General features: G+C 67.5%; 54 protein-coding genes and 4 pseudogenes (2 of these 58 cut by a window edge). 17 read left to right on the forward strand and 41 right to left on the reverse strand.

The features are described from left to right. Both B8W69_RS19675 and B8W69_RS19680 read left to right on the forward strand, forming a co-directional pair. Nucleotides 1-455, forward strand: the end of a protein-coding gene (locus B8W69_RS19675; protein WP_085291510.1) for a glycosyltransferase. Its footprint begins 754 nt before the window's first position; the window shows 455 of its 1,209 coding nt (coding positions 755-1,209); the start codon falls outside the window, past its left edge; the stop codon is at nt 453-455. Beyond that, a complete protein-coding gene (locus B8W69_RS19680) occupies nt 452-1,546 on the forward strand; it encodes a helix-turn-helix transcriptional regulator (protein ID WP_085291458.1) in 1,095 nt (364 codons plus the stop codon). Before B8W69_RS19675 ends, B8W69_RS19680 begins: the two co-directional genes overlap by 4 nt. A 10-nt stretch (nt 1,547-1,556) precedes the next feature. On the opposite strand, the gene B8W69_RS19685 is transcribed toward B8W69_RS19680, so the two are convergent. Beyond that, nucleotides 1,557-2,945 carry a flavin monoamine oxidase family protein gene (locus B8W69_RS19685; RefSeq protein ID WP_245843308.1) on the reverse strand — a complete coding sequence of 463 codons (1,389 nt, stop codon included), beginning with the start codon at nt 2,943-2,945 and terminating at the stop codon, nt 1,557-1,559. Between the two features lie 119 nt (nt 2,946-3,064). Between B8W69_RS19685 and B8W69_RS19690 the strand changes: the two genes are divergently transcribed. Further along, a complete protein-coding gene (locus B8W69_RS19690) occupies nt 3,065-4,030 on the forward strand; it encodes an alpha/beta fold hydrolase (protein WP_085291460.1) in 966 nt (321 codons plus the stop codon). Here the strand turns inward: B8W69_RS19690 and B8W69_RS19695 are convergent. Next, nucleotides 4,025-5,371: a flavin monoamine oxidase family protein gene (locus B8W69_RS19695; RefSeq protein WP_085291461.1), complete on the reverse strand. Its 1,347-nt coding sequence runs from the start codon at nt 5,369-5,371 to the stop codon at nt 4,025-4,027. The genes B8W69_RS19690 and B8W69_RS19695 overlap by 6 nt on opposite strands. 211 nt (nt 5,372-5,582) lie before the next feature. On the opposite strand from B8W69_RS19695, the gene B8W69_RS19700 reads away from it, so the two are divergent. Together B8W69_RS19700 and B8W69_RS19705 are read left to right on the forward strand one after the other, a co-directional pair. Further along, a complete protein-coding gene (locus tag B8W69_RS19700) occupies nt 5,583-6,821 on the forward strand; it encodes an MFS transporter (RefSeq protein ID WP_181447444.1) in 1,239 nt (412 codons plus the stop codon). Then, nucleotides 6,818-8,185 carry an LLM class flavin-dependent oxidoreductase gene (locus tag B8W69_RS19705; protein ID WP_085291462.1) on the forward strand — a complete coding sequence of 456 codons (1,368 nt, stop codon included), beginning with the start codon at nt 6,818-6,820 and terminating at the stop codon, nt 8,183-8,185. Before B8W69_RS19700 ends, B8W69_RS19705 begins: the two co-directional genes overlap by 4 nt. Nucleotide 8,186: 1 nt before the next feature. On the opposite strand, the gene B8W69_RS19710 is transcribed toward B8W69_RS19705, so the two are convergent. Together B8W69_RS19710 and B8W69_RS19715 are read right to left on the reverse strand one after the other, a co-directional pair. Next, the gene (locus tag B8W69_RS19710) at nt 8,187-9,302 is read right to left on the reverse strand and encodes an Rv3169 family protein (protein ID WP_085291463.1); all 1,116 of its coding nucleotides are present in this window, start codon (nt 9,300-9,302) and stop codon (nt 8,187-8,189) included. Continuing rightward, entirely contained in the window at nt 9,302-10,453 is a 1,152-nt protein-coding gene (locus B8W69_RS19715) for a phosphotransferase family protein (RefSeq protein ID WP_085291464.1), read from the reverse strand. The genes B8W69_RS19710 and B8W69_RS19715 overlap by 1 nt, the downstream gene beginning before the upstream one ends. Nucleotides 10,454-10,499: 46 nt before the next feature. On the opposite strand from B8W69_RS19715, the gene B8W69_RS19720 reads away from it, so the two are divergent. Together B8W69_RS19720 and B8W69_RS19725 are read left to right on the forward strand one after the other, a co-directional pair. Further along, nucleotides 10,500-11,102, forward strand: coding sequence for a TetR/AcrR family transcriptional regulator (locus B8W69_RS19720; protein WP_085291465.1), 603 nt, complete (start codon nt 10,500-10,502; stop codon nt 11,100-11,102). Next, nucleotides 11,099-11,998, forward strand: a complete 900-nt coding sequence (locus B8W69_RS19725) for an SDR family NAD(P)-dependent oxidoreductase (RefSeq protein WP_085291466.1) — start codon at nt 11,099-11,101, stop codon at nt 11,996-11,998. Before B8W69_RS19720 ends, B8W69_RS19725 begins: the two co-directional genes overlap by 4 nt. 21 nt (nt 11,999-12,019) lie before the next feature. Here the strand turns inward: B8W69_RS19725 and B8W69_RS19730 are convergent. Continuing rightward, nucleotides 12,020-12,992, reverse strand: a pseudogene (locus tag B8W69_RS19730) (HNH endonuclease signature motif containing protein). Nucleotides 12,993-13,152: 160 nt separating this feature from the next. On the opposite strand from B8W69_RS19730, the gene B8W69_RS19735 reads away from it, so the two are divergent. The 5 genes from B8W69_RS19735 to B8W69_RS19755 all read left to right on the forward strand — a co-directional run bounded on the left by B8W69_RS19735 (nt 13,153) and on the right by B8W69_RS19755 (nt 17,294). Beyond that, a complete protein-coding gene (locus B8W69_RS19735) occupies nt 13,153-14,097 on the forward strand; it encodes a DUF4129 domain-containing protein (protein WP_085291467.1) in 945 nt (314 codons plus the stop codon). Then, the gene (locus tag B8W69_RS19740) at nt 14,094-14,576 is read left to right on the forward strand and encodes a hypothetical protein (protein ID WP_085291468.1); all 483 of its coding nucleotides are present in this window, start codon (nt 14,094-14,096) and stop codon (nt 14,574-14,576) included. Before B8W69_RS19735 ends, B8W69_RS19740 begins: the two co-directional genes overlap by 4 nt. Nucleotides 14,577-14,595: 19 nt before the next feature. Further along, a complete protein-coding gene (locus B8W69_RS19745; protein WP_085291469.1) occupies nt 14,596-15,573 on the forward strand; it encodes an AAA family ATPase in 978 nt (325 codons plus the stop codon). Nucleotides 15,574-15,661: 88 nt separating this feature from the next. After that, on the forward strand, nt 15,662-16,837 hold the full coding sequence (locus B8W69_RS19750; RefSeq protein WP_245843310.1) for a DUF58 domain-containing protein: 1,176 nt from the start codon (nt 15,662-15,664) through the stop codon (nt 16,835-16,837). Beyond that, nucleotides 16,830-17,294 carry a hypothetical protein gene (locus B8W69_RS19755; RefSeq protein ID WP_085291513.1) on the forward strand — a complete coding sequence of 155 codons (465 nt, stop codon included), beginning with the start codon at nt 16,830-16,832 and terminating at the stop codon, nt 17,292-17,294. Before B8W69_RS19750 ends, B8W69_RS19755 begins: the two co-directional genes overlap by 8 nt. Before the next feature lie 22 nt (nt 17,295-17,316). Here the strand turns inward: B8W69_RS19755 and nuoN are convergent, their stop codons facing one another. The 14 genes from nuoN to B8W69_RS19825 form a co-directional block, all read right to left on the reverse strand. Next, nucleotides 17,317-18,906 carry an NADH-quinone oxidoreductase subunit NuoN gene (gene nuoN, locus B8W69_RS19760; protein ID WP_085291470.1) on the reverse strand — a complete coding sequence of 530 codons (1,590 nt, stop codon included), beginning with the start codon at nt 18,904-18,906 and terminating at the stop codon, nt 17,317-17,319. Beyond that, on the reverse strand, nt 18,903-20,489 hold the full coding sequence (locus tag B8W69_RS19765; protein WP_085291471.1) for an NADH-quinone oxidoreductase subunit M: 1,587 nt from the start codon (nt 20,487-20,489) through the stop codon (nt 18,903-18,905). The genes nuoN and B8W69_RS19765 overlap by 4 nt, the downstream gene beginning before the upstream one ends. A 30-nt stretch (nt 20,490-20,519) precedes the next feature. Then, nucleotides 20,520-22,406 carry an NADH-quinone oxidoreductase subunit L gene (nuoL, locus tag B8W69_RS19770; protein WP_085291472.1) on the reverse strand — a complete coding sequence of 629 codons (1,887 nt, stop codon included), beginning with the start codon at nt 22,404-22,406 and terminating at the stop codon, nt 20,520-20,522. A 10-nt stretch (nt 22,407-22,416) separates the two neighbouring features. Beyond that, nucleotides 22,417-22,716 (reverse strand): NADH-quinone oxidoreductase subunit NuoK, encoded by a 300-nt coding sequence (gene nuoK, locus B8W69_RS19775; protein WP_007772892.1) that lies wholly within the window; start codon nt 22,714-22,716, stop codon nt 22,417-22,419. Beyond that, nucleotides 22,713-23,507, reverse strand: coding sequence for an NADH-quinone oxidoreductase subunit J (locus tag B8W69_RS19780; RefSeq protein WP_181447445.1), 795 nt, complete (start codon nt 23,505-23,507; stop codon nt 22,713-22,715). The genes nuoK and B8W69_RS19780 overlap by 4 nt, the downstream gene beginning before the upstream one ends. 26 nt (nt 23,508-23,533) lie before the next feature. Continuing rightward, nucleotides 23,534-24,079, reverse strand: coding sequence for an NADH-quinone oxidoreductase subunit NuoI (nuoI, locus tag B8W69_RS19785; RefSeq protein ID WP_085291474.1), 546 nt, complete (start codon nt 24,077-24,079; stop codon nt 23,534-23,536). Further along, nucleotides 24,072-25,352, reverse strand: coding sequence for an NADH-quinone oxidoreductase subunit NuoH (gene nuoH / locus B8W69_RS19790; protein ID WP_085291475.1), 1,281 nt, complete (start codon nt 25,350-25,352; stop codon nt 24,072-24,074). Before nuoH ends, nuoI begins: the two co-directional genes overlap by 8 nt. Further along, a complete protein-coding gene (locus B8W69_RS19795; RefSeq protein WP_085291476.1) occupies nt 25,349-27,811 on the reverse strand; it encodes an NADH-quinone oxidoreductase subunit G in 2,463 nt (820 codons plus the stop codon). Before B8W69_RS19795 ends, nuoH begins: the two co-directional genes overlap by 4 nt. Nucleotides 27,812-27,898: 87 nt before the next feature. Continuing rightward, nucleotides 27,899-29,248, reverse strand: coding sequence for an NADH-quinone oxidoreductase subunit NuoF (gene nuoF, locus B8W69_RS19800; RefSeq protein WP_085291477.1), 1,350 nt, complete (start codon nt 29,246-29,248; stop codon nt 27,899-27,901). Further along, nucleotides 29,248-30,003 carry an NADH-quinone oxidoreductase subunit NuoE gene (gene nuoE, locus B8W69_RS19805; RefSeq protein ID WP_085291478.1) on the reverse strand — a complete coding sequence of 252 codons (756 nt, stop codon included), beginning with the start codon at nt 30,001-30,003 and terminating at the stop codon, nt 29,248-29,250. The genes nuoF and nuoE overlap by 1 nt, the downstream gene beginning before the upstream one ends. Continuing rightward, entirely contained in the window at nt 30,000-31,325 is a 1,326-nt protein-coding gene (nuoD, locus tag B8W69_RS19810) for an NADH dehydrogenase (quinone) subunit D (RefSeq protein WP_085291479.1), read from the reverse strand. The genes nuoE and nuoD overlap by 4 nt, the downstream gene beginning before the upstream one ends. Continuing rightward, nucleotides 31,325-32,032, reverse strand: coding sequence for an NADH-quinone oxidoreductase subunit C (locus B8W69_RS19815; protein ID WP_085291480.1), 708 nt, complete (start codon nt 32,030-32,032; stop codon nt 31,325-31,327). Before B8W69_RS19815 ends, nuoD begins: the two co-directional genes overlap by 1 nt. Continuing rightward, nucleotides 32,029-32,583 carry a NuoB/complex I 20 kDa subunit family protein gene (locus B8W69_RS19820; protein WP_065028229.1) on the reverse strand — a complete coding sequence of 185 codons (555 nt, stop codon included), beginning with the start codon at nt 32,581-32,583 and terminating at the stop codon, nt 32,029-32,031. The genes B8W69_RS19815 and B8W69_RS19820 overlap by 4 nt, the downstream gene beginning before the upstream one ends. An 8-nt stretch (nt 32,584-32,591) precedes the next feature. Further along, on the reverse strand, nt 32,592-32,969 hold the full coding sequence (locus B8W69_RS19825; protein ID WP_085291514.1) for an NADH-quinone oxidoreductase subunit A: 378 nt from the start codon (nt 32,967-32,969) through the stop codon (nt 32,592-32,594). A 171-nt stretch (nt 32,970-33,140) separates the two neighbouring features. Between B8W69_RS19825 and B8W69_RS31070 the strand changes: the two genes are divergently transcribed. Then, nucleotides 33,141-33,437, forward strand: a complete 297-nt coding sequence (locus tag B8W69_RS31070) for a hypothetical protein (protein WP_085291481.1) — start codon at nt 33,141-33,143, stop codon at nt 33,435-33,437. Here B8W69_RS31070 and B8W69_RS19835 read toward each other — a convergent pair. From B8W69_RS19835 to B8W69_RS19890, 13 genes are all read right to left on the reverse strand, one after another. Then, the gene (locus B8W69_RS19835) at nt 33,409-33,810 is read right to left on the reverse strand and encodes an Rv3143 family two-component system response regulator (protein ID WP_065053614.1); all 402 of its coding nucleotides are present in this window, start codon (nt 33,808-33,810) and stop codon (nt 33,409-33,411) included. The genes B8W69_RS31070 and B8W69_RS19835 overlap by 29 nt on opposite strands. 53 nt (nt 33,811-33,863) lie before the next feature. Next, entirely contained in the window at nt 33,864-34,400 is a 537-nt protein-coding gene (locus B8W69_RS19840) for a YceI family protein (protein ID WP_085291482.1), read from the reverse strand. A gap of 33 nt (nt 34,401-34,433) precedes the next feature. After that, nucleotides 34,434-34,835, reverse strand: coding sequence for a nuclear transport factor 2 family protein (locus B8W69_RS19845; protein ID WP_065028227.1), 402 nt, complete (start codon nt 34,833-34,835; stop codon nt 34,434-34,436). 61 nt (nt 34,836-34,896) lie between these two features. Beyond that, nucleotides 34,897-35,199, reverse strand: coding sequence for a DUF6285 domain-containing protein (locus B8W69_RS31075; protein WP_110881991.1), 303 nt, complete (start codon nt 35,197-35,199; stop codon nt 34,897-34,899). After that, a complete protein-coding gene (locus B8W69_RS19850) occupies nt 35,196-36,188 on the reverse strand; it encodes a phosphotransferase family protein (RefSeq protein WP_110881992.1) in 993 nt (330 codons plus the stop codon). Before B8W69_RS19850 ends, B8W69_RS31075 begins: the two co-directional genes overlap by 4 nt. After that, nucleotides 36,188-37,426: an acyl-CoA dehydrogenase family protein gene (locus B8W69_RS19855; protein WP_085291483.1), complete on the reverse strand. Its 1,239-nt coding sequence runs from the start codon at nt 37,424-37,426 to the stop codon at nt 36,188-36,190. The genes B8W69_RS19850 and B8W69_RS19855 overlap by 1 nt, the downstream gene beginning before the upstream one ends. Nucleotides 37,427-37,434: 8 nt before the next feature. Then, a complete protein-coding gene (locus B8W69_RS19860; RefSeq protein ID WP_085291484.1) occupies nt 37,435-38,079 on the reverse strand; it encodes a TetR/AcrR family transcriptional regulator in 645 nt (214 codons plus the stop codon). Continuing rightward, the gene (locus tag B8W69_RS19865) at nt 38,079-38,972 is read right to left on the reverse strand and encodes a hydroxymethylglutaryl-CoA lyase (RefSeq protein ID WP_085291485.1); all 894 of its coding nucleotides are present in this window, start codon (nt 38,970-38,972) and stop codon (nt 38,079-38,081) included. The genes B8W69_RS19860 and B8W69_RS19865 overlap by 1 nt, the downstream gene beginning before the upstream one ends. A 49-nt stretch (nt 38,973-39,021) precedes the next feature. Further along, the gene (locus B8W69_RS19870) at nt 39,022-40,227 is read right to left on the reverse strand and encodes a CaiB/BaiF CoA transferase family protein (protein ID WP_085291486.1); all 1,206 of its coding nucleotides are present in this window, start codon (nt 40,225-40,227) and stop codon (nt 39,022-39,024) included. After that, the gene (locus B8W69_RS19875; RefSeq protein WP_085291487.1) at nt 40,224-41,426 is read right to left on the reverse strand and encodes an alpha/beta hydrolase family protein; all 1,203 of its coding nucleotides are present in this window, start codon (nt 41,424-41,426) and stop codon (nt 40,224-40,226) included. The genes B8W69_RS19870 and B8W69_RS19875 overlap by 4 nt, the downstream gene beginning before the upstream one ends. After that, nucleotides 41,426-42,514 carry a homogentisate 1,2-dioxygenase gene (locus tag B8W69_RS19880; protein ID WP_085291488.1) on the reverse strand — a complete coding sequence of 363 codons (1,089 nt, stop codon included), beginning with the start codon at nt 42,512-42,514 and terminating at the stop codon, nt 41,426-41,428. The genes B8W69_RS19875 and B8W69_RS19880 overlap by 1 nt, the downstream gene beginning before the upstream one ends. Nucleotides 42,515-42,802: 288 nt before the next feature. Continuing rightward, the gene (locus B8W69_RS19885) at nt 42,803-43,774 is read right to left on the reverse strand and encodes an NADPH:quinone oxidoreductase family protein (RefSeq protein ID WP_085291489.1); all 972 of its coding nucleotides are present in this window, start codon (nt 43,772-43,774) and stop codon (nt 42,803-42,805) included. 22 nt (nt 43,775-43,796) lie between these two features. Further along, nucleotides 43,797-44,795, reverse strand: coding sequence for an acrylyl-CoA reductase family protein (locus B8W69_RS19890; RefSeq protein ID WP_085291490.1), 999 nt, complete (start codon nt 44,793-44,795; stop codon nt 43,797-43,799). Between the two features lie 22 nt (nt 44,796-44,817). Here B8W69_RS19890 and B8W69_RS19895 point away from each other — a divergent pair, with 22 nt between their 5' ends. Beyond that, nucleotides 44,818-45,675: an oxidoreductase gene (locus B8W69_RS19895; RefSeq protein ID WP_085291491.1), complete on the forward strand. Its 858-nt coding sequence runs from the start codon at nt 44,818-44,820 to the stop codon at nt 45,673-45,675. Here B8W69_RS19895 and B8W69_RS19900 read toward each other — a convergent pair. From B8W69_RS19900 to hisN, 3 genes are all read right to left on the reverse strand, one after another. After that, nucleotides 45,668-46,873, reverse strand: a complete 1,206-nt coding sequence (locus B8W69_RS19900) for an acyl-CoA dehydrogenase family protein (RefSeq protein ID WP_085291492.1) — start codon at nt 46,871-46,873, stop codon at nt 45,668-45,670. The two genes, B8W69_RS19895 and B8W69_RS19900, sit on opposite strands and share 8 nt — an antisense overlap. A gap of 32 nt (nt 46,874-46,905) precedes the next feature. Beyond that, on the reverse strand, nt 46,906-48,309 hold the full coding sequence (locus tag B8W69_RS19905) for an acyl-CoA dehydrogenase family protein (RefSeq protein ID WP_085291493.1): 1,404 nt from the start codon (nt 48,307-48,309) through the stop codon (nt 46,906-46,908). An 86-nt stretch (nt 48,310-48,395) separates the two neighbouring features. After that, nucleotides 48,396-49,187, reverse strand: coding sequence for a histidinol-phosphatase (hisN, locus tag B8W69_RS19910; protein ID WP_085291494.1), 792 nt, complete (start codon nt 49,185-49,187; stop codon nt 48,396-48,398). 33 nt (nt 49,188-49,220) lie between these two features. On the opposite strand from hisN, the gene B8W69_RS19915 reads away from it, so the two are divergent. Next, nucleotides 49,221-49,607 (forward strand): hypothetical protein, encoded by a 387-nt coding sequence (locus B8W69_RS19915; protein WP_085291495.1) that lies wholly within the window; start codon nt 49,221-49,223, stop codon nt 49,605-49,607. An 86-nt stretch (nt 49,608-49,693) separates the two neighbouring features. Here the strand turns inward: B8W69_RS19915 and B8W69_RS19920 are convergent, their stop codons facing one another. From B8W69_RS19920 to B8W69_RS19935, 4 genes and pseudogenes are all read right to left on the reverse strand, one after another. After that, nucleotides 49,694-50,131: a DUF732 domain-containing protein gene (locus B8W69_RS19920; protein ID WP_085291496.1), complete on the reverse strand. Its 438-nt coding sequence runs from the start codon at nt 50,129-50,131 to the stop codon at nt 49,694-49,696. A 129-nt stretch (nt 50,132-50,260) separates the two neighbouring features. After that, complete coding sequence (locus B8W69_RS19925; RefSeq protein WP_085291497.1) at nt 50,261-51,364, reverse strand: PPE family protein; 1,104 nt, start codon at nt 51,362-51,364, stop codon at nt 50,261-50,263. Between the two features lie 89 nt (nt 51,365-51,453). Next, nucleotides 51,454-52,620: a PPE family protein gene (locus tag B8W69_RS19930; protein WP_085291498.1), complete on the reverse strand. Its 1,167-nt coding sequence runs from the start codon at nt 52,618-52,620 to the stop codon at nt 51,454-51,456. A 439-nt stretch (nt 52,621-53,059) separates the two neighbouring features. Next, nucleotides 53,060-53,233, reverse strand: a pseudogene (locus B8W69_RS19935) (slipin family protein); the annotation flags it as partial. A 262-nt stretch (nt 53,234-53,495) separates the two neighbouring features. Here B8W69_RS19935 and B8W69_RS31520 point away from each other — a divergent pair. After that, nucleotides 53,496-53,894 (forward strand): annotated as a pseudogene (locus B8W69_RS31520) (universal stress protein); the annotation flags it as partial. A 325-nt stretch (nt 53,895-54,219) separates the two neighbouring features. After that, nucleotides 54,220-54,579, forward strand: a pseudogene (locus tag B8W69_RS19945) (group III truncated hemoglobin); the annotation flags it as partial. Here the strand turns inward: B8W69_RS19945 and B8W69_RS19950 are convergent. Together B8W69_RS19950 and B8W69_RS19955 are read right to left on the reverse strand one after the other, a co-directional pair. Continuing rightward, nucleotides 54,521-54,952, reverse strand: coding sequence for a pyridoxamine 5'-phosphate oxidase family protein (locus tag B8W69_RS19950; RefSeq protein WP_085291500.1), 432 nt, complete (start codon nt 54,950-54,952; stop codon nt 54,521-54,523). The pseudogene B8W69_RS19945 and the gene B8W69_RS19950 overlap by 59 nt on opposite strands. Nucleotides 54,953-55,014: 62 nt before the next feature. Then, nucleotides 55,015-55,631, reverse strand: the 3' end of a protein-coding gene (locus tag B8W69_RS19955; protein ID WP_085291501.1) for an FAD-dependent oxidoreductase. Its footprint extends 745 nt past the window's final position; the window shows 617 of its 1,362 coding nt (coding positions 746-1,362); the start codon falls outside the window, past its right edge; the stop codon is at nt 55,015-55,017.

A 55,631-nucleotide genomic window follows, 5' to 3' on the forward strand; every position in this document is an offset into this window, starting at 1 on the left:
TGGGCGTCGCCGACCGCGTCAGCTTTGCCGGTACGGTCGCCGATGACGATATGCCGAAGCTGATGCGGTCCGCCGACGTGGTGGTGTGCACTCCCCGACAACCACCACGGTCCACCACCGTATTACAGGCCATGGCCAGCGGGGTGGTCGTGGTCGCGGCCACCGTGGGTGTGTTGGCCGACGTCGTACTCGACGACATCACCGGCCTCCTGCTAGCGCCGGAGAATCCCCCCGGCCTGGCCGCCGCGTTGAGAAAACTTCTGGGCCAGAGCTTTCAGTGCCAGAGCATGGGTGCCGCGGGCCGCAGCCGTGCCGTGTCGCGCTTCGCGTGGGAGCGGATAGCGCTCGACGTGCTGAATATTTACGAGAGCACCGGTTTGCCGTATCGGGCGTCGATTAGTTACGGCGGCGCGGTGATGCCGGCCGCCGAGGGCCTCTTGCAGGGCCGGCCATGACCACCACGACAGGCGGGATCGACGGCAAGGTTCCCGAGTTGGTCATCGATTCCGCCGAGGGAACGCGCGGGGGTACGCGGTCCGACTACTGCCCGGGCCGCCCTGGGCTCTCAGCGGATGCCGAGCATGGGTTCCGCCCGGCTGCCGTGCAGTACAAGCAGTTTCGCACCGCCGATGCACATGCGGCGCGGCAATTTTTCGCGGGCACATATCGACCGGGCTGGCGAATCTCCGGGCTCGGCAGCCACGCGGCGGTGTCGCACCGGCGCAGCGACGCGGGCCTGATGACGGTCGACGAGGTGATGATCCAGGGGCGCGTGACGCTCGAGATTCCGGCGGCCGACACTATCGTGGTGATCCAGCCGCGGGCCGGCTCGTTGAGCGTCGTGGGCGGCCCCGTGGCGACCACGGACTTCCCGATTCTCGTCGCCCACGGGATGTCCTGCGTATTGCACTGCAACGGTGCACGTTTCGATGTGGTGACCGTCGAGGCGGACGTGCTGCACAAGGTCGCCGCGGACTGGCGCACGTCGCTGGCGCAGCAGACCCAATTCGTGAACTGGCGGCCGCGTTCGCGTGCCGCCGTGCGGGCGTGGCATCGAGCGCTGGACTACGCGGTTGCCACGCTGGCCTCTGCCGACACCGCTCAGCAGCCGCTGATCGCCACGGGCATGGCCACCCTATTGGCGGGTGCGCTGCTTGAGTGTTACCCGTCCAACCTGACCGAACAGGATCCGGCCAGCGACCTTGCGCTGCCCGAAACCCTCAAGGAGGCGGTGGCTTTCATTCACCGCCACACCAACGAGGACATCGGCATCAACGATGTCGCCGACGCGGTGCACCTGACGCCCCGAGCGGTCCAGTACCTGTTTCGCCGGCAGCTCGACACGACGCCGACGGAGTACATGCGCCGCGTCCGGCTCGGCCACGCCCATCGAGAGCTGGTGGCGGCGACCCCCGCCGCATCCACCGTCAGCGAAATCGCCCAGCGGTGGGGGTTCGCGCATACCGGCCGGTTCGCGGTGCTCTACCGACAGACCTACGGCCAGAGCCCACACACCACGCTGCGGCAGCAGGCCTCACCGTCCTGATTTTGCCGGATCACCCGTTCAGTTTGTGCAGCAGTTGGTTCGCGGCGTAGCGGCCGCTGGCCAGCGCACCCGTCACGGTGGACGGGTTGTCGACGCCCACAGCCTCGCCTGCCAGATAGAGCCGGTCGCCGATCGATTGCTGCAGCCGTCGGCGGTCGTCCAGGCCGGAGCCGGGCGGGTGAAACGAATACGCGCCGAGGGCGTACGGGTCGCTGGTCCAGCTCGACGTTCGCACATCCGTCAGCGCGACGTTGTCGCCGAACAGCCGGCGGGCCACAGGTAGCGCGCCGGCCAGCAGATCCTTTGGCGCGCAGGATTCCACGAATCGTCCCCGCCCGCCGCCGTGGAGGGCCACGGCGATGGGACCGGCGGTGCTCGGCAAGGTGAACCATTGCGACCACAGCCCGCCTTCCGGACCGATGTACTGATAGAAAGCGTTGTCCGCCTTCCACGTTCGTTGATCGAAGCGGAAGAAGCTCTTGGATAACGCCCCGAAGCCCAGCGCCCGCACGGCCTGGGCATGGGTATCGGGCAGCGGCGGATCGAAGGCGATCGCACCAGATTTCAGCACGCCGAGGGGTACCGTCACGATCGCGGCGGGTCCCTGGAACGATCTGTCCTTGGTCCGCACGATGACGGCGCCGTCGCGCTGCACGATCCCGGTGACGGGCGAGTTGAGCTCGATGGCAAGTCCGTCGGCGAGCGATTTCGGCAGGGCGTCATAGCCGTTCGTGATGACGTCCTGGTCGCCGCCGGCGTAGTCACCCTTGTCAAAGCTGCCGGCCGAGAGTTGGTTGGCGTCGGCCGCGTATTCGTCCTCGACCTCGGTGGTGAGGTAGAACGCCAGCTGCGTGCGATCGGCCGCGGACAGCCGTGCGCTGTCGGCGGCGGCTTGTACGGCGGCGCCCAGACTCCCCGCACCGGCCTGACCGCGCGCCCGCTCGACGAACGATCGCCAGGTTGCGCTGTGGTAATCCAGCGGCGCCACGGCGGGATCCACCGCGAGCTCGGCCCACCCGTAATAGTCGGTGCTGACCAGCTGGGCCCCTGCCCGCCGGGCCAGCTCGGTCAGCGGGTTGTCCGTCGTGCCGTGAATCCACGACGCGCCCATTTCCAGCGGCGTGCCCCAGTCACGGTCGGTACACACCCTGCCGCCGATGCGGCCGCGGGCTTCGATGATGCGTACCGGCCGTCCGGCGTCGGCCAGGCTGCGGGCGGCGGACAGACCCGCCATCCCGGCGCCGACGACAAGGGTCGACGTGGTGTCCGCCGGCCGGAGTGGATCGGACGGGCGCCCGCTCGCGCGCGTCGACGGGTTCGGCGCGCAGGCGGCCGTCAGCCCACCGCCGGCCATGCCGGTCGCGGCCGCGAAGAATGCCCGACGCGACAACCCAGACACGGGTCTAAGCGTCTCATAAGAATCGTTTGCCGGATTTCCCAAAAGCGAACCGAACTTAGGCATAAGATCGTCTCATCCTTAGCTGCGGCAATGGGGCTGCGTTCGAGGGGGGAGCGGTGATGAGTGCTCGACGATCGGCTCGCCCAATTGACCCTTTCCCCGACCAGTTGCCGCCGAGTGAGACGGTGTCAGTCCCGGCGGCCGACGGCACCCGGCTGCACGCCGAGGTGTTCGGGCCGCCCGACGGTTATCCGATCGTCTTGGCCCACGGCATCACCTGCGCGATCAGGGCGTGGGCCTATCAGATCGCCGACCTGTCCAACGACTACCGGGTGATCGCCTTCGATCACCGCGGCCACGGCCGAAGCGGCGTGCCCCGACCCAAGGACTACAGCCTCAAACACCTTGCCTCCGACCTGGATTCGGTGCTCGAAGCGACGCTGGCGCCCCACGAGCGGGCCGTGATCGCCGGTCACTCGATGGGCGGCATCACGATCGCGGCGTGGTCTGAGCGCTACGGCCACAAGGTTCCCCGCCGCGCCGACGCCGTCGCGCTGATCAACACCACCACCGGAGACCTGATCCGACAGGTGCAACTGCTGCCGGTGCCGTACGGGTTGTCGCCCGCCCGAGTTCTCGCCGGGCGCGCCTTGATCAACGCGTTCGGTGGCTTCCCGGTCCCGGGTCCCGCCCGGATCCCGAGCCGCTACGTGGTGGCGATGCTGGCGACCGGACGAGACGCCGATCCGAGCATCGCCAGGCTCGTCTACGAGCTCTTCGAGAAGACGTCACCGGCGGGGCGGGCCGGCTGCGCGAGGGCGCTGGTCACGTCGCTGGGGTCGCGGTATCTCAACCTGGACGGCCTGACGGTGCCGACGTTGGTCATCGGCAGCGAACGCGACCGCCTGACCCCGATCAGCCAGTCGCGCAGGATCGCACGCACGGCACCCAACCTGATCGAGCTGGTCGAGCTGCCCGGCGGTCACTGCTCGATGCTGGAACACCCGCGCGAGGTGAATCGTCAGTTGCGCGCACTCGCCGAGATGGCGGTACACAACGCCGCCAACCGGCGGATCAGTTCATAGCAAGGCGGTGATCTCGGCGGCCGCGCGCTGCCCGGAGCGGATCGCCCCGTCGAGGAACCCGGTCCACTCGTCGGCGGTTTCGGTGCCGGCCCAGTGAATCGGCCCGACCGGTTCGCGCAGCCATGGCCCGAACCGGGTCCACGACCCCGGCGGGACCGCGGCGGTGGGGCCGCCGGGCGCGAATTCCTCCACCCCCCAACAATGATCCACGTAATCCAGGGGTTTGAGCGCGTCATCACCGAAAAGCGTTGCGAAACAGCGCAACGCGTCGCGGCGACGCTGATCGCTGGGCAGCGAGTCGAAGGCGCGGGCGTCGACAAAACCCATCAGGATGCCGGGACCGTCCGGGTGCGGGCTGACGTCGAAGGTGATGAAAACCGGGCCCTCGTCGGACAGCGCCTGCCCGGAAAAGCCGTTGGTCCGCCAGAACGGCGTGGAATAGGCCGCATACGCCTTGCTGAGCCGGCCCTGCGGCCAATGCCGGGCGAGTTGCTCGTACTCGGCGGGCAGCGGGGGAGTGAACTCGATCGAGGCGCGGTGGGCCGGCGGGATGGCGACGATGACGAACCCGGCCTCGGTCTCGCCGACATCGGTCGTGACGGTGACGCCCGCGCCGTGGCGCTCGATTCGGCGCACCGGGGCGTTGAGCACCACCCGGGTGCCCAGTTCGGCGGCCGCGGCCTCGGCGATCTGTTGGGTGCCACCGGGGAAGCGGTCCTGTTGGGCACCGTCCTGGACGTCGAGCAGCCGGTCCAGGCCGCCGGCCGCGTGCGCGTAGCGGGCGGCGTGCAGCATCGACACGTCGTCGGGTTCACATCCCCAGGTCACCCGCGCCACGATCGCCAGCAGGTCGTGTGAGGAAGCGGTCGCCCGCACCGAGCGCAACCAGCCGCCGAGCGACATGTCGTCGAGCTCACGCGCCCGTCGGGCGTCCCAAGGCGCCGCCAGCGGGATGCTGCGCGCGATCCTGTCGAACTGCCACCGCAGCCGGCCGATGTCCACCAGTCCGGTCAGCGAAAGCTTGGGGATGGTGCCGTGATACGCGTGCGTCCACCCGCGCCAATGGATGAGGTTCTTGCCGTCGTGGTGCGTCGGGGTGGTCGGGACGTCGAGTTCGGCGGCCATCGCCAAGACGGCGTCCTGGGTCGGCCCGACGAAAGTGCCGCCCAGATCGGCCGGCAATCCGGCGACGCTGCCGGTCAACGACCGTCCGCCGACCCGGTCGCGACCCTCGAAAACCACCACGTCATGGCCCTGTTGATACAGCTCGCGCGCCGCGGCGAGTCCGGCAAAGCCCGCACCGACCACGACAACGTCGACAATCCGCGGGGGTTTTGACACGCGGTCTAGTGAACCGCATTTCTGCGGTTTTCACGGCGATTTCTGCAAGCTAACCGCCGAACCGCCGGGCGTTTCGCATCACCGCGATGGCAAACATACGCCAACCTGGCACTGTTAATTACGCTGCGACCACGTGATTTCCACCAGTTTTGCCGGTCCGGCGCCGGTCGCCGGCACCAAGCCCGACCTGCGAACCGTGGCCCTGGGCAGCATGATCGGGACCACCATCGAGTGGTATGACTTTTATCTGTACGCGACCGCGTCGGCGCTGGTCTTCAAACCGCTTTTCTTCCCGAACATCTCACCGACCGCCGGAACACTGGCCTCGTTCGCCACCTATGCCGCCGGATTCGGGGCCCGGCCGCTCGGCGCGGTGCTGTCCGGGCACTTCGGCGACCGGTTGGGCCGTAAAGCGGTTCTGGTGGGCGCGTTGTTGGTGATGGGGTTGGTCACCACCGCGATCGGAGTGCTGCCGACCTATGCCGAGGCAGGGCTGCTGGCGCCGGCCCTGCTGGCGTCGCTGCGTGTGCTGCAGGGTCTCGCCGTGGGGGCCGAATGGGGTGGCGCCGCGGTGCTCTCGGTGGAGCACGCACCGCCCGATCGTCGCGGATTGTTCGGCAGCTTCACACAGCTGGGCTCACCGGCCGGCATGCTGCTGGCGACGTCGGTGTTCTTTCTCGCGGGCAGGGCCACCGGGCCGACGGCGTTCCTGGCATACGGATGGCGAATCCCGTTCCTGCTCAGCGTCTTTCTAGTCGGATTAGGCCTGTTCGTCCGGCTCCGGCTAACCGACGCTGAAATCTTCGACCGGGTCAAGGCGCGTGACGAGCTGGCCAGGCTGCCGATTGTCGAGGTGCTGCGCACCGATTCGCGCAACGTTGTCATCACCACCGGGTTGCGACTTTCGCAGATCGGGCTTTTCGTGCTGCTGACGACGTATTCGCTTACCTACCTGCAGGATTCGTTCGGCAAGGGCAGCTCCGTGGGCCTGATCGCGGTGCTGGTCTCGTCGGCCCTGGGGTTCCTGAGCACACCGGGCTGGGCGCTGCTGTCCGACCGGGTGGGACGGCGGCCACCGTATCTGTTCGGCGCGGTGGCCGGAGTCGCTGCCCTGGTGTTGTTCTTCGTCGCCGCCGGCAGCGGGTCGGCGCTGTGGGTGGTGCTGTCAATTGTGTTCGGCATCAACGTCGTTCACGACGCCATGTACGGGCCCCAGGCGGCCTGGTTCGCCGAACTCTTCGACACCCGGGTGCGCTACAGCGGCGCCTCGTTGGGCTATCAGATCGGCGCGGTGCTCTCGGGCGGGTTCGCGCCGTTGATCGCCGCCTCGTTATTAATGGTCGGCGGCGGCCGGCCATGGCTGATCGTGGGCTACTTCGCGGTGTTGGCGGCGATCACGGCCGCCGCCGCGTACGCGGCGGGCGAGACGCATGAGGATTACCTCGCATGAGTGCACCGCGCCGGATCCTGCTCAACGCCTTCGACATGGCCTGCGTCGGGCACCAGTCCGCGGGGCTGTGGCGCCACCCCGACGACCAGGGCCATCGCTACCGGGAACTGGGTTACTGGACCGAGTTGGCCCGCATCCTGGAGGCCGGCGGGTTCGACGCGCTGTTCCTCGCCGACGCGCTCGGGGTCTACGACGTGTACGGGGCGTCGCGCGACGCGGCCGTCGTCGACGCCGCCCAGTTCCCGGTCAACGACCCGACCGCCGCGGTCTCGGCGATGGCGGCGGTGACCGAGAGCCTCGGCTTCGGGATCACTTTGTCGCTGACCTACGAGCAGCCCTACGCACTGGCGCGCAGGCTCTCGACGCTGGACCACCTCACCGGCGGGCGGGTGGCGTGGAACATCGTGACGTCCTATCTGGACAGTGCTGCAAGGAATTTGGGGCTTGATGCCCAGATCCCACACGACCGGCGCTACGAGATCGCCGACGAGTACCTCGAGGTCTGTTACAAGCTGTGGGAAGGCTCGTGGGAGGCCGACGCCGTGGTGCGCGATGCGGAGCGGGGCGTCTTCACCGACCCGGCCAAGGTGCACGACATCGAGCACAAGGGCCGCTACTTCTCGGTGCCCGGCCCCTTCCTGTGCGAGCCGTCGCCGCAACGCACTCCGGTGCTGTTCCAGGCCGGGGCCTCTCCGCGGGGCGTCCGGTTCGCCGCGGCGCACGCCGAGGCCGTCTTCGTCTCGGGGCCGACGCCGCAGATCGTGTCCGGTCCGGTGCGGGCGCTGCGCGCGGCCGCTGCCGAGTTGGGCCGGGACCGCGGTTCCATCAAGGTGTTCACCGTGGTGACCCCGGTGGTCGGCGAGACGCACGACGAGGCCGTCGCCAAACTGCGGGACTATCGGCGGTTCGTCAGCCCCGCCGGCGCGCTGGCGCTGTTCGGCGGCTGGACCGGGGTCGACCTGGCCGAGCTCGATCCCGACGAACCGCTGACATACGTCGAAACCGACGCCAACCGCTCGGCGTTGGCGTCGTTCACCACCGCCTCGCCGGAGCGGGCCTGGACAGTGCGGGAGCTGGCCGACGAGATCGGCATTGGCGGCCGAGGCCCGGTGCTGGTGGGCTCACCGACCGAGGTGGCCGACGAACTCGAGCGGTGGGTCGACGAGGCCGACATCGACGGATTCAATCTGGCTTACGTGACAACCCCGGGCACCTTCGTCGATTTCGCGAAATTCGTTGTCCCCGAGCTGCGCCGGCGGGGACGGGTGCCGGGGGAGCCGCCGCGCTCCACCCTGCGCCAGCGGCTGGGGGCCGCCGGGCCGCTGCTGCCCGACGATCACCCCGGCGCGAAGTACCGCCGCTGAGTTACGGCGCGACCGTCAGCCAATCCTTGAACCCGGACGGGTCGTGCCGGCCCAGCGCGCCGTGCTCGTAGAGGCCCCAGCCCTCGACCGGCTCGCCGTCGCCGTCGCGGCAGAGCGCGCGACCGACATGGTCGATCACGCCGAAGCCTGCCCGGCCGATGATGGCCGGGTCGGTCATGTCGTAGGTCAGGCGCTCGGCGAACTTCTCGCCCTTCCACATGCCGTGGATCCAGTCGGAGTCGCCGCCGTAGCCGCCGCCGACGTGAATGGGCACCGGCAGCTTGGACTCGACGTCGAAGTGCACCGGGGTGCCGTCGGGGGCGGTGGCGTCGATCGTCGCGCCGGTCGGGATGCGGGTGCCGGAGCGGTAGTGGATCTTGACCCGCGGCCAGCCCAGCTGCTCGACGCGGCCGTCGCGCCAGATGCGGGTGCAGTCGTTGAGCGAGCGGAACCCGTTGGGCTCCTCCTGAATGATCAGCACGATCGCGAAATCGTCGAAGGCCATGGGCACGTACAGCCACCACATGCCCTCGAAGGGCGGGTCGGCGGGGCGTCCCGCGGGCTCGGCCTCGCCGATCGGACGGATGCCCCAAGACCGGTCACGGCTGCCAAGCCAGGTGTTGGGGTCGACGGTGATTGTCTCGCCGTCGATGACGATGTGCCCGCTCCAGCTGCCCAGCTGCGCAAAACGCTGCGCGTCCAGCGTCACCCGGTTGCCCGCCCGCAGGATGTGCGGCTGCTCCTGGACGACGCCGAACAGCCCCTTCCAGGTGAGATCGGCTGCGATGCCTTCGGTTTCGTCGAGGACGATCCGCAGTTGGTGCAGCGGTTCGATGACCTCGACTCGGTAGCCGTTGACGTGTTGGTTGAGCCGGTCCTGGTCGATGGAGTCCGAGACGTGCACCGCGGTCTGGGTGTCCCCGCGCCGGACGAGCAGGAACGCATCCTTGACCCCGAGATTGGGGTAGTACCCGATGCCGCTGATCACGAAGATGTTCCCGGTGCGGTCGTGGGCGTTGAAGTAGGAGCGGTCGTAGAAGTTGCGGTCCGAAGAGCCCGGCCACGCGATCGGCTGGGGAATCTGATGTACCGGGTACTCGTCGAGCGGTCCGAGCATTACTGGTCCTCTCCGATAAGACTCTCTCCGATAAGGCGGCGCATCAATCCTGCGTGGTAGAAGAGCGTTTCGACATCGTCGGGCTTCTCGGTCTCGCCGAAGTGCACCCGCCGGGCGCCGGTGCGCATGAACACACACGCCCACATCACGCCGGAGTACACGTAAAACCAGTGCAGGTCGCCGACTTCGTACCCGGCAAGGCGCGAATAGGTGGCCCGCACGTCCTCCTCGCGCATCACCCCTGGCAGCCCCGGCAGTGTTGCCAGGCTTGCGAGTTCTTGAAAGACCATGTGCGCGAAGATCATCCACGCCACATCGAGCTCGCGTGGTCCCAACGTGACCATCTCCCAGTCCAGCACCGCCACCGGCCGGAAGTCGTTGTACAACACGTTGCCCACCCGCGCATCGCCCCACAACAGCACCGGCTCGGCGGCGGCCGCCTCGGCCGGCCAGTTGGCCTCCAGCCAGTCGAAGGTCCGCTCCAGCAGCGGTGATCGCCCGATGTCGGGTACCGCGAAGTCATACCAGGACCGCACCCAGTTGAAGTGCTTACGCAGCGCCGTGTCCCCGGTCTGGCCCTCGGTGAGGAAGCCAAAGGTGCTCTGCACGTTGGGAATCGAGTGCAGCGTGGCCAGCACGCCGACGGTGGCGTCCTGCAGTTCGCGCTGCCGGTCTGCGGGCGCGTCGGCGAACCAGTTGCCGCCGAACGTGTACGGCATGACGTCGGGCGGCACCTCACCGGCGACGTAATCCATCACGAAGAACGGTGTGCCGAGGACGTCGCCGGTGTTCTCCAGCCAGCGCACCCGGGGCACGGGCACGTCGGTCAGCTCGCCGACTTTCCGGATGACGTCGAATTGATGGTCGAGCCGGTAGGTCGGAAAGACCTGCACGTCCTCGGCGGCGGGCGCGACCCGGGCCACGAGCTTCTGCTCGATCGGCTGCCCGTCCTGCTGCCAACGCGCGGTCAGGATGATGGTCTCCGACGACATGCCCGTCGAGTCCACGCCGCTTTCCACGGTCACCTCGGGTTGTGCGGCGTCCGGCAGTACGGTGGAGAGCCAGCGTGACATGACGGTCGGCAACGTCGTGACGTCACGGCTGGAGCGCTGGAGCCGGTCGACGTTGTCGACCGCGGGTTCTGTTGCCATAAGGTGCCTCCTTCGTTGAGGCAATTACGATACGGTAGGTAGCGTTATGAAAGCAGACCCGTCCGGCCTTGACAAGGCCTCCGGCGCCGGCCGCCCGCGCGATCCGCGTATCGACTCGGCGATTCTATCGGCGACCGCGGAACTGCTTGTCCAAACGGGCTATTCCAATATCAGTTTGGCCGCGGTTGCCGAGCGCGCCGGTACCACGAAATCCGCGTTGTACCGGCGGTGGTCCAGCAAGGCCGAACTGGTGCACGAGGCGGCCTTCCCGACCGCACCGACCGCGCTGGAGTCGCCGGCCGGGGATATCGCCGCCGATATGCGGATGATGATTGAGGCCACCCGCGATGTGTTCACCACCCCGGTGGTGCGTGCCGCGCTGCCCGGTCTGGTCGCCGACATGACGGCCGACCCCGCGCTCAATGCGCGGGTGATGGCGCGGTTCGTGGACCTGTTCACCGCGGTGCGGGTGCGGCTGCGCGAGGCGGTTGACCGGGGCGAAGCCCATCCCGATGTGGACCCGGACCGATTGATCGAATTGATTGGGGGAGCGACGATGCTGCGGATGCTGCTGCGTCCGGACGAAGAGCTCGACGATGCGTGGGTAGAGCAGACCACGGCGATCGTGGTGCACGGGGTGCGGCGATGACGGGGCGGCTTGCGGGCCGGGCCGCGATCGTGACCGGCGCGAGCCGCGGCCTGGGCCGCGCGATTGCGCTGGCGTTGGCGGCCGAGGGTGCCGCGGTGGCGGTTGCCGGGCGTACTGAAGAAGTATGGGACGACCGGTTGCCGGGAACCATCGGCGAGACGGTCGCCGACATCGAGGCGGCGGGCGGGCGTGCCGTCGCGGTCCGCGCCGATCTGACCGACCGCGATCAGATCGCCCGGCTGGTCAATTCGGCGCGAGAGGCATTGGGCCCCATCGGGATTCTGATCAACAATGCCGCCTTCACCGCTCCGGGACGGCCGCCGGCGCCCGGTGCGCAACCTGGCGACAAGGCCGCCAAGGGTGCCGCCAAAGCGGCGGGTGCCGGGAAGCCGGCGGGGGCCGCCAAACCCGGCTGGCCGGGGTTCGTCAGCACACCCCTGCATGCCTATCGCCGGCATTTCGACATCGCGGTGTTCGCGGCCTACGAGCTGATGCAGATGGTGTGCCCCGACATGATCGAGGCCGGTGGCGGCTCGATCATCAACATCACCTCGGTCGCGTCGCGACTGCCCGGCGACGGCCCGTACGCCGATCGCAGCGGCGGGGTGTTGCCAGGCTACGGTGGATCCAAGGCCGCGCTCGAGCACCTGACCCAATGCGCGGCCTACGATCTCGCCGACCACAACATCGCGGTCAATGCGCTTTCGCCGTCCAAGGCTATTCTCACGCCCGGGCTCTCGTACTATGCCCGCAACTTCGATGAGACTGCGTCGGAGGACGAATTCGCCCGCGCCGCAGTCGAATTGGTCCTGGTCGACGCCGCCAAGGTCACCGGACGCACCATCGGTCATCTTCAGGTGCTCGACGGCAGCTTCCGGCCCTTCGCCGTGGACTAGACCGGCGCGGTCGCGGCGGCGTCATTCGCCGTTAGGCGGGTCGGGATCGCCGCGAAGGAGCTCGTCGGGATGGTGGCGAGATTCACGGCGGGCGGTCCGTTGCCCTCGGTCCAGCCAAGTCGCCCATTGCCGAGGACCGAAGTGCGCCATTCCCCCTGCCCACCGCGCCGTGGTCGGAGCCGCAGGCGAAGAACAGGTTGTCCGCGTCGGTCCGGCCTCCGTCTGCCCATTCGTGTGCATGGTGAACCTCGCAGTGATAGCCGGTTCGAGGCAATTGGAGTGGGTACATCCGCGGTCCCGGGCATAGCAGATGAGGCGCTGACCCGCGGTGGCGATGCGTTTTTGTCGGCCTAGACACAACGGTCGGCCGTTATACCCGTCGAACGCGGCGAGATAGTGAATAGCCTTGGCGGCCAAGCAAATCAGATCATCGGCAATCGTGAGCCCCCGCCGGTGCGCGCGGGCATGGGCATCGGAGTCGATAAGTCGACCGCACCGCCGCTTCCAGGGCTTCGAAGTAGGCCCGGGCCTCCGGGTCCAGTAGACCGGTGAGCCGCGACATCCCATCGGGCCCTTGCGGGCTCAAGTGCACACCCCGACGGCGGGCCAACGCCGGCAACTCGGGTGCCAATGGTGCGCCGGTCAGCGCACGCCGCGGTCGCATACGCGCCGCGAGCCTGAAGCGCCGCGCGACTTCTCTGGGCGTGATGCGAAGCCGCGCCCACAAGATGCCGCGCACCGCGGGCACGCACCCCGCCTCGTCCGGCGGGTCGGCGATCTCATCGAAGATCCGATACATCAGGCCCCGATTGACGCGGTGCTGGACTTCCAGACGTTCGGCAAGGTCAATCCGAAAGGCGTTGCCGACCACGTTCGACGGGGTCTGACACAGCACCACGTGAGCCGCATCGATCGCGTCGAGAGCGGCGCAGATTCGCTCCCGCGCCCGTTTGGCGTTGATGAAAGTGCCCACCCAGCCCACGCTATAGAACATAGGTTCGAGTTCAAGTGGACAAGGGAACAATGTGGATGAACTGCCGACTGTGGATAAGCGGGACGGTCCTGGCCCTAGGGCCGCCTGACGTGCAAGTATGAGAAAAGTCAGTGCCGCGACGGCGGCAGGCAACCAATCGAGTGGTGTGCCAATGCCTGGTATGGACAAGCCGACAGGGCGAGTCGTAGCCCTGATCGTTCTGCTGCTCGTCGTCGCCGCCGCCCTGCGCGGCTACCTCCCCGCCCGCAACGATGCGATGCGCAGCGAGTCAGGCGGCCGCGTGGCGCTGACGTTCGTGGTAGCGATTCTCGCGGTGACCCTCGCGCTGATCGCTGTCGCCGTGGTCGCGCGGTTGCGCGACCCCCGCGCTCCCGCGCCGACTGCGGGTGGTTTGTCCGAAATGCTCGGCACCGGTAAGGGACGACCGAGCTGGCGCGTGTTGTTGATCGGCGTCGCCGTGGTCGCGGCCTGGCTGCTGATCGTGATGCTGCTGGCCCGGTTTCTGGGCCACGGTGTCGCTCCCGCCCCCTCACCGCCCGACAGTGGCGCGGCGGCGTCGACACACCCCCCCGCACAGCCGCCGCCGCAGCAGCATCCGCACCGTGCTCACGATGGCTCGCAGAACCTGCTGGGGATCCTGCTCGCCTGCACGGTCGCGATGTTGGTGATGTTCGTCGCCGGGACGGTCGCCTCGGCGCGGCGGCGCTGGCGTCCGGCGGCCCCCGTCAACGCCGACGAGCCGGCGGAATCCCCGGCGCCCGCGCCGCGCTCGGAGTCGCTGGCGCGAGCCGCCGAGCGTGGACTGGCCGAGATGACAGACCTGAGCCGCGAACCGCGAGAGGCGATCATCGCCTGCTATGCCGCGATGGAACGCGAACTCGCACAGGTTCCCGGTGCCGTTCCTCAGGAGTTCGACACCCCGACCGAGGTGTTGGCGCGCGCGGTCGAACACCATGCGCTGCATGCCGATAACGCCGTCCAATTGGTGAACCTGTTCGCCGAGGCGCGGTTCAGCCCCCACGTGATGAATGAAGGCCACCGCGACGTCGCGGTGGGCGTGCTTCGACTGGTCCTCGATGAGCTGGGCTCCCGGAGCGCCGCATGAAAAGGATTATTTCCCTGGGTGTTTGCCTCATCATCGGCATAGAGCTGCTGACACTGACGCAGCACGATCGGCGATGGGTGTTGGCGGCCGCCGGTGTCGGGCTGGCCGTGGTGTTGCTCAGCCTTCGTCGAGCCCTGGCGCGCGGGTTCGATGCCGACACGGAGCCGGCCGCCGACGCGCTCGGGGATTCGTTGCGCCGCTGGCTTTCCACCACGGAGACGACGATCCGGTGGTCGGAGGCCACCCGGGCCGACTGGGACCGTCATCTGCGCCCGATGCTCGCGCGTCGCTACGAGATGACAACTGGCCAACGGCAATCCAAAGACCCCGCGGCCTTCCACGCGACCGGACGCATGCTCTTCGGCGCGGAACTGTGGGAATGGGTCAACCCCAACAACGTCAAGCGCAGCGGTGACCCCGAACCCGGTCCGGGCCGGGCGGCGCTGGAAGAGATTCTGCTCAGGCTGGAGCAGGCATGACAGGAGGCGCGATCCCAACATGACGCTGCCGGCCGCAACCACGACCGCACACTGCGAAGCGATTCTCGACGAAATAGAACGCGTGGTGGTGGGAAAGCGCTCCGCACTGCGGCTCATCCTCACCACGGTTCTCGCGCGCGGCCACATCCTCATCGAAGACCTGCCCGGCCTGGGTAAGACGCTGATCGCGAGATCCTTTGCCGCCGCGCTGGGCCTGCAATTCACCCGGGTGCAGTTCACCCCCGATCTGTTGCCGGCGGACCTGCTCGGCTCGACGATCTACGACATGCAGTCCGGCCGCTTCGCGTTCCGGCCCGGCCCCATCTTCACCAACTTGCTGCTGGCCGACGAGATCAATCGCACGCCGCCGAAAACCCAGGCGGCTCTGCTGGAGGCGATGGCCGAAGGCCAGGTCAGCATCGACGGCGAAACGCACCAGCTGCCAAAGCCTTTCATCGTCCTGGCCACCGATAACCCGATCGAGTACGAGGGCACGTACCCGCTGCCCGAGGCGCAACTCGACCGATTCGCGATCCGGCTGGAATTGCGGTATCTCAGCGAACGGGACGAGACCTCGATGCTGCGCCGCCGACTCGAGCGCGGCTCGGCCGAACCGACGGTCAACCAGGTGGTGGACGCGCACGACCTGCTGGCCATGCGCGAATCGGTCGAGCAGGTGACCGTGCACGAAGACGTCCTGCACTACGTGGTGTCGCTGGCCAATGCGACGCGACACCATCCCCAGGTTGCAGTGGGCGCCAGCCCGCGTGCCGAACTGGACCTGGTGCAACTCGCCCGCGCCCGCGCGTTGCTACTCGGCCGCGACTACGTCATCCCCGAGGATGTGAAGGCGCTCGCCATCGCGGCGGTCTCGCACCGGATCACCCTGCGCCCCGAAATGTGGGTGCGAAAGATCCAGGGCGCCGACGTGATCGGAGAGTTGTTGCACCGCCTGCCGGTGCCGCGAACCGGTGCCGGTGCCGGAGACACCGGTTAATCCCGACGTGACGTCCAGCATTGCGGCCGAGTTCCGCTGGCGTGCATCGGGATTGACGCGGGCGATCGCCACCTGCGCTGGATTCGCGATGGCCGCCGCCGTCATCGGCGCCAGGTGGCAGCTGATCGCCTTCGCCGCGCCACTGCTCGGCGTGCTGTGCTCGATCAGCTGGCAGCGGCCCATCCCGACGATTCATGTGCACGGCGAGCCCGACGCCCAGCGTTGCTTTGAAACCGAGCAGGCGCATGTCAGGGTGTGGGTGACGCAAGAAGGCGCATCGGCCGTCCAGGTCACCATTACGGACATCACGGGCATGGAGCTCGAGATCCCGGAATCCGATGCGGGCCAGGAGAAGACCGTCACGGCCACCGCGCGGCGCTGGGGCCGGTATTCCATCGGGGCTCGCATCGACGTCGTTGCCCGCGGTGGGCTGCTCACCGGAACGACCACCGTCGGGGCCGCCGAGGTCATCGTGTTTCCGTTGACGCCGCCGCAGCTGACGCCCATCCCGCGGACCGAGTTGCTCGACCGATTGGGCGCCCACCTGACCCGCCATATCGGTCCCGGCGTGGAGTACGCCGACATCCGCTCCTACGTGCCCGGCGACCAACTGCGCGCGGTGAATTGGCCGGTGAGCGCGCGCCGCGGCCGACTGCATGTGACACAGCGGCTGACCGACCGCGCCGCCGACGTCGTCGTCTTGATCGATGGGTATCGCCAGCCCGCGGGTCCCGCGACCGAGGCCACCGAGCGGGTCGTGCGCGGGGCGGCGCAAGTGGTGCAAACGGCGTTGCGCCATGGCGACCGGGCCGGCATCGTCGCTCTCGGGGGCAACCACCCGCGCTGGCTGGGTGCCGACATCGGGCAGCGCCAGTTTTATCGGGTGCTCGACACCGTCCTGAACGCCGGGGACCGATTCGAACACACCACGGGCACGCTCGCGCCGCGCGCGGCTGTTCCCGTCGGCGCGATCGTCATCGCGTTCTCCACCCTGCTCGACACCGAATTCGCCTTGGCCCTCATCAATCTGCGCAAGCGCGGCCACGTCGTGCTGGCCGTCGACATCCTGGACAGTTCGCCGTTCGAAGACGAGCAGGATCCCCTGGTGGATCGGATGTGGGCGCTGCAGCGCTCGGCGATGTACCGCGACATGGCCACCATCGGTGTGGACATCGTGTCGTGGGCGGGCGACAGCGGTTTGGAGCAGTCGATGGGTGTGGTGCCGGACCGCCGCCGGCGGGTTCGGGGGAGGCTCCGTGGATAACGCCGGTGCGGGGACGCTGGCGCGGGTGGGGGCGCCCACGTTCGCGACGGGTTTCGGACTGCTGATGGTGGGGCTGGCCGCCGACGGTTGGCAGGGCCCCGGGGTGGTCGCCTGGGTGGCGGCGCTGATCGCGGTCGCGGTGGGCATCGTATTCCGGCGCGCCGCAACGGTTGCCGTGCTGCTGGCGGCGGTCGCCGTGATGCTGCCCGACCCGCCGCTGATCTTCGTCGCGCTGTCCGGATTGTGCGCCGCCGGCTACCTGGTATGCCGCCACGCGGTCGGCGCGGCCGCCCCGGTGGTGCTGGACAGCCGGCCGACGGCCGTTGGCGCCGTGGGATTTACGCTCGCCGGGTTGGCTGCGACGTCGTTTCCCCTGCAGTTGCCGTGGTTGCCTTTGGTGGCCCCGCTGGGGGCATTGGTGATCTACCTGCTGGCCATCCGCCCGTTCATGAGCTGACCGGTGACGGCCGGACTCCGCGTCAGTGCAGCAGCTGGGCGGCCTGGTCGGCGAGATCGAGCAGTGGCTGCGGGAAGATACCGAGCACGACGGTGACCGCGGCGCACACCGCGATGGCGGCCTTGCTCAAGATGCCCGGCGCCACCACGTGCGGGGTGTCCTCGGTCGCTTCGGTGAAGAACATCGACACGATGACCCGCACGTAGAAGTAGGCGGCGACCCCGCTGGCGACCACACCGACGATCACCAGCGGCACGGCGCCGCCCTGGGCGGCGGCCTTGAAGACGGCGAGCTTGCTGACGAAGCCACTGGTCAGGGGGATGCCGGCGAACGCCAACAAGAACATCGAAAACATCACGCCCACAATGGGTGAGCGCTGACCCAGCCCCGCCCAATGCGAGAGCGTTGCGTCCTCGACCCCGTCGGCGTCGCGAATCAGGCCGACGATGGCGAACGCGCCGACGGTGCTGAAGCTGTAGGCCAGCAGATAGAACAGCGTGGCGGACAGGCCCGTGTGGTTGTCCGCGATGACGCCGGTGAGGATGAACCCGACGTGGGCGACCGACGAGTAGGCCAGCATGCGTTTGACGTCGGTCTGGTTCACCGCGGTGATGGTGCCGACCGCCATGGTCAGGATGGAGATGGCCCATAGCACCGGGCGCCACTGATCGTGCAGCGGCGGCAGCGCCACGTAGATAACCCGAAGCAGCGCACCGAAAGCCGCGACCTTGGTGGCCGCCGCCATGAACCCGGTGATGGGGGTGGGTGCGCCCTGGTACACATCCGGAATCCAGGAGTGGAATGGAACGGCGCCGACCTTGAACAGCAGACCGACCGACAGCAGCGCGACGCCGACCAGCGCCATCGAGGTGTCGCCGCGCGCGGCAAGCGCATCACGGATACCGGTCAGCAGCAGCGTGCCGGTCGCGCCGTAGAGCAGCGCGACACCGTAGAGGAAGAACGCCGACGAAAACGCGCCCAGCAGAAAGTACTTCATCGCCGCTTCCTGCGATAGCAGGCGGCGGTGACGGGCGAGGCCGCACATCAGGTACAGCGGCAGCGACAACACTTCCAGCGCGACGAACATGGTCAACAGGTCATTGGACGCGGGGAAGACCATCATGCCGCCGACCGACAGCAGCGCTAGCGGGAACAGCTCCGTCTGGGCGGCCCCGGCCCGCTCGGCCTCGCGCTCGGCGTCGCTGTCGGGCACCGCCGATGCCTGCGGCGTAAAGGAGTCCAGGCCGCCCGAGCCGGCCGTGCCGACTCCCACGGACACCTTGCTGTCCGCCGTGGCCTGCGTGCGTTCGGCGATGAAGATCACCGCCATCACCGCGACCAGCAGCACGGTGCCCTGCAGATACAGCGTCGGGCGGTCGATGGCCATGGCGCCCAACACCGCGACGCGGCCCGAGCTTGGGATCGAGCGGCTCACGGCGATGACCGCGACGAACGCCGCGATCAATCCGCCAAGTGAGAGCGTCACCTGCGCGGTGTAGCGAATTCGCCTGGGCAGGAACGCCTCCGCGAGGACAGCCACCACGGCGACGCCGAACACGATGAGCGTCGGGCACAGCAGGAAGTACTGGATGCTCGGGGTAGGGAGGGTCATCGCGGTCCTTCGGCGGTCCGGTGTAGGTCGGCCGGTCTGGGTGTTCCCACCGGGACGGTCGGCTTGGGGTCATGCTGGCCGATGGTGGTCATGGTGTTCTCGACGGCCGGATTGATGATGTCGAGCACCGGCTTGGGATAGATGCCGAGCGCCAGCAGCAGCGCGATCAGCGGTGCGACGACGATCAATTCGCGCGCACGCAGATCGCCGATCTTCTCGTTGCCGCTGACGACCGGCCCGGTCATCACGCGCTGGTACAGCCACAACATGTAGACCGCCGAGAGCACCAACGCGGTGACCCCGAATGCGGCGGCCAGCCAGTACCGATTGAAAGTGCCCAGCAGGACCAGGAATTCGCTGATGAATGGCGCCAGGCCAGGCAGCGACAGGGTGGCCATCGCCGAGACCAGGAAGGTACCGGCCAGGATGGGCGCCACCTTCTGCACGCCGCCGTAATCGGCGATCGACCGGCTGCCGTGCCGCGATATCAGGAATCCGGCGATCAGGAAGACCGCGGCCGTGGACAGGCCGTGGTTGAGCATGTACAGCGTCGACCCGCTCTGCCCCTGGCTGGTCATCACGAAGATGCCCAGGATGATGAACCCGAAGTGCGAGATCGAGGTGTAGGCGATCAGCCGCATGATGTCGGTCTGGCCGATGGCCACGATCGCGCCGTAAATCACCCCGATGACCGCCAGCACGACGATCAGCGGGCGGAAGTACGTTGAGGCGCCGGGGAACAGCTGCAGGCAGTACCGCAGCATCCCGAAGGTGCCGACCTTGTCCATCACCGCCATCATCAGCACCGCGGTCGCCGGGGTGGCCTCGACGGCGGCGTCGGGCAGCCAGCGATGGAACGGCCATAGCGGGGCCTTGATCGCGAACGCGAACATGAAGCCCAGGAACAACGCCTTGAACACCGCCGAGTCCGCGCCGTAGCGGCCCGAGGCGACGCCGGCCACGATCTCGCGGAAGTCGAAGGTGCCCGAACCGTGCTGCGAGGTCACCACGTACAGGCCGATCACCGCGGCCAGCATGATCAGACCGCCGAACAGGTTGTACAACAAGAACTTCACGGCCGCGCGCGACCTGCCGGTCCCGCCGCCGAAGCCCCCGATCAGGAAGTACATGGGAACGAGCATGGCCTCGAAGAAGACGTAGAACAGCAGCACGTCCAGGGCGACGACGGAGATCAGGACCATGGATTCGATGGCCAGCGTCAGGGCGATGTAGGCCTGCACCCCGCGGCTGCGCTCACCGCCGTCGTTCCAGCCGGCCACCTGCAGCACCGGGATCAGCACCGCGGTCAGCAGCACCAGCACCACCGCGATGCCGTCGACGCCCAGGGTGTAGCCGGCGCCGAACGCCGGGATCCATTGGTGGCTTTCGATGAATTGGTAAGGCGCGCCGCCGGTTTTGAACCCGACGGTGACGACGACCGCGACCGCGAGGGTCAGGACGCCGAAGACCAGACCGGTCCACTTGGCGAGCTGGCGCAGCCCGGGTGGCATCAGGATGATCAGCACGGAGCCGGCCAGCGGCACCAGCCACAGCACGCTCAGCCATGGAACGCTAGTCACCAGCGCCGCTCCTTTTCATCTCGCCGCTGCGAATTACCACAGTCTCACCGCCAGGATCAGCGCGATCACCAGCACCGCACCCGTCAGCATCGACAGCGCGTAGTTGCGGGCGAAGCCGGTTTGCAGCCCCCGCAGCCGATTTGACATCGAACTCACCAGCGCCGCCAGCGCGTTCACCGAGCCGTCGACGCCCGCGTTGTCGATGTCGACGAGCGCGTGGGTCAGTTGTGCGCCCGGGCGCATAAAGACCTCTTCGTTGAAGGCGTCGCCGTAAAAGTCCTTGCGTACCGCCGTCGTCAGCGCCGACACGGAGAGCGGAGCCACCCGGGGGATCGGTGTCTTCGCGTACATCCGATAGGCGACCGCGATGCCGACGACCACGACGCCCAACGCCAGCGCGGAGCTGACCCAGACGGGGTACGCGTGGGTGACTTCCTCGTGCTTTCCGACGACCGGCTCGAGCCAGCTTTGCAGGGTGCCGCCCACCGCCAGCAGGCCACCGGAGAACACCGAGCCGACGGCGAGCAGAATCATCGGCCACGTCATCAGGGCGGGTGCCTCATGCGGGTGGGTGCCCGGGCCCCAGCGCTTCTTGCCGAAGAACGTCATCAGCATCACGCGGGTCATGTAGAACGCGGTGACGCCGGCGCCCAGCAGCGCGGCCCCACCCAGCAGGTAACCCCGGACGCCACCCGAGGCCAGCGCCGCCTCGATGATGGCGTCCTTGGAGAAGTAGCCCGCGAAGGGCGGCACGCCGATGATCGCAAGGTAACCCAGGCCGAAGGTGACGAACGTAATGGGCAGCGCCGCACGCAAACCGCCGTAGCGGCGCATGTCCTGCTCTTCGTGCATCGCGTGAATCACCGCGCCGGAGCCGAGGAACAACCCGGCCTTGAAGAACCCGTGGGTGAGCAGATGCATGATCGCGAAGGCGTAGCCGGCCGGCCCGAGGCCCGCCGCCAGCACCATGTAGCCGATCTGGCTCATCGTCGACGCCGCCAGCGCCCGCTTGATGTCGTCCTTGACGCAGCCGATGAACGCCCCGAGCAGCAGCGTGACCGCACCCACGATGACCACGGCCAGCCGGGCGTCGGGGGACAGGTTGTACAACGGATTCGATCGCACGATCAGATACACGCCGGCCGTCACCATGGTGGCGGCGTGGATCAGCGCGGACACCGGCGTGGGGCCCTCCATGGCATCACCCAGCCACGCTTGCAGCGGGACTTGGGCGGACTTGGCGCAAGCGCCCAGCAGCAAGAGCAATCCCATGGCAGTCAGCGCGCCGTGACCGGCCGCGGGCGCGCCGGCGAACACCCCTGCGTACGACAGGGTGCCGAAAGTGCTGAACATCAAGAACATTCCCAGGGCCAGCCCGGCGTCGCCGACCCGGTTCATCACGAACGCCTTCTTGGCCGCGGTGGCCGCCGTCGGCTTGTGATACCAGAACCCGATCAGCAGGTAGGACGCCAGGCCGACGCCCTCCCAGCCGACGTAGAGCACCACGTAGTTGTCGGCGACGACCAGCAGCAGCATCGACGCCAGGAACAGGTTGAGATAGCCGAAAAACCTTCGGCGGTCCAAGTCTTCGGCCATGTAGGCGACCGAATAGATGTGGATCAGCGACCCGACCCCGGAGATCAGCAGCACGAAACACACCGAGAGCTGGTCGATTTGCAGCCCGAGGTCGACCTGGAGCTGGCCGACCGAGATCCAGCTGAACACCTTCTGGTGGATGACGCGGTCGTCGGCCGCGCGTCCGAGCAGCTCCGAGAGCAGGCTCAGGCCCACCCCGAACGCCGCGAGGGCGGTGGCGCAGCCCAGCCAATGCCCCCACCGGTCGGTGCGTCGCCCGCCGAACAGCAGGATTGCGGCGCCCGCCAACGGCAGCGCGACCAGCAGCCAGGTGTATTGAGTCATGTTGGCGTCTTCAGCCTTTGAGTAGGTTCGCGTCGTCGACGGATGCCGATTTGCGGGTACGGAAGATGGTCATGATGATGGCCAGTCCGATGACCACCTCGCAGGCGGCGACCACCATCGTGAAGAACGCGATCATCTGCCCGTCCAGGTGTCCATGCATCCGCGCGAACGTGACGAACGCGAGGTTGACCGCGTTGAGCATCAGCTCGACGCACATGAACATCACGATGGCGTTGCGGCGCAACAACACACCGGAGGCGCCGATGGTGAACAGCAGCGCCGAAAGGTACAGGTAATTGGCCGGATTCACGACGTACCGCCTTGGGAGAGGGTCGGGCTCGGCTCGGGGGAAGGGGACGGCGTCTTCTTGCCGTCGGCGCCGCGGCTTTGCAGCATCGGCGAGACCGAGAGTTTCGAGTACGAGCCGTCTGGCAGCAACGCGGCCACGTCGACGGCGTTGTGGCGTGCATACACACCGGGGTTGGGCATCGGGGTGGGATGCCCGCCCGAGCGGAACCGTTCCTGCGAGAGCTCGCGCTGCGTCTTGCGGCGCTCGAAGCGCTCGCGGTGCGCCAGCACCATCGCGCCGACGGCTGCGGTGATCAGCAGCGCGCTGGTGAGCTCGAAGGCCCACAGGTACCGCGAAAAGATCAGCGCCGCCAGCCCTTCCACGTTGCCGTTGGCGTTGGCGGTGGTCAGTCCCGCGAAGCCGCCGGTGGTCACGTTGCCGATGGCGGCGATCAGCAGGATGCCGAACCCCATCCCGGCGGCCACGCCGGCGATGCGCTGACCGCGCAGCGTCTCCTTGAGAGATTCCGCGGAGTCCACACCGATGAGCATCAGCACGAACAAGAACAGCATCATCACCGCGCCGGTGTAGACCACGACCTGAACCACACCCAGAAACAGCGCGTCCTGGATCATGTAGAAGACCGCCAGGATGATCATGGTCATCGCCAGGAACATCGCCGAGTAGACGGCGTTCACGGCGGTGACCACTCCGATCGCGCCGATCACGGCCAGGACGCCCAGCACCCAGAACGCGATCGCTTCGCCGGTGGAGGTACGGACAATGGTGTCCTGCGCAAAACTCGAGGCCACGGCGACGGCGTGGCCGGCCAATCCGGTCACCGGGAGTCTCCGGTCTGCGGGGTCTGCCGCAACCCGTGTGCGGTCACATTGCCTTGGTAATAGTCCTTGTCGGTGGCGCCCTCGGTCCTGGGGTGCGGCGGCGCGAGCATGTCCTGCAGCAGCGGTGCCAGCAGCCGGTCCTTCTCGTAGATCAGGTCGGCGCGGTTGTCGTCGGCCATCTCGTAGTCATTGGTCATCGTCAGCGCCCTGGTGGGGCACGCCTCGATGCACAGCCCGCAACCGATGCACCGCAGATAGTTGATCTGGTACACACGGCCGTAGCGTTCCCCAGGCGAATACCTGAGTTCCTCGGTGTTATCGGCACCCTCGACGTAGATCGCGTCGGCCGGGCACGCCCAGGCGCACAATTCGCAGCCGATGCACTTCTCCAGACCGTCGGGGTAGCGGTTCAGCTGGTGACGGCCGTGGTAGCGCGGCATGACCGGGCCCGGCTTTTCCGGATACTCCTCGGTGACATTCCTTTTGAACATCGATCCGAACGTCACGCCGAATCCGGCTACAGCGTCCAAGAATTTAGCCACGTGCTTTCTCCTTGCTCGCCGCCGCCAGGGATTTCTGGTCCTTCGATGGCAGTGGCGGTGTCGGGAATACGGGTGCGGAGTCGAGTGCGGTCGGCAGCCTCTTCGCCTCGCGGCGCAGCTGTTTCTCCAGCGCGCGAATACCGGGCGCGCTGAACGGCTTTCGCAGCAACAGCACGAGCGCGGTGGCGAACACGAGGCTGCTGACCACCAGGATCGGGGTCCAGTGCTGATAGCCCTGGTTCTGCAGCGTGCGAATGACGGCGGCGATCAGCACCCAGACCAGCGAGGCCGGGATCAGCAGCTTCCAGCCCAGCCCCATGAACTGGTCGTAACGCAGCCGGGGCAGCGAGGCCCGCAGCCAGAAGTAGACGAACAGGAAGGTCCACATCTTCGCGGTGAACCAGAGCACCGGCCACCAGCCGGTGTTGGCGCCGGCCCACATGTTCAGCGGCCACGGCGCGTGCCAGCCGCCGAAGAACAGGACGGTGGCGAGCGAGGAGACCGTCATCATGTTGACGTACTCGGCCAGCATGAACATCGCGAACTTCAGCGACGAGTACTCGGTGTGGAACCCGGCGACCAGCTCACCCTCGGCCTCGGGCAAATCGAAAGGCGCCCGGTTGGTTTCACCGACCATCGAGATGAGGTAGATGACGAACGACGGCAGCAGCAGGAACACGTACCAGACCCGGTCCTGCGCGGCGACGATCTGCGACGTCGACATGGAGCCGGCGTAGAGGAAGACCGCGGCGAACGACAGCCCCATCGCCACCTCGTAGGAAATGACCTGGGCGGTGGAGCGCACCCCGCCCAGCAGCGGGTAGGTGGACCCGGAAGCCCAACCGCCCAGCACGATTCCGTACACGCCGATCGCCGACAGCCCCAGGATGAACAGCACCGCGACAGGCAGGTCGGTCAGCTGCAGCGGCGTGCGGTGGCCGAACACCGACACCACCGGTCCGAACGGGATGAAGGCGAAGGCGGTGAACGCCGGAATCGTGGAGATGACCGGCGCCGCGAAGTAGACGAACTTGTCGACCCCGCCCGGGGTGATGGTTTCCTTGAGCGCCAACTTGATTCCGTCGGCCAGGCTCTGCAGGACACCCCACGGCCCCGCCCGGTTGGGCCCGGGCCGCAGCTGCATCCAGCCGAGGATCTTGCGCTCGAGCAGGATCGCCACCAGCACGTTCAGCATGAGGAACACGAAGATCGCGAGCGCCTTGCCGAGCACCAGCCACCAGGTGTCGTGCCCGAAGGCGGTCAAGCCGGTCATATGCGCCGCTCCTCCTCATCGCTGCGCTCTGCATCGTCGCCGGCGGTGCCAACTCCGATCTTGACTGTGCTGCCGGCCGATACGCCGAGCTGGCGATGCACCGCCGAGCCGGGCGAGTTCACCGGAAGCCACACCACCCGGTCGGGCATGTCGGTGATCATCAGCGGCAGGCTGATGGATCCGTGTGACGTGCTGACCGTGACCGCGTCGCCGTCGGCGGCGCCGATCTCGGCGGCCGTGTCGGCGGACAGCCGAGCGACGGGCTTGCGGGCCGTGCCCGCCAGATGTGGCTCGCCGTCTTGCATCCGGCCGTTGTCCAGCATCATCCGCCAGCCGGCCAACACCGCCTCACCCGGCGCGGCCTGGGCCGGCTCCGGGGCCGCGACGGCCGGGTTCGCGGCGCGCTTGCCGTCCCAGTGGCGCAGCGCGGCCAGTTCTTCCCGAGCGGTGGCGACGGTGGACATGCCCAGGTACACGCCCATCTCGTCGGCCAGCGTGTCGAGCACCTGGTGGTCGGATTGGCTGGCCTGCTGGGCGGTTCCGCGCAGTGCGGCTTCGAACGGCCGCAAGCGGCCCTCCCAGTTGACGAATGCGCCTGCCTTCTGCGTCGTCGACGCGACCGGGAAGACGACGTCGGCGCGTTCGGTGACGGCGCTGTGCCGCAACTCCAGGCTGACCACGAAGCCGACGCCGTCCAGCGCCGCCAAAACCGCCTGCGGATCGGTGAAGTCATCGGGCTCGACACCGCCCACCAGCAGCGCGCCGAGCGTGCCGTCGGTGGCGGCGGCCAGGATCGCATCGGTGTCACGTCCACTGCCGGAAGGCAATTCGGACACGTTCCACGCCCGAGCTACCTGCGCGCGGGCGGTCTCGTCGTCGACCGGACGGCCGCCGGGCAGCAGCCCGGGCAGCGCACCGGCCTCCAGTGCGCCGCGCTCACCGGCACGCCTCGGCACCCAGGCCAGGCGGGCGCCGGTGGTGTCGGCGAGGCGGGCCGCCGCCGACAAACCGCCCGGCACCGTGGCCAGGCGCTCGCCGACCATGATGACCGCACCCGCGGTGGAGAGCAGGTCGCCCACCTCGCCGGTGGCCAACCCGTCGAGCGCCGAAGCCTCAGCGCCGGGAACGGTTTTGATCAACCGCCCGGACATCTTGGTCAGCGCGCGGGTGGCGAACGGCGCGAGGGCGTAGACCGGCAGCCCGTGCTTGCGGGCCGCCTTACGCAGCCGCAGGAAGACGATGGGCGACTCGTCCTCGGGCTCGAATCCGACCAGCACGACGACCGGCGCCGACTCCAGGTCGGCGTAGCTGACGGTGATCGGTTTACCGGCGATGCGGGCGGCCAGGAAGTCGGCCTCCTCGGCCGAACTCGGCCGGGCGCGGAAGTCGATGTCGTTGCTGTCCAGCACGATTCGCGCAAACTTGGAGTAGGCGTAGGCGTCCTCCAAGGTGGCCCGGCCGCCGACCAGCACGCCCGCGCGGCCACGTGCCGCTTCGAGGCCCTTCGTCGCGACGGCGATCGCGTGCGACCACGAGGCCGGCTGCAGCGAGCCGTCCGCGTCGCGGATCAGGGGACTGGTGAGCACATCGGCCTGGGTCGCGTAGGTGAACGCCCAGCGGCCCTTGTCGCAGTTCCACTCCTCGTTGACCTCGGGGTCGTCGCCGGCCAGCCGGCGCAGCACCTTGCCGCGGCGGTGGTCGGTGCGCTGCGCGCATCCGGAAGCGCAGTGCTCGCAGACGCTGGGGCTGGAGACCAAGTCGAACGGGCGGGCCCGGAACCGGTACGAGGAGCCGGTCAGCGCGCCCACCGGGCAGATTTGCACCGTGTTGCCCGAGAAGTAGGAGTCGAACGGTTCATTGGCGTAGATGCCGACCTGCTGCAGGGCGCCCCGCTCCTGCATGTCGATGAAGGTGTCCCCGGCGATCTGCTCGGAGAACCGGGTGCAGCGCGCACACAGGATGCAGCGCTCCCGGTCGAGCAGCACCTGCGAGGAGATGTTGATCGGTTTGGCGAAGGTGCGTTTGACGTCGGTGAAGCGAGAATCGGCGCGGCCGTTGGACATTGCCTGGTTCTGCAGCGGGCATTCGCCGCCCTTGTCGCACATCGGGCAATCCAGCGGGTGGTTGATGAGCAGCAGCTCCATCACGCCGTGTTGCGCCTTGTCGGCGGCCTCCGACGTGAGCTGGGTGCGCACCACCATGTCGTCGGTGGCGACCGTGGTGCACGAGGCCATCGGCTTGCGCTGCCCTTCGACCTCGACCAGACACTGCCGGCACGCGCCGACCGGCTCCAGCAGCGGGTGATCACAGAACCGGGGGATCTGGATGCCCATCAATTCGGCGGCCCGGATCACCAGAGTTCCCTTGGGAACGCTGATTTCGCTGCCGTCGATGGTCAGCGTCACCATGTCCGGCGGACGCACCTCGTCGCCGGTTTCGGTCTTGGCCGCACTAGTCATGAGCGCCGCTCCTCTCCCCCGCAAGCGGGAGGTACCCCCACATCGCTGTTTCGCTCTGCATCGTCACCGGCGCGGGTCATCGGCTTCCTAACCTTTCGCGCTCTCGCGCTCCGCCGTCAGCATGGAGTCTCGTGGATCGAAGGGGCATCCGCCGCCCTCGACGTGCGCGACGTATTCGTCGCGGAAGAACTTGATCGACGACATCACCGGGCTGGCCGCGCCGTCGCCCAACGCGCAGAACGACTTTCCGAGGATGGTGTCGGAGATATCCAGCAGCTTGTCGATGTCCTCGTCGGTGCCCTTGCCGGTTTCCAGCCGCTCGTAGATCTGGTCGAGCCAGAAGGTGCCCTCACGGCACGGCGTGCATTTTCCGCACGATTCGTGCTTGTAGAAGTAGGTCCAGCGCCGCACGGCACGCACCACGCAGGTGGTTTCGTCGAAGATCTCCAGCGCCTTGGTGCCCAGCATCGAGCCGACGCCGCCGACGCCCTCGTAGTCCAGCGGCACGTCGAGGTGCTCCTCGGTCAGCAGTGGGGTCGACGATCCGCCTGGTGTCCAGAACTTGAGCCGATGCCCGGCCCGAACCCCGCCGGCGTAGGCGAGCAACTCCCGCAACGTGATTCCCAGTGGGGCCTCGTACTGGCCGGGCCGGGCGACGTGGCCGGACAGCGAATACAGCGTGAAGCCAGGGGATTTCTCGCTGCCCATCGAGCGGAACCAGTCCACGCCGTTGCCGATGATCGACGGCACGCTCGCGATGGTCTCGACGTTGTTGATCACCGTGGGGCAGCCGTACAGCCCGGCCACGGCGGGGAACGGCGGGCGCAACCGCGGCTGGCCGCGCCGGCCTTCCAGCGAATCCAGCAGCGCGGTTTCCTCACCGCAGATGTAGGCGCCGGCACCGGCGTGCACCACCAGCTCGAGGTCGAAGCCCGAGCCGTTGATGTCGCGGCCCAGATAGCCCGCGGCGTAGGCCTCGGCCACCGCGTTCTGCAGGCGGCGCAGGACCGGCAGCACCTCTCCGCGCACATAGATGAACGCGTGGCTGGCGCGGATCGCGTACGCGGCGATGATGACGCCCTCGACCAGGACGTGCGGTGTCGCCAGCATCAGCGGAATGTCTTTGCACGTACCGGGTTCCGACTCGTCGGCGTTGACGACCAGGTAATGCGGTTTGGCGGCCGCGCCGGTGTCGCCCTGTGGGATGAACGACCACTTGGTGCCTGTCGAGAATCCCGCGCCGCCGCGCCCGCGCAGTCCCGAGTCCTTCACCACCCCGATCACCGCGTCGGGCTCCATCGCCAGCGCCTTCTTCATCGCCTCGTAGCCGCCGTGGCGGTGGTAGGTCTCGAGGGTCCACGACTCGGGGTCGTCCCAGAAGCGGCTGATGACCGGAGTCAGCGGCGTCGCCTGTGAAGTGTCAGAAGTCGTTGTCATTACTGGCCTTCCGGCGCGTCCGGCGCCTGCATGCCGTGTTCCTTGGCTACCTTCAGGCCGGCCAGGGTGGCCGCCCCGGCGCCGCCCTGCCCCTGGTCGGGACGCTCGTCGGGCAGGCCGGCCAGGATGCGCGACGTCTCGCGGAAGACGCACAGCGGGGCGCCGCGAGTGGGCGGCTGAGGTTCGCCGGAACGCAGCGAGTCGACGAGTTCACGCGCCGACTTCGGCGTCTGGTTGTCGTAGAACTCCCAGTTCACCATCACCACCGGCGCGTAATCGCAGGCGGCGTTGCATTCGATGTGTTGCAGAGTGACCGAGCCGTCTGCGGTGGTCTCGTCGTTGCCGACGTCCAGATGTTCTTTCAGGGCGTCGAAGATGGCGTCGCCACCCATGATGGCGCACAACGTGTTTGTGCAGACACCCACCAGATAATCGCCGGTGGGGCCGCGGCGATACATGGTGTAGAAGCTCGCCACCGCGGACACCTCGGCCCCGGTGAGGCCCAGCTGCTCGCCGCAGAACTCCAGGCCCGCCGGTGTCAGGTAGGAATCCTGCGATTGCACCAGGTGCAGCAACGGCAACAGCGCCGAACGACTGTTGGGGTAGCGGCCGATGATCTCCTTGGCGTCGACCTCCAGCCGGGCCCGCACGTCCGGGGGATACGTCTTGGGCGCGCCCTCGACGACGAACGCGTTGGGCTCGTCGGGCGGTGGGCCGAGCCGGATGAAGACCGGCTGTCCCTGCGGCCCGGTCACCGGTCCACCCCGCCCATGACCGGGTCGATGCTGGCGACCGCGGTGATCAGATCGGCGACCATGCCGCCTTCGCACATCGCCGCCACCGACTGCAGATTCGTGAACGAGGGGTCTCGGTAGTGCACCCGGTAGGGCCGGGTGCCGCCGTCGCTGACCATGTGCACACCCAGCTCCCCGCGCGGTGATTCGACCGCCGTGTAGACCTGGCCGGCGGGAACCCGGATGCCCTCGGTGACCAGTTTGAAGTGGTGGATCAACGCCTCCATCGAGCCGCCCATGATCTTGGCGATGTGTTCCGGTGAGTTGCCCATGCCATCGGGGCCCACCTTCAAGTCGGCCGGCCAGGCGATCTTGCGGTCCTCGACCATGGTCGGGCCCGGCTTCAGCTTGTCCAGACACTGCTCGACGATCTTGATCGACTCCCACATCTCGTTGACACGAATCATGTAGCGCCCGTAAGCATCACACGTGTCTTCGGTGATTACGTCGAATTCGTAGTTTTCGTATCCGCAGTACGGTTCGCTCTTGCGCAGATCGTGGGGCAACCCGGTGGCGCGCAGAATCGGGCCGGTGATGCCCAGCGCCATGCAGCCGGTCAGGTCCAGGTATCCGACGTCCTGGGTGCGGGCCTTCCAGATGGCATTCTCGTTGAGCAGGCCGCCCATTTCGCGCAGCACCTGTCTGAGTCCCTTGAGGCCTTCGACGATCTCGGCCTCCGCGTTGGGCGGCAGGTCCTGCGCCACACCGCCGGGGCGGACGTAGGCGCTGTTCATCCGCAGGCCGGTGATCGATTCGAACAGGGTCAGCACGATCTCACGTCCCCGGAATCCGACGAACATCGGGGTCATGGCGCCCAGTTCCATGCCGCCGGTCGCCAGCGCCACCAGATGCGACGAGATCCGGTTGAGCTCCATCATCATCACCCGGATGACGTTGACCCGCTCCGGAATCTGATCGGTGATGCCGAGCAGCTTCTCCACACCGAGGCAGTAGGCCGTTTCGTTGAAAAACGGTGCGAGGTAATCCATCCGGGTCACGAACGTGACACCTTGGGTCCAGTAGCGGTATTCGAGGTTCTTCTCGATGCCGGTGTGCAAATACCCGATGCCGCAACGGGCGTCGGTGACCGTCTCGCCCTCGATCTCCAGGATCAGCCGCAACACCCCGTGGGTGGACGGATGCTGCGGCCCCATGTTGACGATGATGCGTTCGCCGGGGTCGACCCCGCGGGCGGCCTCGACGACCTTGTCCCAGTCCTGGCCGCCGGCGACCACGAAGGTCTCGCCGGCGCCGTCGTGCGTCGATTCAGTGGTGGTGCTCATCAGTTGTACGCTCTCCGCTCGTCGGGCGGGGGTATCTGTGCGCCTTTGTATTCGACCGGAATCCCGCCGAGGGGGTAGTCCTTGCGCTGGGGATGCCCGTGCCAGTCGTCTGGCATCTCGATGCGGGTCAGCGACGGGTGCCCGTCGAAGATGATTCCGAAGAAGTCGTAGGTCTCGCGCTCGTGCCAGTCGGTGGTCGGATAGATCCCGAACAGCGAGGGGATGTGCGGATCACCGTCGGGCGCAGCCACTTCCAGGCGGACGCGGCGATTGTGCGTGATCGACTGCAACGGATACACCGCGTGCAGTTCGCGTCCCGTCTCGTGCGGGTAGTGCACCCCGCTGACGCCCAGGCACATTTCGAAGCGCAGCCGCGGGTCGTCACGCAGCCGGTGAGCGACCTGTTCCAGCGCGTCACGACGGACGTGCAAGGTCAGTTCGTCGCGGTACACCACGACTTTTTCGATGGCGTCGGTGAATTCGACGTCAGCCTGGCTCAACGCCGCGGCCAGTGCGTCGACCACGTCGTCGAAGTAGCCGCCGTACGGCCGCGGGCTGCTGCCCGGCAGCAGGACCTCGCGCACCAGCCGTCCGTAACCGGACGTGTCACCCGAGCCCTTGGCGCCGAACATGCCGCGGCGCACGTCGATGACTTCTTCGTCGGCGCGGCTGATCGCTTCTTTGGGATCTTGGTCCGGTGAGCTCATCGCAGCAGTCCGCGCATCTCGATCGTGGGCCGGGCCGTCAGCGCCGCCTGCTCGGCTTCGGCGATGGCGGTTTCCCGGTTGACGCCCAGCGGCATTTCCTGAATCTTCTCGTGCAGCTTCAGGATTGCGTACAACAGCATCTCCGGTCGCGGCGGGCAGCCGGGCAGGTAGATGTCCACCGGGACCACGTGATCGACGCCCTGCACGACCGCGTAGTTGTTGAACATCCCGCCGGATGAGGCGCACACGCCCATGGCCAGCACCCATTTCGGCTCGGCCATCTGGTCGTAGATCTGTCGCAGCACGGGAGCCATCTTCTGGCTGACCCGCCCGGCGACGATCATCAGATCGGCCTGCCGGGGGGTGGCCGAGAATCGCTCCATCCCGAACCGCGCGATGTCGAATCTTGGCCCGGCCGTTGCCATCATCTCGATGGCGCAGCAGGCCAACCCGAACGTCGCCGGCCACAGTGAGTTCTTGCGGACATAGCCCGCGACCTTCTCGACTGTTGACAGCAGGATCCCGCCGGGCAGCTGTTCCTCAAGACCCACGTCTTACCTCAATCCCACGTCAGGCCGCCGCGGCGCCACACATAGGCGTAGGCCACCAAAACCGTCAGCATGAAAATCACCATTTCGACCAGAGCGAACGTGCCAAGCGCGTCATAGCTGACCGCCCAGGGATACAGGAACACGATTTCGATGTCGAAGACGATGAACAGCATCGCGGTGAGGTAGTACTTCACCGGAAAGCGCTGCCCGGCTGTCGCACGCGGGCCGCTCACCGACGTCTCGGTGGGTTCGATTCCGCACTCGTAGGCCGACATCTTCGACTTGTTGAAACGCGATGGGCCGGCCAGGCTCGCGATCGCCACCGAGCCCACGGCAAAGGCAGTGGCAATGGCGCCTAGCACCAGGATGGGTATGTAGACGTTCAACTCGCTCCATGATCCGTCGTACGAGCCGCCGGCAGCGGCCAGGCGGTAACCAGGCTGCTGTGACGAACCGAGTCGCAAGCCCGCCACAGTGATTTACAACATAGCGTCGCGGCGTGCGGCGCGCTTGCCCGGGGTGGGCGATTTGCAGTATTGGCGGTGACATGTCGCGCTGTGCTGCGCAAACTCGATAGCCGGTGCAATCAACGCTCGCCGCCGGACGACATCCGCCGCACCAACCGCTCGATGAGCACCAGCAAAGGCGCGGCCGCGCCGATCGCTGCGGCACCAAAGATCAGGGGCGTCGCCAGCGCGGATGGCCCGCCGTCAGCAACGTCGCGACTAGCGACCGTCGCCGTGGCGCCGGTGGCCGAAGTGGTCAGGACTGCCGCATTGGCGGCCGAAAATCAACGGCCGCGGCAAAGACGCGGGGTGGAACGAATCAGCGAACCGGGGCTCGCAGCAGGCTGAGCACCGTGCGGCCCAGCAGGATGGGGTCGATGGGATGCGGCACCGCGCCCTCGGCGCGCGACCAGGAGGCCAACCACGCATCGTCGGGCCGTCCGGTCAGCACGACCAGGGGTGGGCAGGTCTCGAGTTCGTCTTTGAGCTGCTTTGCGATTCCCATGCCGCCGGTCGGGGTGGCCTCGCCGTCCAGGATGGCCAAGTCGATGCCGCCCTTGTCCATCGTCGCCACCACCATGGGCCCGGTCGCCACCTCGACGTAGCTCAATTCGGGCAGATCCGGATGCAGCTGCTTGCCCAGCGCACGCATCACCCGCTCGCGGGTTTGCACATTGCTGCTGTAGACGAGGATCCGCAGGGCGATGGTGGAGTCGGGCACGGTGCAGATGCTACTGGTGTCGCACCGGGTTCACCGGGGTGCCCGCGGAATCCTTACTGTGATACCCGCACAAAGATGGCGTCGGCCGCGACCGTTGCCGTCGAGCTCACCATGCCGAGCTGGTTCCAACCCAGGTCGAACCGGTTCCGATCGAGCTTGGTTTCACCGGTGATTCGGACCGAGCCGTCGTCGAGCTCGGAGATCGTCACGGGCAGCTGCACGTCCGCGGTGACGCCCTTGATGGTGAATGTGGTCCGCAGGTCGGCGGCCTTGCCTTTGGTCGGCTGCACCGCCGTGACGACGACGCTGATCTCCGCGAAGCGGTCGACGTCGAAGAAGTCGGCCGACCGCAGGTGTTTGTCGCGGCGGCCGATGCCCGTGTCCAGCGAGGCGGTCCGGATGTCCAGGCGACCGAAAACCGCTCCCTTGCCGGTCAGTTGGCCGTCGCCGGTGAAGTCGGTGAAGCGGCCCTTGACGTTCACCAGGCCCCACATGTTCTTGATCTTGAAAGTGATGGCCGAGCGATCCGGGGCCAGGTTCCACACGCCGGCCATGTCGGGATCGTGAAGCAGTGTCTCCAAGGTCGTCATCGTCACCCCCAATGTGTCGTGGCGAATCTAGCGCTAGTTCATCAGCGGCGCGATTCCGGCCGGGTCGAAATATTCGTCGATCCGCTCGATCAGGCCGTCGGTGCCCACCCGGATCACGATGCAGACCCGCAGCGAGATCGACTGCCCGGCATGCCCGGTGGCGTGCAAGATGTGCTGCTGGACGAAGCCGCGGGCGGACCCGTCATCGAAGAGCTGCCGGTCCAGGATTTCGTAGCGACGCTGTGTGGTCGCGCCGATGAACCAATCGATGACCCGCATCGCGCGGGCCTTGTCGTCGTCGCGCCGCGAGCCGACCCGCCACACTGCGATGTCGTTGCTCCACATCGCGTCAACCGCGGCGACGTCGCTTCGCTCGATCGCCGTGAACAGGCGGTTGGCCGCGTCGAGGACCGTCTCGGTGCTGGAAGCGGGCATGTCTGGCTCCTCACTGATCGCCGGGCTATTCGCTGTCGTATCCGGGGTGGGCGACGGCCAATCAGCGTCGTACCAGGGTGCGCAGGCAGGCGGTGACCTGGTCGGCTCGCCCGTCCAGCTCGCCGGCCCGTATCGCCGCGGCCAGCTGTTCCTCGTCGGCGAAGCCCAGGCCGGCCAGCGCGGTGCGGGATTTCGCTTCGCTCTCGTCGAGCAGTTCGCGCTCGACGATGCGCAGCGCGTTGGCGGCGACCCGGGCGTGGAAGTTGACCTGCCCTTCGGTCGCCCCGCGCACGTCGCTTTCCAGGAATTCGGCGACCGCGGCCACGAGTTCGGCGGCCAGTGGGCGGCCGTATGCCCCGATCATGGCCGCGCCTCGATCAGGTTGAGCAGGTCCCACTCGGTCTCGCAGACGCGACGCCCGATGGTGGCCAACTCGACCGAGCGGTGTTGCCCGCTCAGGTGCCGTTCGGCCTGGAAGCGGCAGATGACACCCCAGCGCAAGGTGGCCAGCACCAGCCACCAGTGAAACGCCACCCGGTCGACGGTAGTCGCGCTGGCCTGCTCGTAGGCGCGCAGGAAGCTTTCGATGCTGCCCAGGCCGCCGGCGCCGAGGCTGGCCGGGGCGCCGAATCGCCAGGCCCGGATGCAGAACCACGCCAGGTCTTCGTAGGCCTGCCCGACGTGCACCAGCTCCCAGTCCAGCACCGCGGCGAGCTTGGATCCGTCGATGATGAGGTTGCCCATCCGAAAGTCGCCGTGCACCAACACCGCCGGCGACGGCTGGGGACGGTGGGCGGCCAGCCAGCGAAACCCCCATTCGAATGTCGCGGTGGTGTCGCCCATGTCGTCGAGGCGTTGGCGCCATTCGGCGAGTTGGTCCTCGTGGGTCAGGTCCGGAATGTCGGTGTCGGCGCGGTGGATGGCGGCCACCGCCTGCGCGCATTGCTGCAGCAATCGGGTGCGCGCCGCGTGCCCGTCGGCGCCGTCGAGCTGGCGCTGGATGCGCCGAACGATGGTCTCGCCCTTGATCTCGTCACAAATCAAATACGGATTGCCCAGTGCGGCAGGAGAATTGTCGGCGATCAGCACGTGGGGGACCGGCGCCCCGGCCGCCGCCGCGGCCGCCTGCGTCCTGGCTTCCAGCTCCATGCCGGCGTGTACATCGTCGGGTGGGCCGGTGCGCAAGATCAGCGCACGACGCTGTGCGTTGATGATGGCCTCGAACGCCCAGGTGGTTCTGCTGGCGCCACCGGTCAGCGCGCGCAGGTTCTCAACCGCGGTGTCGGCGCCGACGGCGGCCGTGAGCACCCTGGCCAGCTTTGTGCCCAGTTCCGCCGACTCGTCGCTGTCCATCACTTCTTGCCGAATTTGAACAGCCGCTGCGCCACCCGGCGAATCTGGATTTCCTCGGCGCCCTCGGTGATCCGATAGCGACGGTGGTGGCGGTAGATGTGTTCGAACTGTTCGTGCCGACTGTAGCCGAGGCCGCCGTAGACCTGCATGGCGCGGTCGGCGGCGTCGCAGACCAGCCGGTTGGCGCGGTAGTTTGCCATAGACACCTTGTCGGAGACCTCCATGTGGTGGTCGCGGTCCAAATGCCAGGCGGCGTACTGCACGAGCAGTCGCACCATCTGCGCTTCGGTCTGTAGCTCGGCCAGCGGCCACTGCACGGCTTGGTTCACCGACAGCGGTTTGCCGAATACCTTTCGGCCGGCGGCGTATTCGGCGGCGCGGTCGATACAGTACTGCGCCGCGCCCAGGCTGCTCGCCGCCTGCCGAATCCGGTTCTCGTGCAGGAAGGTCTGGGCGACTTCCAGGCCGCGGTCCACCTCGCCGAGCACCGCGTCGACGGGAATCCGAACATCGGTCAACTCGACTTCGCCGTGGTCGGTGGGCATGTTGAAGGTCCACCAGTAATAGGGGACGTTGAAGCCGGGCGTGTCGGTGGGCACCAGGAACGCGGTGATGCCGAACGCGGCCCCCGGATCGCCGGAGGTGCGCGCGAAGACCAGGTCGTGCGTCGCGCGGTGCACACCGGTGTTGAACCGCTTGGAGCCGTTGAGCACCCAGCTGTCGCCGTCGCGTTCGGCGTGCGTCTCCAGCCAGGTGGCATCCGATCCGTGTTGCGGTTCGGTCAGGCCGAACGCCATGGACCGCTCGCCGGTGATCAGCGCCTCCGACCACTGTCTGCGTTGCTCGTTGGTGCCGAACCGCTCCATCATGATCACCTGCGGGAAGTTCCCGACGATCGACGATTCGTTCTGCAGGTCGTTGTGTAAGCCAAGACCCTTGTGCGCCAAGTGTTCCCGGATGACCGCCATGTCGACGTTGCTGCCGTCGCGGCCACCCAGTGCGGCCGGCAGTCCATAGCGCAGCCAGCCGGCCTTGTCGGCCCGCCGGCGCATCTCGGAGAGCAGATCCTCCCATTCGCGCGTCGGGATCCCGTCGTTGTCCCAATCGGTGCGCGCATGCTCGCGGCGCTGGTCGAAGTACTGCATGTTCTCGCGTTCCAGCGGCTTGATCTCGGTCTCGATGAATTCGTCCATCTCGGCGAGTAAGCCCGGAAGGTGCTCTGGCAGAGTGAAATCCACGTCTTCTCCTAAGATCGCGTGAGGCCGCCGTACAGGGTTTTCTTCCAGATCGTCGACAAGGTCGCGATGGCGTCTTCGTCGCTGAGGTCCACACCCAACCCCGCGGGGCCAGATGGCCCGACGAACACGGTGGTGAAGTTCTCGAACAACAACGCGATGGCCGCCGCGGTGTGCTGGGGGTGCAGCTCGGCGCCGTAGCCCTGTTCCTGGGCGCGGCGCACCGAGGCTGCCACGAGATCGATTCCGAACCGCCGGAATTCGTTCTGGACGGCGGCGAAGCGCTGCTGGGTGGCGGCCAGCTGGGCCATGGCGATCATGATGCCGATGTTCTGCTTGAACATGTTCCAGTAGCCGGTGACCACCGAGGTGAAGAAGGCGTCGTCGTCGGGGGAGTGTGGCAGGTGGACGCTGAGTCCCGACGGCGTCACCACCTCGTGCAGGAACGATTCCGCGAGGGCGGCCAGCAGGTCTTCCTTGTCGGTGAAGTATCGGTAGAACACCGCAGGCGATTTGCCCGCGGCCGAGGTGATGTCGGCCAGGGTGGTGCCGTGAAAACCCCTTTCGGCGAAGAGCTTCCGGGCGGCCTGCTCGATGGCCAGCCGGGTCTGGCGGCCTTTGGCGGTCAGCTCGCGGTTCGCCTCCGGGGCGGACATCAGTTCCGCATCCGGTCGCCGGCGCGCAACAGTGCGCTCGGCAGGTCGTGACCCACCACCGCCTTCGCCACGTCGGCCGCGGCGATGGCGGCCTGCAGGTCCACGTCCACGTCGATGCCGCTGTCGGCCAGCAGGTATACGAGATCCTCGGTGGCGATGTTGCCGGTGGCGCCCGGCGCGAAGGGGCAGCCCCCCAGACCGCCGACCGAGGCGTCCAGCCGGGTCACCCCGGAGCCGACCGCGGCGTAGGCGCTGGCCAGGCCGGAGCCGCGGGTGTTGTGGAAATGCCCGCCAAGCGGCAGGTCGCCGATCACCGGACGCAGTTGTGCGATAAGCGAACTCACCCGGCCCGGGGTGGTGGTGCCGATGGTGTCGGCGATCGACAGGCGGTCGGCGCCGCGGTCGCGGGCGGCCGCGGCGATCTCGAGCACCCGCTGGGGCGGGGTGGGGCCTTCGAACGGTGAGTCCCAGGCGGTGGCGATGACGACTTCGACTGTGACGTCGCCGTCGTGCGCGATGGCCACGATCTCGTCGATCTGGTTAGTGGCCTCGGTGCTGGTGCGCCCGACGTTGGCCTTGCTGAAGGTGTCGTCGGCGGCCACCACGTATTCGATGGAGCGCAAGCCCGCGGCGACGGCGCGCCTGGCGCCGTTGGGGCTGGCCACCAGGGCTGAGAATTCGATGTCGGGATAGTCATGCAAATGGGCGGCCAGCTCGGCGGCATCGGCCATCGACGGCACCTTGGTGGGGGAGACGAACGCGGTGACCTCTACCTCGCGAACGCCGGTGACCGCCACCGCGGCCAGCAGTTCAAGCTTGGCCGACAAAGGAATTGGCGTTTCGATCTGCAGACCGTCGCGCAGGGCCACTTCGCGAATGTCGACGTGTGTCATTGGCGCCGCTCCTCCTCATCGCTGCGTTCTGCATCGTCGCCGGCGCGTGTCACAGCACCTCCTCGGTGCGCAGCTCGTCGAGTTCCTCGGCCGTCTTGCCCAGCAGCCCGATGAAGACGTCGTCGTTGTGCTGGCCCGGTCGCGCGGGGCCCGCGTTGCGGACCTGCCCCGGCGATTCCGAGAGCATCGGCACGATGCCCGGGCCCAACACGTTGCGCTGCACGCGCTCGTCGTAGTGCTCCACCAGCATGCCGCGCGCCCGCAGCTGCGGATCGTTGACCACCTCGGCGACGGTGTTGATCGGCCCCGCGATCACCCCTGCGGCGGAGAGGGTTTCGATGATCTCGCCGGGCTGGCGTTCCGCGGCCCACGCGCCGATGATGTTGTCGAGTTCGTCTTGATTGCGGCCCCGCGCGACGTGCGTGGCGAACCGATCGTCGGTGGCCAGCTCCGGGCGGCCCATCGCCTTGCACAGCCGGGCGAAGACGGTGTCCTGGTTGGCGGCGATCACCACCCACGAGCCGTCGGCGCTGCGGTAGATGTTGGACGGGGCGATGCCCTCGAGCCGGGTGCCCGACGGCCCGCGCACCACGCCGCCGACGTCGTAGTCGGGGATGGTGGATTCCTGTACGGCCAAGCATGATTCGGTCAGGGCGACGTCCACCACCTGGCCGCGCCCGGTGACGCTGCGCCGGTACAGCGCGGCCAGCGCGCCCTGGGCGCCGAACATGCCCGCCAGGCTGTCGCCGAGCGAAAGCGCCAGCCGGGGCGGCGGGCCGCCGGGAAAGCCGTTGAGGTGGCGCAGCCCGCTGGCCGCTTCGGCGACCGAGGCGTAGCCGGCCTTGGTGGCGTCCGGCCCGGTTTGCCCGTAGCCGGACACCCGGACCAGGATGATGCCCGGATTGCGTTCGCTGAGTACGTCGTAACCCAGGTTCCACTTTTCCAGGGTGCCCGGACGGAAGTTCTCCACCACGATGTCGGACTTCTCGACGAGTTCGCAGAACAGTTCACGCCCACGGGGGTGGCGCAGGTCGAGGGTGATCGCCTTCTTGTTGCGCGCGTGCACCGTCCAGAAGACGTGCTGCCCGTCGAGCTCGGCCTGACCCCAGGTGCGCAGCGGGTCCGGGGACTTGGGCAGTTCCACCTTGATGACGTCGGCTCCCATGTCGCCGAGCAATCGGCCGGCGAAGGGCCCGGCGATCAGGGTGCCCAGTTCGAGCACCCGAACGCCGTCCAGCGGGCCGGTCACCGTCATTCGGCGCTCGCGAGATCGTGCCGGACCAGCCAGTCGGTGACGATAGTGACGGCGGCCCGTAGCGCGTCGCGCTGGTCGGGGCCCGCGTAATAGTGTGTGGCGCCGGGGATTTCGTGCATCTCCTTATCCTCGTGTCCAATCGCCTGGAACAGCCGCCGGGTGTGGCTAGGTGTGCAGGCGTCATCCGCCAGGTTACCGATCACCAGCGCGGGGATCGCGATGTCCGGGCCGCAGGCCACCGCGTCGCCGCGGGCGTCGTCGTAGCTCCACTGCGAAAGCCAGCCGCGCAGGGTGGAGAACCGGGCCAGCCCGACCGGGCTCATGTTCACCACCTGAGGATCCCCCAGATAGCAGGTGCCGGGGACGCGTTCGTTGGGATCGACGGCCGGGTCCAGCCAGCGCGGGTCGGCCATGGTGCCGTGCACGACGAAACCGAACTCGTCGTCGGGCCGGCCGGCGGCCGCCAACTCGGCCAGCTTGTCCCTGACCCATGCGGTGATGCGCCGGTTGCGGTCGATCTGGGCCTGCCGGTAGCGGTCCAGGAATTCCTGGCTGTAGGGCGGCTGATTCGGGTTGTCGGGGTTGTACAGGTCCAGTTCGGGATCGCGCTTGGTGGGGTCGGATTCGTCGAGGATCGACGCGTCCAGCCATTCGGTCAGCGTGCCGTGCCGGCTGATGTGCGCGGCCAGCAGCATGATGCCGTCGGCCGCGGGCAGGTCGAGTTTGGTCAGGTCGGGGCCGTCGCCGGTCGGGCTGGACGTGATGGTGGGATTCTGCGCCTGCTGCTGGTAGAACACCGACAGCGAACCGCCGCCACTCCATCCGGCCAGCACCACCTTCTGGTAGCCCAGCCGCTTCTTGGCGTCCTTGATGCACTCGCCGAGATCCTCGACGACCTTCTCCATCAGCAGCGCCGAGTCGGTGCCGCGGAAGCGGCTGTTGCAGTAGATGACGTGATGGCCGGCCCGCGCCAGCGCGTTGATCATCGGCAGGTAGGCCCCGCCGCCGATGGGATGCATGAACACCAGCACGGTGTCCGACGGCTTGTCCTTCGGCTTGAGCAGGTAGCTCTCCAGCACGGTGATTTCGGCCAGGCCGCCGTAGACGTCTCGTACACCGGAATTGTTCTGAAAGGCAACGAGATAGGGGATGCGCTCGTATTCGTACTTCTTGGGTTTTACGGCTTGCGCTTGCGTCATCAGTGTTGTCCTAGGTCGTGGGCCAGTACCTCCGCTGAGGGGGTGAGCCGCCGGCGTGTGTCGATGGCGATCACTTGCCAGTCGACGCGGGAGTAGTCGTCGAACTTGCGGCGCGCCCGTTCGCGTGCCTTCTCCGGTGCGCCGTGGTGAACCCCTTGCGGCGCATGGGAAATCAAACCGGGTGGCATCGGGATGCCGTACAGCGAGCCGCCGTGGAAGAAGGCGATCTCGTCGTAGTCGACGTTGCGGTGATACCACGGTGTGCGTTCGGTGCCCGGAATCCCCTCGGCGGGCTTGGGTAGGAAGTTCATCACGTAGACACCGGTGGCCTGCATGAACAGGTGCACCGTCGGCGGCAGGTGGACACTGTCGGAGGTGACCACGTTGTAGTCGGCGATGTTGAAGGTGAACGCGAAGTTGTCGCCTCGCCAGCCCTCGACGTCGAGCGGATTGTGTTGGTAGAACAGCGTTGTCGGGCCGCCCTCGTGGATGAGCCGAACCTCGAATTCGCCGTCGGCCTTGTCGGCCGGCACCGGCTCGGGGATGACGACCTGCGACGGGTCGAAGGGGAAGTGGCGGCCCAGTGCGCCGGGTGGCGGCACCCGAAACTCGTCGGTGGCTTCGATCATCAGCATCGTCGTCGCGCTGTCGGGCAGCTGGCGCCAGGTGCATGCCTTCGGGATGTACAGCCAGTCGCCCTCCCGGTAGCGCAGCGGCCCGAATTCGGTCTCGGCCAGGCCGCTGCCCTGGTGGACGAAGCACAGCAGGTCGCCGTCGACGTGACGGACGAAGAACGGCATCGGCTCGTGACGACGGCTCAACAGGATTCGGCAGTCGTCGTTGCTGAACATCAGCAGCGGTCCGCCGTCCGCCTCGGTGGCGTCGCTGGGCTTGAGCTCGCTGGACAGCACGTCGATGGGCCGCAGCGGGCCGACCGATCGGTAGGCGGTGGGGTCGTGGCGCCGGTACAGGTTGGCGGTGCGGCCGGTGAATCCGCCCCGGCCCAACTCGTCGTCCTTGAGGCCGTCGAGGTCGGCGTGCAGGCGACGCGGTGTTCGGCCTTTTCGCAGGTGCACAAAGGATTCCATGGGACGGCTCCTCCGAAGGGGACCAGCTGGGTGGCGATCAGGGTTTGTAAAACTGAAAGTGACATTACTTTCTCTTTTCGGACCGCACAAGGGCCGCCGCTAGCCTGTTGTCGACACCGTCCCGCGTTCGTCACATAGGCCCCAGGCGTCTCCGCCCGGCAGGACTGGCTTTGCGCCCACCTCGCAGCGACAACATCAGTGGCGCGTGAAGCCGGCGGGTGTCGCTACGAGGCGGGTAAACAATCCCCGCGCTGAAACCACTGTGGCAGCTGGGGCCGAGCGCAGCGCCTAACCGCGGACGCGCAGTACGACCTTCCCCTTGGCGCTGCGATTCTCCAGCGATGCGACGGCGGCCCCGGCTTCTTCCAGCGGGTAGGTCACCGGCTCGGGCGGGGCCAGCTCCCCGGAGGTGAGCAATCGCTCGAGTCCGGCCCACTGCTCGTCCAGCGCCCCCGGATGCGTCCCGGCCCAGGCGCCCCAGCCCACGCCGACCACGTCGACGTTGTTGAGCAGCAACCGGTTTACCTTGACGGTGGGTATCTCGCCGCCGGTGAACCCGACCACCAGCAGCCGCCCGCCGGGAGTAAGCGAGCGCAGGGAATCGGTGAACCGGTCGCCGCCGACCGGGTCGACGACGATGTCGACGCCACGGCCGTGGGTCAACTCCTTCACCGCGTCCTTGAAACCGTCGGCCAGCACCACATCCGTCGCGCCGGCCGCCGTCGCGATGTCGGCCTTGTCCTGTGTGCTGACCACGGCGATGGTGCGGGCGGCGCCGAGCGCCGGCGCCAGCCGCAGCGCCGAGGTCCCGATGCCTCCGGCCGCGCCGTGCACCAGAACGGTCTCGCCGCGCTGCAGCCGACCCCGAACGGTCAGCGCGAAGTACACCGTCAGGTCGTTGAACAGCAGGCCGGCGCCCGCCTCGAAGCTCACGTTGTCCGGCAGCTTGAAGACCCGGTCCGGGGCCAGCACCGCGACCTCGGCCATGCCACCGGACAACATCGTGAGGCCCACGACCCGATCGCCGGCGAGCACCTGCGCGCCCTCGGGTGCGGATCGCACCACGCCGGCGATCTCGGCGCCGAGCACGAACGGCAACTCGGGGCGGTATTGGTAGAGACCCCGGGTGAGTAGGGCGTCCGGGAAGGCGACCCCGGCCGCGTGCACGTCGACGACGACCCCGTCGCCCGACGGTTCGTCGATGTCGGTCAACTCGACCGCGTCTGGACCATCGAGCCGAGTCACCTGTACCGCGCGCATGCCAGCAGAGCCTACTGGCCGCTCAAAATCCGCCCGCGACCCGCACGACGGCCCGGCCGGAGAATTTGCCGGCGCGCACTTGATCGATCACGCCGACGACGTCTTTCACGTCGACGTCGCTGACCAGCGAGTCCAGGTGACGTGGCCGCAACGAATCGCCGAGCCGGGCCCACAATTCGCGGCGTGGTCCGATCGGCATCAGCACTGAGTCCATGCCGAGCAGCGCGACGCCGCGCAGGATGAACGGCAGCACCGTGGTGTGCAGGGCCGGGCCGCCGGTGAGGCCGCTGGCCGCCACGGCGCCGCCGTAATCGACGGTGCTGAGCACGTCGGCCAGCGTCGCGCCGCCGACACAGTCCACCCCGCCCGCCCAGCGCGCCTTGCCGAGGGGCCGTGGCTTGGCGTCGGGGTCGGCGGGCAGCCGGCCGATAACCTCCGCGGCGCCAAGGGCTTTGAGCCGGTCGGCGGCCTCGGCTTTGCCACTCGAGGCGACGACCTGATAGCCGGCGCTCGCCAGCAGGTCCACGCTGACCGAGCCGACGCCGCCGGAGGCTCCGGTGACGACGATGGGACCGGCGTCGGGCGTGATGCCCCAGTCGATCAGCGCCTGCACACTCATCGCGGCGGTGAAGCCCGCCGTTCCGATCGCGGCGCCCTCGTACGGGCTCAACGCGCCGAGGGCCACCACCTGGTCGGCCGGCAACCGTGCGTACTCGGCGTAGCCGCCGTGGTGGCCGGTGCCGATGGCATACCCGTGGGCCAGTACCTTCTCGCCGACGGCGAAGTCGGCCGTCGTCGACTCCACGACCTCACCGGTCAGGTCGATGCCGGGGACCACCGGGTAGGCGCGCACCACGCCGCCACCCGGCGTCAGTGCCAGCGCGTCTTTGTAGTTGACGCTGGAATACAGGACCCGGATGGTCACCTCGCCGGGCGGCAGTTCGGAGTGGTTCAGCGTCTCGACCGACGCGGTTATCCGGTCTCCATCTTGGCGCGCGACGAGCGCGTGAAACGTGTCCATCCTTCGACGCTAGCCTCACCGTATGGATCCCTTTCCACTCGGTGGGTTTTCGGTCAACCGCGTCGGCTTCGGGGCCATGCAGTTGCCCGGGCCCAATGCGTTCGGTCCGCCGCGCGACCGCGACGAGGCGCTGGCCGTGCTGCGCCGCGCGGTCGAACTCGGCGTCGACCACATCGACACCTCGCAGTTCTACGGACCCGACGTCGCAAACGAACTGATTCGTACCGCGCTGCATCCCTATCCGCAGAACCTGGCGCTGGTCAGCAAGGTCGGCGGCCGCCGCGATGACAAGGGCGCCTGGCTGCCGGCCGGTGCGCCGGCCGAGTTGAGCCGTGACATCGAAACGAACTTGCTCAGCCTCGGCGTCGAGCGACTGGCCGTGGTCAACCTGCGCGTGTTCGAAAGCGACGGCCCGGACCAGGAGTTCGACGACCAGCTTTCGGCCATGATCGAGGCCCGCGACCGGGGGCTGATCGGCGGAGTCGGGCTGAGCAACGTCAACCGCGAGCACCTGCTGCATGCCGTCGGGCGCACCGAGATCGCTTGTGTGCAAAACGCATTCAATCTGGTGTACCGGGAGTCGGCCCCGGTGCTCGAGGAATGCGAGGCGCGGGGGATCGCCTTCGTCCCATTCTTCCCGCTCGGCGCGGCCTTCATGCAGCCCAACCCGGTGCTCAGCCACCCGGTGGTCCAGGAGATCGCGCAGCGGATTAGTCGCACACCGGCTCAGGTCGCGCTGGCGTGGACGCTCGGCGTGGCGCCCAACGTGCTGCTGATCCCTGGCACCTCGTCGCTGAGCCACCTGGAAGAGAACATGGACGTCGCGTCCATCGAACTAAACGACGAAGACCGCGAGCGGCTGAACGCGATCGTTACTTGAGCTCGGAGGAGGACAGGCCCAGCAGGCGGCGGGCGACCACCAGCTGCTGAATCTGTTGCGTGCCTTCGAAGATGTCCAGGATCTTCGAGTCGCGCGCCCATTTCTCCAGCAGTAACTGCTCGGAATAGCCTGCGGTGCCTGCCAATTCGACGGTCTTGAGCGTGACGTCGGTGGCCATCCGGCCGGCCTTGGCCTTACTCATCGACGCTTCCTTGGAGTTGGGGATCTTGTTATCGGCCTGCCATGCCGCACGCAGTGACAGCAGATAGGCGGCCTCCCAGTCGGCTTCCATCCGCAAGAACTCCGATGCCGCCGCGCTCTGGACGTGCGAGGGCTTGTCGTAGGAGATCTCCACGCCGGCCTCGGTGAGGATCTTCCGAATCTCCTCTAGCGCGGCGCGGCCGACACCGACCGCCATCGCCGCGACGATGGGCCGGGTGTTGTCGAAGGTCTCCATCACTCCCGAAAAGCCCTTGCCCACCTCGATTTCGGGGTTGCCGAGCAGATTTTCCTTCGGGATACGGGCGTTGTCGAATCGGATGACCGCGGTGTCGGAACCCTTGATGCCGAGCTTGTGCTCCAGCCGTTCGACCGTGACACCGGGGTGCTCGCGCGGCACGACGAACGACTTGATCGCCGCGCGGCCCTGTGTCTTGTCGAGCGTCGCCCACACCACGATGTGGCTGGCGCGGGACCCGGCGGTGACGAAGATCTTCTCGCCGTTGATCACGTAGTCGTCGCCGTCCAGGGTGGCGGTCGTCGACACGGCCGCAGAGTCCGATCCGAAGCCGGGCTCGGTGATGGCCATCGCCGCCCACACCTTGCCCAGGCGTTGTAGCTGCTCCTCGTTGGCGACGGCGGAGATGGCCGCGTTCCCCAGCCCCTGATAGGGGACGGACAGCATCATCGCCAGGTCGCCCCAGCTGGCTTCCAGCGTCTGCAGCAACGCGGCCATGTTGGCACCGTTGTGGTTCTTGTCCCGTTCTTCGTCCTCGCCGCCCAGCGCATTCGCTCCCGCGAATTCGATTGACTCCGAGGCCCCTTCGAAGAGACTGAACAGCGTGTCCAGCTCGACCGGGTAGGCGTGCTCTTTGAGGTCGTACTTGCGGGCGATCGGTCGCATCAACTCGGCGGCGCCCTGATGCGTCTTCGTCGTCACCGCTTGCATCTTGCGGGGAAGTTCCAGATTGATTGCCATGATTGAACTTTCAGTTCGAGTTGGATAGCGACTTAGATGACGACGACACCCTCGGCGACGCCGATGGCCCGCAGGTCGCGGTACCAGCGTTCGACCGGGTGCTCTTTCGTGTAACCGTGGCCGCCGAGCAGCTGAACGCCGTCCAGGCCGATCTGCATGCCCTTGTCGGCGCCGAGCCGCTTGGCCAGGGCCGCCTCGCGGACGAACGGCAGGCCTTGCTCGGCCCGCGCGGCGCCGCGCCAGGTGATCAGCCGCAGCCCGTCCAATTCGATGGCGATGTTGGCGCACATGAAGGCGACCGCCTGCCGATGAGCGATCGGCTCACCGAAGGCCTCGCGCTCCTTCACGTACGGAACGACGTAGTCGAGGACCGCGTGGGAGGTGCCCACCGTCAGCGCCGCCCAGCCCAGCCGGGCCAGCGCGATCGCCTCGGAGTAGTCCTCGTCGGTCGCCTCGTCCTCACCGAGCCGGGCGTTCGGCGGCACCGTCACCCCGGACAGTTCCAGGTGGCCCAGGGCCGCCGCGCGAATCCCCATGCTCGGATCCGCTTTCACGCTAAGGCCTTTGGACGAAGACTCGACGATGAACAACGCCGGCTTGCCGTCCAGCTGCGCGCCGACGATGAACAGCTCCGCATCGGCGGCGGCCGGGACCAACGACTTCACCCCGTCGAGGCGGTACCCGCTCGGGGTGCGAACCGCGGTGGTCTTCAGCCGGGTGGGGTCGAAGAGCGGCTGCGGCTCGGCGATGGCCACGCACGCCTGGGGCACGTTCTCACCGGCGAACTCGGGCAGGTAGGTGGCCTGCTGGTCGGCGCTGCCCCAATGGGTCAGCGCGGAGGCCACACCGCCCGGCGCCAGCAGCGGCAACGCCAGACCCATGTCGCCGTAGGCCAGCGCCTCGGCGACCAGGACGTTGGTCACGCTGGACCGGTGCGCGGCGATGCCGTCGAAATCCTCGGGGATGTTGATCGCGGTGATGCCGAGCTCGGCGGCTTTGCTGATCAGTTCGTGCGGGTAGGTCGCCGCCTCGTCGGCGTCGTGCGCGGCGGGGCGCAGCACCTCCTCGGCGAATTCGTCGAGAGTCTCGACGATCATCTTCTGGTCGTCGTCGGGCGTCAGGTCGAAGTAGTCCTTGCCGCTGGACTTGAGCCGGGTCGGGCCACCGCGCAGGTTCTGGATCCGCTTGAACTCCCGAGAAGACGTGGCGGCGGTGGAGAAGACGGTCTTCGTGCCATAGCGCAGGGCGCGGTTGAGCGGGTCGCGCAGCTGGTACTTGTCCAGGAACTCCTGCCCGACGAGCGGGGTGATCAGCGCGATCGCGATGTCGACGCCGGTGCGCTTGTGTGGTTGCAGCCCGACCGCGGACTTATGGTCGCGCCGTCTGACGCGGGAGCGGGCGGATTTTGAAGTCTCTTTGGAACCGGAACCGGTCATTTTTCAGCAGCCTCAGGTCGATGGGCAATGCGGATATCGCCGATCTTACTCCGGAGTAAGATCGGAGAGAACACTTGTTAACTAATTCACACCGGCGGGGCCGAGAGGCTGCCGAGCACCTGCTGTTGCAGCAGGCCGTTGGTGGCCACGGCGCTGCCGTGATGCGGCCCCGCGGTGCCGTCCAACGCGGTCAGCGCCCCGCCTGCCTCGCGCACCAGGACGTCGAGTGCGGCGAGATCCCACACCGACACTTCCGGTTCGGCGGCGATATCGACCGCCCCTTCCGCGAGCAGGCAGTAGGACAGAAAGTCGCCGAAGGCGCGCACCCGCCACACCGCGTCGGTCAGCGCGATGAATCGGTCCCGCACACCGAGTTGCGCCCACCCGGACAGGCTGGAGAACGAAAGGCTGGCCGAATTTAATTGTGCCACTGAGGAAACCGAGAGCCGACGCGCGGGCGCACCGTTGACCGTGACGAAGGCGCCCTGGGTGTGCGCGGCCCACCATCGGCGTTGCAATGCCGGGGCGCTGACCACACCGACGACGGGGACACCGTCTTGCAGCAGTGCGATCAGGGTGGCCCACACCGGCACCCCGCGCACGAAGTTCTTGGTGCCGTCGATCGGGTCGATGATCCATTGACGTCCGGTGAACGTGGGGTCGCCGCCGAACTCTTCGCCGACGATGCTGTCCTCCGGCCGTTCGCGCCGGAGCACCTCGCGCAGCTCGGTTTCCACCGCGCGATCGGCGTCGGTCACCGGCGTCAGGTCGGGTTTGGTGTCGACGCGCAGGTCCAGCGCGCCGAAGCGGGCCGACGTCAACGTGTCTGCGCGGTCGGCCAGCGTGAGCGCCAGCGCCAGATCGCCGGTGCGATTCATGACGCAGTCTTATCACGGACCTACCATGGCCTCGTGTGGGAATTCGGACTGCTGCTCCTGCTGGTGGCGATATTGGGCGTGTTTCTCGTCCAGCGGTTCGTCCCGCGCGGCCCCCGCGGTGAGCTGCTGAGCGGCACGCTGCTGGTCACCGGAATCAGCCCCCGGCCCGACGCCACCGGCGAGCAGTTCGTGACCATCGCCGGCGTGATCAATGGGCCCACCGTGAACGAGCACGCGGTGTATCAGCGCATGGCCGTGGACGTGGATCAATGGCCGACCATCGGCCAACTTTTTCCGGTGGTCTATTCGCCGAAGAATCCGGACAACTGGAAGTTCGCTCCCGCGGGACCGCCGCCTGGGCCGCCTGGGCCGCCTGGGCCGCCCGCGCCACCCGAGTCGCCGCAGCCGCCAGCAGGCTGACCGTCGGTCAACCCGCCGGGCGATGCCCAGCCGGCCGGGGGTGCCGCCTAGGGGGCGTCGTGCGGCGAGTCCCATTCCCCGCTGGATCAGTGGATTAGCTGTGGGCAGAGTGTTTCCGCTGACGTGCGCACGAAGTAAGTGGGATCCTCGTCAGAAATGCGTTTGCTCAGGTCGATCACGGCGTTGATGCTGTAGCCGCCGCCGAGCAGATCGCAAACGCTGCGACCGACCTTGATCAAGTCTTGGTCGGTGCCGCTGAGAGAGCTGATGCCGTGACCGCGCATTGCGTTGAGGAACAGTGCGTCCGCATCCTCAGCACGGGCCAATGGTGCTGCAACAATGGTCATTACGGCAGCCACGGTCAGTCCGCACACGACCGGGATGGTTAGGCCCTTGCGGTGTAGGCGTTGCCGAGTTGATTGTGGTCTCTCATCCGACCCAGATGACTTGCCGACCGTCTCGGTGGCAATCTCTGCGCGGTACGCGGCGTCCGTACATGCGGCGTTCAGTTCGGCGGCAGTCATTTTGATTCCTAGGGGTCGACCTTCGGGAGTGATGCCTTAGTTTCTGGCGGATGCCTTGAAGGATTCTCTTCGAATTCTTGAAAGTGGTTCGGGTCCTGGACGTTGGGCACCCGCACTGTAGGTGACCCGTCAACCCGCCGCGGGCGGGCGCGTCATCACCGTGATCCGTCTGCCGTAGCGCGGGACCACGAGTGCCGCCCGCCTGACCGTCCCGCCCGGGACCCCGGGGATGCCGGGCGTCCCGGATCCGGTCCGGGCGACCGCGTCGCTCGCCGTCAGGTCGGACAAACCGCCGCCCGGGAGTGCCGCGACTTGGTTGCCGGTCGCGCTGGCCCAGCCGGCGGGCACCGACATCGGGCCGATCCGTTCGGCACGCGCGAGCATCGCGTTGACGTCGCCCAGTCCCGACGTTGCGCCGGTGAGCGCGGGAGCCTTGGGCAGCGCGGCCGGAACCGCCCCCAGGTTCGGCAAGATCCCTAAGTTCTTGTCGGCCTGGATGATTCCGGAAGTGGTCCCCTCGGCGGTGAAAATGGATCTAAACGTGGTCTGGGCGCCCTGGATGGTGTCAAGGATTCGGAAGAGTTCCGACGACGAATTGGAAGCCGAGGAGTTCACCACCACCACATCCGATCCCGAGTCCGTGCCCGAGTTCGAGGCGTTGGCGGCAGCTTGGACGACGGCGTCGCGCTGCGCCGTCGTCCCATCGTTGGTGGTGGTCCGGCGCGGGGAGGCGAACGGCGAGAACTGGACCGCCGCAGCGGAAGTGGCGGAATAGCCGTACATCGCTGCGGCGTCCTGAGCCCAATATTCGGCGTACTGGGCTTCGGTGGCCGCGATGGCCGCGGTGTTCTGCCCGAAGAAGTTCGTTGCCACCAGCGTGGCCAGTTGGGTGCGGTTGGCCGCGACCGCGGGCGGGGGCACGGTCATGGCATGCGCCAGCTCGTAAGCCGCGGCGGCCGCCCGAGCCTGCATGGCCGTCTGCTGTGCACGCTCGGCGGTCGAATACAGCCACGCCACATAGGGCGCCGCACTCGCGGCCATCGCCTGGGCGGCGGGCCCGTGCCAGTACAAACCGGTCAGGCCGGACAGCACCGACTCGTACACCGCGGCCGTGAAACCCAGCTCGGCCGACAGCGAGTCCCAGCTTCCCGCGGCGGCCAGCAGCGAGCCCGACCCGGGGCCCGCGTACATCCGGCCAGAGTTCAACTCTGGTGGAAGAAAGCCGAATTCCATTGTCTTACAGCTCTAGCTGCGTGAAGCGAAACTGCTTGCGGCGAAGGGTTCGTCCTATGACCGACAGCAGTTGGCCCAGTGGTGCCATGTCACCCGGCGGCCGGCGGGCGTGGCATCACGGTGAGCCGCACGCCGTAACGTGGCGGGACACCCGCGCCGGCCGATCGCGCGGCACCGCCAGCCGGCATTCCGGGGTACCCGGGATACCCGGATGCCACCGGCTCCTCGGTCCCCGGAATCGTGGTGAAGCCCGCGGGTTCCAGCGGCGAGATGTGTGTGCTCGTGGGCGCGGCCCAGGTCGCGGGGACGGACATCGGCCCGATGGTGCCGGCGTGCGACAGGGTCGCGGTGACGTTACCCAGGCCACCGCCGAGGCCCGCCGTGGCGCCGCGAAGGGCGGGCGCCGCGAGCGCGGGAGCGAGGTTGGCCGCCGCCGCCCCGGGCTTGGCCAGAATGCCCAAGTTGTTCTCGGCCCCGATGATGCCGGACACGAACTGCTCCATGTTGTAGGGAGCGCTGAAGCCCAGACCGGTCCCCTGGATGGCGTCAAGTACCCGGAAGGCGCTGTTGCCCGAGCTCGTCGTCGATGCGTCGAGGTAGTAGACGTCGCCCGTGGTGATTCCCGAATTCGGTTGCTGCAGCGGTGAAAACGTCTGCGCGCCGACCTTATTCACCCCGGCGTTGGTGTTGGCGGTGGCCACGGCGGCGTTCTGGGCGCTCACACCGGATTCGGTGGTGGATTTGTTCGCCGCGGCGAACCGGGGCAACTGCATCGTCGCGACCGTCGACGACGCCGAGTAGCCGGCCATGGCGGCGGCGTCCTGAGCCCAAAAGTCGGAGTACTGCGCCTCGGTGTCGGCGATGGCCGCGGTGTTCTGGCCCACGATGTTCGTCGCCACCAGCGATGCCAGCAGCGTGCGGTTGGCGGCGATCACCGGCGGCGGCACGGTCATCGCATATGCCTGCTCGTAGGCCGCCGCGGCCGTCCGCGCCTGCATGGCCGTCTGCTTCGTCTGCTCGGCGGTCGCTTGCAGCCAGCCCATGTAGCGGGCGGCCGAATGCGCCATCGACTCAGCGGCGGGGCCGGCCCACTGCAGGCCCAGGCCCGCGAGCACCGATTCGTAGGACTCGGCGGTGGAGGCCAGCTCGGCCGACAGCGCGTCCCAGCTTCCGGCGGCGGCCAACAGCGAGGCCAATCCGGGGCCGGTGTACATCCGGGCCGAATTGATTTCGGGTGGAAGAAAAGCCCAATCCATCTGTGATAAATCCCCTCAAAGTGCGTGTCTTCGGGCAAACGCCACTGGCGCCGGCGCTAGCCGCATCGGCGTGTTCTGAGAAAAGGCCGCTCCGGATTCGCTTTGCGGCTCGCAAAGCTCACCCCGCGTCAGGTGAGAGGGCAGCCCGGCGCGATCGCGCGACCGCCGACTAGTGGTCAGCGTGGCGCGTGTTATCGGGTCGGCGGAGCGTGCGCGCAGGGCATTACAAAAGACCTTCGGTTTTCGGGGCCCTTTAAACGTCGCAGGTGCGGCTGATGCGTGCGGGGTTTTGCCTATTTCCCGGCACCGACCAGGCAGAATTCAGCTTGCGTTCATCTCACGTTCATCTTTTGTTCACCGACGACTGGAGCTAGATCCACACCTGTTGAACAACGAAAGTATGTGAAGTGCTTGATATCTGGTGGGTGTGCGCTCGTGGTCACCCGCGATGGTTCAAGTGGTCGACCACAACCTGCAGCGCCTCGGGGTGCCGCAGGAACGGCGTGATGATGTCGACCAGCAACGGGAAGACAACGGTCGAATTCTGATCCGCCCCCAACTCCAGCAGCGTCTGCAGATAACGCAGCTGCAGCGACGCCGGACTCTTGCAGAGGCTTCGTTGACGAGCTTGTCTGGCATCGGCGTCGACGCCGAATACGTGCGGTAGGCCAGGATGCCCATCACCAGGAAGCCGAAGATCATGACCATGGCGACGCCCTCCCGTCTAGGCGATGGGTGGTGGTGCCCGCTGTTTCGCACGTCAAAAACTCCTATTTCGGGACCAATGCCTCTGGGGGAGTGGGGTTTACGGCTCATAAAGTCTCATCTGAACGGTGTAATGAACACTTTTCTACCGCCCAATGAAGGAAGTCGCGATGAGCAACCTGTATTCAGCTCCCGCAATTCTGGTAGGAGTCGACGGATCCAGGGCGGCGACACATGCGGCCATGTGGGCGATCGATGAGGCGGTCAGCCGCGACATTCCGCTGCGATTGGTGTATGTCATCGATCCGCACGACGCATCGGGCGCGCTCACCGGTGGCACCAGGCTTGCCGTCGCCCGTGCCGCGTTGACCGACGCTCATCGGGCCGTCGACGCCGTGGGCGAGCCCGTCAAGGTCGAATCCGAAATACTCTGGGGCAGGACGGTTTCCAAGCTGCTGGAGGCATCGAGGTCTGAGGTCATGCTCTGCATCGGGCAGATCGGGCTCAACCATGCCTGCCACGGCGGACCCGCCGTCGCGGCCTCTTTGGTCCGCTCGGCGGTGTGTCCGGTCGCCGTGATCCAGCAGTCGGCGAGCCGTCCTACGGCACCCCGGGTCAGTGGCGTGGTGGCCGAGGTGGACAACGGCACGGTGCTGCGGCACGCGTTCGACGAAGCGAGGCTGCGCCGGGTGGCGCTGCGGGCGGTGTCGGTATCGAAAGCCGCGGACGTTCGCCGCGGAACTCCCGGAAAGGTCTCAGCGCAAGGGCAATTGGATCGTAGGCTGGCGCGGTGGCTGCGGCTGTATCCCGACATGCAGAACGAGGCGGCGATCGTAACCGGCGGCGTGGACCGGTACCTGCGCGCCCACCACGATCCCGGCCAGCTGCTGGTCACCGTTCGCCGAGTTGCGGGCCAAGGGGTTGGAGGCCCACGTTCCGACGATGTGCGACTTCTGGGAGACCGTGCTGTTCCGCGCGGGGCTCTATCGCGGCAGGGCGTTGCAGGTGCACCGCGGAATCCACCGGCGTGCCCCACTGTCGGATCGTCACTTCCGGCGCTGGCTCACCGTGTGGCACAACACCGTTGACGAGTTGTATCGCGGACCGGCGGCCGACCGGGCGAAAGTTCAGGCCGGCCGGATCGCGTGGGCCATGCACCGGCGACTGACCGGCGCCGACGCACCCGAGTTGCACGTCACGCAACCGGCTCGTGACGGTCAGGCTCCGGACCGAACCGGAAATGCCGGCCGGTGATTTCGGCCGGCGTGATGCGCACATAGTGCGGTTTGAGCGTTGCCGTCCACGGCAACAACTGCGCGCGTTCGGCTCGCTGAATGTCCGCGTCTGCCTTCAGCAGTCGCGCGCGACCGCGCACGATCACGCTCCACCCCTCGATGAGGTTGTGGTCGTCGACCTCGAAAACCACCGCGTGGTTGGCCACAGCCGAGAACAGTTTGGTGCCCTCGGCGGTGCGGAACAGCACGGTGCGGTCTTGCACGACGAAGTTGACGGGAAAGATCTCGGGCTCACCGGCGAAGTTGGTGACCAGGCGGCCCAGCGCGACACTGCCCAATAGATTCCAGTTCTCGTCCTCGGAAAGCACGGTTACCGGTTGATCGCTGCCCACGGCCCCAACGCTACGGAGACTTGCGGGCGTTGAGTAGAGCCCTTCGTACTCCCGTAGCAGGCTCAGCCGTGGCTGACCCGAAGCAACTTCGCCAAACTCGGCAGCTTGACGCGGGGCCGTCCGTACGATTCGCCGGCCGCGCGCTCATGGGCGTCGATGAGGTCCCAGTGCGCCGAGGTGACCAGCTTGGGCTGGCGCGACGCCAGCCAGTCGGCCAGCTTTTCGGCGTGGTCGCCGGGGAAATCCGCCAGGCCGTCGGAGGCGGACAAATCGGCCAGCAGCGTGTCCACGGTGTCCTGGGAGTCCTTTTTGTTGGTGCCGATGACACCCGTGGGCCCGCGCTTGATCCACCCGACTACGTATTCGTTGCGGCTGCCCTCGACCCGGCCGCCGCTGTTGGGGATCGTCGCGGTCTTCTCGTCGAAGGGCAGCCCCGGGGTGGGCAAACCGCGGTAGCCGACCGAGCGCACCACCAGCTGAACCGGCAGCTCCTCGCGCTCGCCGGTGTCGTTAGCGGACACCCGCCCGTTGTCGTCGGTGACCAGCTCGTTGCGGCCGAGCACGATCCCTTCGACCCTGTCGTCGCCCTTGATCTCGATCGGGGAGGTCATGAAGCGCAGCACGATGCGGCGGTGCCCGGGGCGCGGGTCCCGCTTCGCGTAATCGCGCAGCACGTTGA

It is taken from the genome of Mycolicibacterium vulneris (assembly GCF_002104765.1).
GTDB lineage: Bacteria > Actinomycetota > Actinomycetes > Mycobacteriales > Mycobacteriaceae > Mycobacterium > Mycobacterium vulneris.

What these genes read in the sequence shown, in the direction of transcription:
- B8W69_RS19680 (WP_085291458.1), top strand. Translation starts at nt 452, where the DNA reads ATGACCACCACGACAGGCGGGATCGACGGCAAGGTTCCCGAGTTGGTC.
- B8W69_RS19690 (WP_085291460.1), top strand. Translation starts at nt 3,065, where the DNA reads ATGAGTGCTCGACGATCGGCTCGCCCAATTGACCCTTTCCCCGACCAG.
- B8W69_RS19700 (WP_181447444.1), top strand. Translation starts at nt 5,583, where the DNA reads ATGATCGGGACCACCATCGAGTGGTATGACTTTTATCTGTACGCGACC.
- B8W69_RS19705 (WP_085291462.1), top strand. Translation starts at nt 6,818, where the DNA reads ATGAGTGCACCGCGCCGGATCCTGCTCAACGCCTTCGACATGGCCTGC.
- B8W69_RS19710 (WP_085291463.1), bottom strand. Translation starts at nt 9,302, where the DNA reads ATGCTCGGACCGCTCGACGAGTACCCGGTACATCAGATTCCCCAGCCG.
- B8W69_RS19715 (WP_085291464.1), bottom strand. Translation starts at nt 10,453, where the DNA reads ATGGCAACAGAACCCGCGGTCGACAACGTCGACCGGCTCCAGCGCTCC.
- B8W69_RS19720 (WP_085291465.1), top strand. Translation starts at nt 10,500, where the DNA reads ATGAAAGCAGACCCGTCCGGCCTTGACAAGGCCTCCGGCGCCGGCCGC.
- B8W69_RS19725 (WP_085291466.1), top strand. Translation starts at nt 11,099, where the DNA reads ATGACGGGGCGGCTTGCGGGCCGGGCCGCGATCGTGACCGGCGCGAGC.
- B8W69_RS19735 (WP_085291467.1), top strand. Translation starts at nt 13,153, where the DNA reads ATGGACAAGCCGACAGGGCGAGTCGTAGCCCTGATCGTTCTGCTGCTC.
- B8W69_RS19740 (WP_085291468.1), top strand. Translation starts at nt 14,094, where the DNA reads ATGAAAAGGATTATTTCCCTGGGTGTTTGCCTCATCATCGGCATAGAG.
- B8W69_RS19745 (WP_085291469.1), top strand. Translation starts at nt 14,596, where the DNA reads ATGACGCTGCCGGCCGCAACCACGACCGCACACTGCGAAGCGATTCTC.
- B8W69_RS19750 (WP_245843310.1), top strand. Translation starts at nt 15,662, where the DNA reads ATGGCCGCCGCCGTCATCGGCGCCAGGTGGCAGCTGATCGCCTTCGCC.
- nuoN (WP_085291470.1), bottom strand. Translation starts at nt 18,906, where the DNA reads ATGACCCTCCCTACCCCGAGCATCCAGTACTTCCTGCTGTGCCCGACG.
- nuoL (WP_085291472.1), bottom strand. Translation starts at nt 22,406, where the DNA reads ATGACTCAATACACCTGGCTGCTGGTCGCGCTGCCGTTGGCGGGCGCC.
- nuoH (WP_085291475.1), bottom strand. Translation starts at nt 25,352, where the DNA reads ATGACCGGCTTGACCGCCTTCGGGCACGACACCTGGTGGCTGGTGCTC.
- B8W69_RS19795 (WP_085291476.1), bottom strand. Translation starts at nt 27,811, where the DNA reads ATGACTAGTGCGGCCAAGACCGAAACCGGCGACGAGGTGCGTCCGCCG.
- nuoF (WP_085291477.1), bottom strand. Translation starts at nt 29,248, where the DNA reads ATGACAACGACTTCTGACACTTCACAGGCGACGCCGCTGACTCCGGTC.
- nuoD (WP_085291479.1), bottom strand. Translation starts at nt 31,325, where the DNA reads ATGAGCACCACCACTGAATCGACGCACGACGGCGCCGGCGAGACCTTC.
- B8W69_RS19815 (WP_085291480.1), bottom strand. Translation starts at nt 32,032, where the DNA reads ATGAGCTCACCGGACCAAGATCCCAAAGAAGCGATCAGCCGCGCCGAC.
- B8W69_RS19840 (WP_085291482.1), bottom strand. Translation starts at nt 34,400, where the DNA reads ATGACGACCTTGGAGACACTGCTTCACGATCCCGACATGGCCGGCGTG.
- B8W69_RS19845 (WP_065028227.1), bottom strand. Translation starts at nt 34,835, where the DNA reads ATGCCCGCTTCCAGCACCGAGACGGTCCTCGACGCGGCCAACCGCCTG.
- B8W69_RS31075 (WP_110881991.1), bottom strand. Translation starts at nt 35,199, where the DNA reads ATGATCGGGGCATACGGCCGCCCACTGGCCGCCGAACTCGTGGCCGCG.
- B8W69_RS19850 (WP_110881992.1), bottom strand. Translation starts at nt 36,188, where the DNA reads ATGGACAGCGACGAGTCGGCGGAACTGGGCACAAAGCTGGCCAGGGTG.
- B8W69_RS19860 (WP_085291484.1), bottom strand. Translation starts at nt 38,079, where the DNA reads ATGTCCGCCCCGGAGGCGAACCGCGAGCTGACCGCCAAAGGCCGCCAG.
- B8W69_RS19865 (WP_085291485.1), bottom strand. Translation starts at nt 38,972, where the DNA reads ATGACACACGTCGACATTCGCGAAGTGGCCCTGCGCGACGGTCTGCAG.
- B8W69_RS19870 (WP_085291486.1), bottom strand. Translation starts at nt 40,227, where the DNA reads ATGACGGTGACCGGCCCGCTGGACGGCGTTCGGGTGCTCGAACTGGGC.
- B8W69_RS19875 (WP_085291487.1), bottom strand. Translation starts at nt 41,426, where the DNA reads ATGACGCAAGCGCAAGCCGTAAAACCCAAGAAGTACGAATACGAGCGC.
- B8W69_RS19880 (WP_085291488.1), bottom strand. Translation starts at nt 42,514, where the DNA reads ATGGAATCCTTTGTGCACCTGCGAAAAGGCCGAACACCGCGTCGCCTG.
- B8W69_RS19885 (WP_085291489.1), bottom strand. Translation starts at nt 43,774, where the DNA reads ATGCGCGCGGTACAGGTGACTCGGCTCGATGGTCCAGACGCGGTCGAG.
- B8W69_RS19890 (WP_085291490.1), bottom strand. Translation starts at nt 44,795, where the DNA reads ATGGACACGTTTCACGCGCTCGTCGCGCGCCAAGATGGAGACCGGATA.
- B8W69_RS19895 (WP_085291491.1), top strand. Translation starts at nt 44,818, where the DNA reads ATGGATCCCTTTCCACTCGGTGGGTTTTCGGTCAACCGCGTCGGCTTC.
- B8W69_RS19900 (WP_085291492.1), bottom strand. Translation starts at nt 46,873, where the DNA reads ATGGCAATCAATCTGGAACTTCCCCGCAAGATGCAAGCGGTGACGACG.
- B8W69_RS19905 (WP_085291493.1), bottom strand. Translation starts at nt 48,309, where the DNA reads ATGACCGGTTCCGGTTCCAAAGAGACTTCAAAATCCGCCCGCTCCCGC.
- hisN (WP_085291494.1), bottom strand. Translation starts at nt 49,187, where the DNA reads ATGAATCGCACCGGCGATCTGGCGCTGGCGCTCACGCTGGCCGACCGC.
- B8W69_RS19920 (WP_085291496.1), bottom strand. Translation starts at nt 50,131, where the DNA reads ATGACTGCCGCCGAACTGAACGCCGCATGTACGGACGCCGCGTACCGC.
- B8W69_RS19925 (WP_085291497.1), bottom strand. Translation starts at nt 51,364, where the DNA reads ATGGAATTCGGCTTTCTTCCACCAGAGTTGAACTCTGGCCGGATGTAC.
- B8W69_RS19930 (WP_085291498.1), bottom strand. Translation starts at nt 52,620, where the DNA reads ATGGATTGGGCTTTTCTTCCACCCGAAATCAATTCGGCCCGGATGTAC.